Source organism: Acidobacteriota bacterium (assembly GCA_029861955.1).
Taxonomy (GTDB): Bacteria; Acidobacteriota; Polarisedimenticolia; order Polarisedimenticolales; family Polarisedimenticolaceae; genus JAOTYK01.
Window position 1 is genome coordinate 1 of the sequence record JAOTYK010000013.1, and the last position, 57671, is coordinate 57671.

Consider the following 57671-nt stretch of genomic DNA (forward strand, 5'->3'; position numbering starts at 1 on the left):
ACGTAAACGGCAGGGCGATGCTCTTTGCGATCTGGCGAAACTTCATCAAGCGCATGACAGAGCGAAGGCCCGAGCTGATCTCGCCGGCGATGCGGGTCGGGCTGACGTCATCGCTCTGGACCTGGCAAGATTTCCTCGCCAAGCGGCTGTTTGCCGGAAGGATCTCGGGCTAGCCGCTTTCGGCGACGAGCTCGGCGCAGATCTGGCACGACGGTGTCCGCGAGAGTCGACACTCGAGCCCATCGACATCCAGATCCCGAAACAAGACTGCGACACGCGTCGCGTAGTCTCGTGACTACAACATTCTTCGGGTCACGTTGTGCTGAGGTTACTGCAGGTCCCGCTCTTCCAGGTCGTCCTCATCCAGTCCCAGGTAGTGACCCAGTTCGTGGTACAGCGTGCGTGCAATCTCCTCGCCCAGTTGCGCCCGTTCCGTGAAGCAACGTTCGAGGTTGCGCTTGAAGATCAGGATTCGTGCGGGGGCGTGACCGGGGCCCATCGACGAGTTGCTTTCCGATCGAGGGACACCGACGAACAGACCCAGTAGTTCCGGGTCCAGCGTGCCGTCGTCCGCTTGCAGGGCCTCGTCGTCGGGGAGCGGTTCGACGCTGACCACGACCTCGTCCAGCGCGCCACGCACCGACTCCGGCAACGCCGTCATCGCTAACTCCAGTATCGTCTCGAACTCGGCCGCTTCCAGACGGACGGGCAGCGGATAGCCCTGAGGATCCAGACGGTGAGCCTCGGCGAAGGCGTCGTCGGCCGCGTTCAGATCGCCGCCTCGCTCCAGCAACAGTCCCGACACCATGTGTCCGTCGGGATTGTGCCCGTCCTGTTCCAGGACTTGAATACACTGAGTTTGCGACTCTTCGAAGCGACACGACGCAAACAACGCGTGGGCCAGGTTGGCCCGAAACTCCGTGTCTTCCTCGTCCAGTTCGACGGCCCGCCGGAGATGCTCGACGGCCTCGGCCGCCGCACCCAGTTCAATATGGGCGATACCGGCGAGGAACCGCAGAACCGGATCGTCGGCACCGGCACCGGACAACGCGATTTCCGCCAGTCGGATGGCGGCCTCGGGTTGCTCACGATCCAGTGCTTCGTAGATCGCCGTGACCACCTGTAAATCCGGGTCGGGTGTTTGTTCCATTCCGGCATTCTATAGCCGGAGGTGGTATCGTCGCCCCTCTCGCCACCGGGAGCCGTAGCTTCCGGTTTTTCTGTCCAGAGGATCCACCCATGAGCCAGGAACGACGCCAGGATATCCGTAACCTTGCGATCATCGCCCACGTCGATCACGGGAAGACGACACTTGTCGACGCGATGCTCTGGCAGAGCGGCATCTTCCGCGAGAATCAAGAAGTCGCCGAACGCGTGATGGACTCCGGCGACCTGGAACGGGAGAAGGGCATCACGATCATGGCCAAGAACACGGCCATCGTCTATCGCGAGACCAAGATCAACATCGTCGACACACCGGGGCATGCCGACTTCGGTGGTGAGGTCGAGCGAACCCTGAAGATGGTCGACGGTGTCATGCTTCTCGTGGATGCCAGCGAGGGACCACTTCCGCAGACACGCTTCGTGCTGCGCAAGGCGTTCGAGGCCGGCCTGACGCCGATCGTCGTCATCAACAAGATCGATCGCAAGGATGCGCGCTCCGATGAGGTCTTGAACGAGGTCTACGACCTGTTCATCGATCTCGACGCCACGGAAGAGCAGCTGGAGTTCCCGGTGCTCTACACCGACGCGCGGAAGGGGATCTGTCGCGTCACGGCCGACGGCGAGGACCAGACGCTGGTACCGCTGCTGGAGCAGATTCTCAAGACGACTCCGCCACCGATCTACGACCCCGAGGAGGTGACCCAGTTCCTCCTCACCATGCTGGACTACGACGACTACCTGGGTCGGCTGGCACTTGGCCGCCTATTCAACGGCAAACTCCGCAAGGGGATGCAGGTCGCGCACTGTCGCGTCGACGGGACGATCGAGACCCGTCGTCTGACCAGTCTGTTCGGCTTCGACGGGCTGCGTCGGGTCGAGATCGAGGAGGCCGGCCCCGGTGACCTGGTGCAGGTCGCCGGTCTCGAGGGTGCCAACATCGGCGAGACCCTCTCGGACCCCGACAACCCCAAGCCGCTGCCGCCGATCAAGGTCGAGGAGCCGACCCTGGCGATGGTGCTGGCCGTCAACGATTCGCCCACGGCCGGTCTGGAAGGCAAACATGTCACCAGCCGCAAACTCCGCGAACGCCTGTTCAAGGAGATCCTGATCAACGTCTCGATCCGTGTCGAGGAGACCGACTCTCCCGATGCGTTCCGGCTCTCCGGTCGTGGAGAGCTGCAACTTGCGATCCTCGTCGAGATGATGCGTCGCGAGGGCTACGAGTTGACCGTCGGCAAGCCCGAGATCCTCACCCATGAGGAAGACGGCAAGACGATGGAGCCGATGGAGTTGATGGTCGTCGACTGCCCGGAAGAGCACATCGGTGTGGTCACCGAGAAGCTCGGTACCCGCAAGGGGCGCATGACCAAGATGGTCAATCACGGCAGCGGTCGTGTGCGGATGGAGTTTCGGGTTCCGGCCCGCGGCCTGCTGGGCTTCCGCACGGAGTTCCTCAGCGATACCAAGGGCTCGGGCATCATGAATCACATCTTCGACGGCTACGACGTCTGGCAGGGCAACATCCCGCATCGCATGACCGGCGCCCTCGTCGCCGACCGTCCCGGTCGAGTGACGGCCTATGCGGTCGAGCATCTCCAGTCTCGCGGCACGATCTTCGTGGCGCCCGGTGACTCGGTCTACGAAGGGATGATCGTCGGTGAGAACTCGCGACCGGATGACCTGGACGTCAACATCATCAAGGAAAAGAAGCTGACCAACATGCGGGCGTCCTCGTCCGACGCGACGATGCGACTGATCCCGCCGAAGACCATGAGTCTCGAGCAGACGCTCGAGTTCATCAAGGACGACGAGCTGGTGGAGGTCACTCCCAAGGCGTTCCGGCTGCGCAAGAAGATCCTCCGGGCCAACGCACGGCAGCGTAAGTCGTGAGCGGGTCGCTCGAGGTCCTCTGTCACACCGTCGGGCCGTTCGTGGAGAACTGTTACCTGATGGTCGGGCCGTCGGGGAAGAAGGCGGCCATCGTCGATCCCGGCGTGGAGACAGAGTTCCTGGCCGACGAACTGGATCGACGTGGGTTGGAGCTGGAGTGGATCATCAACACCCACGCCCACCTCGACCACGTCGCCTGCAATCACTTCTTCAAGGAGCGCACGAACGCGCCGATCATTCTGCATCGGGACGATCTGCCACTCCTCAAGGAGCTGCCGCGTCAGGGCGAGATGTTCGGGATTCAGGTGAAACCCTCTCCGGCCCCCGACGCCTGGTTCGAGGAGGGGCAGCCGTTCGTCTTCGACGGGCTGAACTTCGACGTCCTCCACACCCCCGGCCACAGCCCCGGCGGGGTCTGCCTGCGGCACGGGGAGGTCATGTGGGTGGGGGATACCCTTTTTCAGGGCTCCATCGGGCGGACCGATCTCTTCGGGGGCTCCCTCGAGGAACTGACCCAATCGATTCGCGGTAAACTGTTTTCGCTGCCGGGAGCCACTCGCTGTTTTCCCGGCCATGGACCGGCAACGACGCTTGACGCCGAACAACGGACCAATCCGTTCGTCGGTGACGCGGCGATCGCGGCCGGCGGACAGGACATCTCATGAGCGAAAGCCTCAGCCTCATCATTACCGGTCTGGCAGCCGCCTTCATCGGCGGGTTCTTCGGCTGGCTTCTGAACAATCGCTTCGGCGTGCGTTCGCTGGCCGCCACCAAGATGCGCACCGACGAACAGCTCCGCAGCGCGCGACGAGCGTCGGAGAAGCTGCGACGCCGGGTCGAGCTCGAAGCGAAGGAATCGATCCTGGGTCAGAAGGAGAAGTTCGATCGCGACCTGCGGTCGCGTAAGGGACAGCTCGCGAAGCGCGAACGGGATATCAGCGCCGCGCAGCAAGGGCTTCAGGATACCGAGGGCCAGCTGAAGCGTGAGGAAGAGAAGCTGACACAACGGCAGGCGGCGATGAACGATCTCGAGGCCGCCGCCCAGGGCAAACTCGAAGAGGCGGAGCGCACCTTCGACGAGCAGACCGACAAGCTGGCATCGGTGTCGGGGATGACCCGCGAAGAAGCCCGCCGACAGCTGCTGGCCAACCTGAAGGTCCAGGCCCGCCTCGACGCCGTCACGATGGTCAAGGAGATCCGTGACGAGGCCCGCAAGGGGGCCGATGCCGAGGCGCAGCGGATCCTGGCGATGGCCGTCGAACGGGCGGCTTCGGATTTCAGCTCGGAGCGGACCATCAGCATGTTCGACCTCCCCGAGGGCAGCGACCTCAAGGGCCGCATCATCGGACAGGAAGGCAAGAACATCCGCGCGTTCGAGGCGGCCACCGGGATCCAGCTGTTGATCGACGAGGAGGCCAACAAGATCACGCTGTCGGGATACAACCCGGTCAAGCGCGAGATCGCCCGTCGCGTCCTGACGACTCTGGTCAAGGACGGGCATATCCATCCGAAGCGAATCGACGACCTGACGAAGCGCAACACGCGACGACTCGACGACGAGATGCGCAAGGCCGGGCAGGAGACCGTCAAGGAGTTGAAACTCAAGAAGGTCCACCCCGAGATCGTCAAGCTGCTGGGTCGCCTGCGCTACCGAACCTCTTACGGGCAGAACGTCCTCAACCACTCGAAGGAGGTCGCCTACCTCACCGGTATGTTGGCGGCGGAGTTGCGTCTCGACGAGCGCGAGGCTCGACGGGCTGGACTGTTACACGACATCGGTAAGGCGATCGACTACGAGCGCGAGGGGACTCATCCGGAGATCGGTGCCGAGGTGGCAACCCAGTGCGGCGAGTCCGACGCCGTTGTCAACGCGATCGCGTCCCATCATGAAGATTGTGAGATGACGACACCGATCTCGGTGCTGGTGTCGGCGGCCGATTCGCTCTCCGGCGCAAGACCCGGCGCGCGACGCAAGACCGTCGCGGAGTACATCAAGCGGATCGAGAAGCTCGAAGAACTGGCCAACGACATGAAGGGTGTCGATCAGTCGTACGCGATTCAGGCGGGTCGAGAGATCCGTGTCATCGCGAAGTCCCGTCAAACCGACGATGCCCAGGTCGAGATGATCGCCTCCGATCTGGCCGGCAAGATTCAGTCGGAGATGGACTATCCCGGGAAGGTCAAGGTGACGGTCATCCGCGAGCTGCGGGCCGTCGAGCACGCTCGTTGACGGGCGGTTCCGGCGCGTTGCTGACGTCCTCCGTCGGTGCGGCCCTCCTGACCGGGATCTTCCATACGCTGATTCCCGACCACTGGTTACCCTTCGCCCTCATCGGCCGCGCGCGGGGTTGGTCGGGGTGGCGTACCGGTTGGGTCGCCGTCGCGTCCGGCATCCTGCACGTGATGCTGTCGATCGTCCTGGCCCTCTTGGCTCTTGGCGCCGGTCGTTCGACGGCCTCCTTCTGGGGCGAGACCCTCGAACAGGCAGGCCCGTATCTGTTGATCGTCTTCGGCCTGCTGTACGCGCTCTGGTCCTGGCGCAAGGGCGGCCACTTCCACCCCGGTGGCGACTGGGTCCATGGGGCCGATGCCGGGCATCACTGTAGTGGAGACGAGGGACCGTCCCACCCGGAGCATCTGCATTACCACGCCGATGAGGGTTGGATTCGAAACAAATCCAGTCTCGGGGCGTGGGCCCTGGCGCTCCTGGTCGGTGCCAACCCGTGTGTGCTCTTGATGCCGATCGTCGTCGCTGCAGACGGTAACGGACGGGTCGCGATGACCGCCGTGCTGCTCTCCTACGCGATCCCGACCATCTTGTTGATGGGTGGGTTGTCGGCGTTTGCCGTCGCTCGGTTGCGTGCAATCAAGCTTCCCGCCGGCGTGCGATTCATGGAGCCGGTTAGCGGGCTCCTCGTCGCGGTTGTAGGAGTCGTTGTCCTGCTGATCCATCGGTTAGCGGGGTGAATCTACGGAACGCCACTGTCGCCGACGCGGCGGCGTGTCTCGCGACCTACGGGCCGATCGTTCGCGACACTGCGATCTCTTTCGAACTCGAGGTCCCGGATAGGAAAACGTTCACCGAGCGGATCGCGGTGGCGTTGGATCGTTACGCCTGGCTCGTGGCCGAAGACGACGACGGCCTGCTGGGTTACGCGTACGCCACCGCCCACCGAGATCGCGAGGCGTATCGGTATGCCGTCGAGACCTCGGTCTACGTAGGGGAAGCTCGCCGACGGGGTGGAGTGGGAAAAGCGCTTTACCATCGATTGTTCGAGGTGATCGCCGACCGCGGTTTCTACAACGCGTACGCCGGTGTAACCGTTCCCAATCCCGCCAGTCTCGCGTTTCACAAGGCGTGTGGGTTCGTGGAGATCGGGGTCTTTCCCGCCGTCGGCTTCAAGCTCGGCGCGTGGCAGGATGTATCCTGGTGGCATCGCAATCTGAGAACCGGAACACCGGAGGACTGACGCCATGACCTGCATCCACAGCGCGCCCAACGGTTTCGAGGTCCACAACCTGAAGAACGTTCTGGAGGCCAGCGGCATCCGCTGCGAAGTTCGTGGCGAGTTTCGCAAGTCCGGCGCCGGTGAGTTGCCTCTCAACGAGTGCTGGGTTGAGTTGTGGCTACTGGATGACGCGCGGATGGACGAGGCCAAGAAACTGTTGGTCGATTTACAGCGGACGGATCGGGCGGACTGGACCTGTAAGGGCTGCGGCGAGTCGGTGGAGGGGCAGTTCAGCCGCTGCTGGAACTGCGGCCATACTGCGGACGACGAGTCCTGAGGTCTGCTAAAGTGACTCTCCGAATTACCAAGAGGATGCGATGAGTCAAGACCTTCTCACCAAGGAAAATATCGAGTATCAGCAACGAGCCCGGGAGGTCGCCGACAAGGCGATGCGTCCGGTGGCGGCCAAGTATGACGTCGCCCAGGAGTATCCGTGGGAGGTTCAGCGCGCCATCCGCGAGGCCGGACTCTCCGGTGTCTGGATTCCCAAGGAGTACGGCGGCGAGGACGGCGGCGTCCTGAACCTGTGCCTCGTGGTGGAGGAGTTCTCCCGTGCCTGTGGTGGCATGGGTGTGGGATACGCCGTCAATGCGCTCGGCACATTTCCGCTGATCGTCGGTGGCACCGAGGAACAGAGACAGCGCTGGCTCCCCGACGTGGCGTCGGGTGAGAAGCTCGTGGCGTTCGGCCTCTCGGAGAAGGACGCCGGGTCCGATGCCGGTGGGATGACGACTCGGGCGGAGTTGGACGGAGATCACTATGTCCTCAACGGTGAGAAGAAGTGGAACACCGGTGGGGCCGTGGCCTCGCTCAACACGATCTTCTGCGTGACGACTCCCGATCGTGGAGCCCGTGGCGTGTCGGCCATCGTCGTCGACAAGGACACGCCGGGTTATCGCGTGGGCAAGCACGAAGACAAGATGGGGATCCGCTGTGTACCGGTCGTCGAGATCCATCTCGAGGATTGCCGGGTGCCCGCGGCCAACCTGTTGGGTGGGCTCGAGGGGCGTGGCTTCAAGCACGCGATGATGACCCTGGACCTGGCCCGACCCGGGGTGGCGGCTCAGGCTGTCGGTCTGGCACAGGGCGCACTGGACCTGGCCATCCAGTACACCGGCAAGCGTAAGCAGTTCGGTCAGTCCATCAGTTCGTTCCAGGGGATCCAGTGGATGCTTGCCGACATGGCAACCCAGATCGAGGCGGCTCGCCAGCTGGTCCATGCGGCGGCCCGTGGTGCCGACGCAGGCTCCAAGCACAACTCCAAGCGAGCCGCGATGTGCAAGCTGTTCGCCACCGACATGGCGATGAAGGTCACCACCGACGCCGTGCAACTGTTCGGTGGCTACGGCTATATCAAGGACTACCCCATCGAGAAGTACATGCGGGACGCCAAGATCACGCAGATCTACGAGGGCACCAACCAGATCCAGCGGCTGGTGATCGCCCGGGCCCTGCTCCGTGAGGCGGCCTCGGCCGCCGAGGGCGAGGAGGGGTAGCCCCCGCGGTGCCAATTCGGCGGTCCGACTGTCACCCCGCGTCAGCCTGACGTCCAATGGGTGACACCCTCGGGCCTCGGCCGACCCCACGAACGGGTTTTCAAGGAGGTTTTCCCAAATTTCGATTCTCTCGCAGGCTTGGCATTGCAGTTGCAATGTAGGGGCGGCATAGGACATGACCTCCTCCTGGTCAGAACCTTGGCCCTCTTCGAGCCTGATGGAAATGCCCCCCCGCAGGCTCGAAGGGGGCCATATTTTTTGTCCCAGCCACCTTCCAGCCTGAACGAGCAGTTCCTCGACGCCGCCGTCGAGTTGATGGGCCGGTCCGGACGTCGTGGCACGGTCCGGGTCGAGGGTCGCAGCATGCGACCGATCCTGGACAGCGATGACGTGGTCGCCATCGATTTCGAGTCCCGCCCGCCCCGTTTCGGCGACCTTCTCCTCTTCCGGCAGCTCGACTACCTGGTCATCCATCGCGCCGTCGGCAACGCCCGCCGCCGACCCGACGCCCGCGGTCCGCGGTATCGGACCCGTGGCGACTCGGTCAGTCGGTTGGATCCCGTGGTCGTTCCAGAACGGATTGTCGGTCGTGCCGTGGCGATCTACGACGGTAAGGAGTGGTGGGATCTGGATCGTCTTGGCGCACGTCTCTACGCGTGGGAGATCGCGCTCCACGATCTGTTCTGGGCCGGCGCCGGAGCGATTGCACGGCGGGGGGATCGTGGCCTGAAGCGGATAGGGATCCGAGCGTTGATCGAGCCGATGGTGGCGTGGGTCGATCGGACCTCCTTGCGTCTTGTTCATCCGCTCATATTTTGGCTGTCGCATCGCCGTGTGAAGGATCGAGCCGACCTGGACGCGATGCTCGGCTAACGTGCGGCCGCTGCTATACTAACGGGATGCTTAACGCACTCATCACCAAGGTCGTCGGCTCAAAGAACGACCGCCTTCTAAAGAAGCTCCAGCCCGGCGTCGTGCGGATCAACGATCTCGAGTCGACGACCCAGGAGCTGTCCGACGACCAACTGCGGGAGAAGCGTGGCGAGTTCCGTGGTCGGATCGACGCCGGCGAGTCTCTCGACGAACTGTTGCCCGAGGCGTTCGCCGTCGTACGCGAAGCCGCCAAGCGTGTGCTGGGCATGCGGCACTACGACGTCCAGTTGATCGGCGGCATGGTGCTCCATCGCGGCACCATCGCAGAGATGAAGACCGGTGAGGGCAAGACGTTGATGGCGACGCTGCCGTCGTACCTCAACGGTCTCGGTGGCAAGGGTGTCCACATCGTCACCGTCAACGACTACCTGGCCTCCCGTGACGCGGAGTGGATGGGTCAGGTCCATCGGTTCCTCGGGCTGTCAGTCGGTTGTGTGAAGCACAGCCTCTCCGACAAGGAACGGCAGGACGCCTACGGCGCCGACATCACCTACGGCACCAACAACGAGTTCGGCTTCGACTACCTGCGCGACAACATGAAGTTCTCGATCGAGTCGATGGTCCAGCGAGGTCACAACTTCGCCATCGTGGACGAGGTGGACTCGATCCTGATCGACGAGGCCCGCACGCCGTTAATCATCAGCGGACCGGCCGAGGAGTCCACCGACAAGTACCAGCGCATCAACAAGATCATCCCGCGGCTCGAGAAGGGCGCCGTCATCCAGGGCGGCAAGGACTACGAGGTCGAGCACACCGGCGACTACGTCGTCGACGAGAAGTCCCGCACCGTGACGCTGTCCGATAAGGGCGTCGAGCGTTGTCAGGAGCTGCTGGGCCTCGAGAATCTCTACGACCCACAGCACATGGATCTGGTCCATCACATCAATCAGGCGCTCAAGGCCCACGTGCTGTTCAAGCGGGACGTGGACTACATGATCAAGGACGGTCAGGTGGTCATCGTCGACGAGTTTACCGGTCGCCTGATGCCGGGGCGACGCTGGGGCGACGGACAACACCAGGCAGTCGAGGCCAAGGAAGGCGTTCGCGTCGAGCGCGAGAACCAGACGCTGGCGACCATCACGTTCCAGAACTACTTCCGGATGTACGACAAGCTCTCCGGCATGACCGGTACTGCCGATACCGAAGCCATCGAGTTCGACAAGATCTACGAGCTGGAGGTGGCGATCATCCCCACCAACCGGCAGTTGATCCGCATCGAACATCCCGACGCCATCTATGGCACCACTGAAGAGAAGTGGCGTGCCGTGGTCGAAGAGATCCGCTCGCTTCAGGAACGTGGGCAGCCGGTGCTGGTCGGCACGGTCACCATCGAGAGTTCCGAGAAGCTGGCGGGGATGCTGAAGCGGGCCGGTATCAAGCATGTCGTCCTCAACGCCAAGTTCCACGAGATGGAGGCCGAGATCGTGGCCCAGGCCGGGCGTCTGGGGGCGGTAACGATCGCCACCAACATGGCCGGTCGCGGGACCGACATCCTGCTCGGTGGAAATCCGGAGTTTCTCGCACGTCAGACCCTGATACGCGACGGGCTTAAAACCGACGACCCCAACTGGGAGGGTCGATTCAAGAGCGAGCTCGAGACCGCTGAGAAGGAATGCAAGACGGAGCACGTCGAGGTGATCGAGCAGGGTGGCCTGTCGATCCTCGGCACCGAGCGTCACGAGTCTCGTCGGATCGACAATCAGCTGCGCGGTCGTGCCGGTCGTCAGGGAGATCCCGGCGATTCTCGTTTCTTCCTGTCGATGGAAGACGACCTGATGCGGATCTTCGCCGGCGACAAGATGCGATCGGCCATGCAGCGTCTGGGTCTTGAGAAAGATGTCCCGATCGAGTCGGGTATCGTCTCCAAGTCGATCGAACGGGCCCAGAAGCAGGTCGAGCAGCGCAACTTCGAGACGCGCAAACACCTGCTTGAGTACGACGACGTCAACAACAAGCAGCGTCAGCAGATCTACGAACTCCGACGCAGCATCCTCGACGGCAAGGAACAGGACGACTACGTCAAGGATACGGCCCGGGACATTCTCGGGTTCACCGTGCAGGAGACGCTTGCCAGCGAGTCCAGCCCCGACAACTGGGATATGGCGAAGCTGAGCATCCAACTCCGGGAGCACTTCGGTCACGACCCCCTGGAGGGGGGAGAGATCGAGATCGCCACGCTGGATCTGGAGCAGATCGAGCCGGCGATCTGGGAGCGCCTCGATCGGTTCTACCGGGCCAAGGAAGAGCGAGTCGGTGCCGAGCCGATGCGTTACTACGAGCGACACATCCTGATGCAGGTCATCGACGGCGCGTGGAAGGATCACCTGCTGGCGATGGATCATCTCAAGGATGGCATCGGGCTGCGGGCTTACGGCCAGCGTGATCCGCTGATCGAGTACAAGAGAGAGTCGTTCGACATGTTCGGGCAGATGAAGGAACGGATCGAGAACGACTCGGTCCGATTCATGTTCACCTTCGAGCCGATGACCGACGAGGACCGTCGGGCCGAAGCCGATCGCCGACAACGAGAACAGCAGCAGATCTTCGAGGCGGCCTCCAAGGCGAAGAGCGGCGTGACGGCCCGGGGCGGCGTCGAGCAGGTCCAGCGCAAGGGCGATAAGGTCGGGCGCAACTCGCCGTGTCCCTGTGGATCGGGGAAGAAATACAAGCGATGTCACGGGGCCAAATCCACGTAGCCGCCGGACGACGATTCATCTAGAATGCCGCAACCCCGGCAGCGAAGCCGGGCGGAGGTGGCATGATCGAGTTCCCGATCCCCGAGGGGCTGACCTTCGATGACGTGATGTTGCTCCCCGGCAGCAGCGACGTCCTGCCCAGTGGCGTCAACACCGGCACGCGTCTGACACGTCAGATCGAATTGAACATCCCGTTGATCTCGTCGGCGATGGACACGGTGACCGAGTCGTCGCTGGCCATCGCCATCGCCCAGGAGGGCGGGATCGGCATCGTCCACAAGAACCTCACCATCGAGGATCAGGCCGACGAGATCGACAAGGTCAAGCGCTCCGAGTCGGGGATGATCGTCAACCCGATCACCCTGCGACCGCAGCAGAAGATCTCCGACGCCCTGGAGTTGATGAGTCGCTATCGGATCTCCGGTGTCCCGGTCACCGAGGACGACGGGCGTCTGGTGGGCATCCTGACCAACCGCGATCTACGGTTCTGCACCACGCCGGACATGCCGGTTCGCGATCTGATGACCGCCGATGGCCTGGTGACGGTACCCGTCGGGACGACTCTGGAACAGGCCAAGGAACTGCTGCACCAACATCGCATCGAGAAGTTGCCGGTGGTGGACGAGAACCACCGTCTCAGCGGCCTGATCACCGTCAAGGATATTCAGAAACAGATCACCTATCCCCTGGCCTGCAAGGACAGTTTCGGACGGCTGCGGGTCGGCGCCGCCATCGGTGTCGGAACCGACACCGACGATCGGGCCCAGGCCCTGATCGACGCGCATGTCGACGTCCTCGTCGTCGACACCGCCCACGGTCACAGCGCGACGGTGTTGGCCACCGTCGAGCGAATGCGGAACCGCTACCCCGACGTCTCGCTGGTCGGTGGCAACGTCGCCACACGCGATGGGGCGCAGGCCCTGATCGATCGCGGAGTCGATGCCGTCAAGGTCGGTGTCGGTCCCGGCAGTATCTGCACGACCCGGGTCGTGACCGGTGCCGGTGTGCCGCAACTGACCGCCATCGTCGAGGCGGCGAAGGCCTGTCGCGAGGCCGACGTCCCGCTGATCGCGGATGGCGGGATCAAGTTCTCCGGCGACATCACCAAGGCCCTGGCCGCCGGTGCCCAGTCGGTGATGATCGGCAGCCTGTTTGCCGGGGCCGAGGAGTCTCCCGGCGAGACGGTCCTGTTCCAGGGGCGGACGTTCAAGGAGTACCGCGGCATGGGGTCGATCGGGGCCATGAAGCAGGGCTCCAAGGATCGCTATTTCCAGGACGATTTCGAAGAGAAGAAGCTGGTCCCCGAGGGGATCGAGGGCCGCGTGCCGTACAAGGGCACCCTCACCGCTCTGGCGTCCCAGTTGATGGGCGGACTTCGTGCGGGAATGGGTTACCTGGGTGCGGCGACGATCCCCGAGCTCCACGAGCGGTCACGGTTCGTCCGGCTGACCTCGGCCGGGCTTCGGGAGTCCCACGCCCACGACGTGATCATCACGAAGGAAGCGCCCAACTACCGGCTGGACTGATCGATCGCGTCTGCGACCTCGTTCATCGGGCTCCCGAAGGAACCCAGTTCGATCCGTCGGGAATCCTCGCCGATGTCGTGAAGTCGGATGTGGATCGCATCGCGACGCAGGTGACGGGGGAGACGCTCGCCCCACTCGACCACCACCACGCCGCCACCGGACGAGATTTCATCGATACCGATCTCTTCCGTGTCGGCCTCCTCGGTCAAGCGATACAGGTCGACATGGAACATCGGAACGCGCCCACCGCTGTACTCCTGCACCAACATGTAGGAGGGGGAGTGGACATCCTCGGGCGCGACTCCCAGGCCGGCCGCCAGGCCCCGAACCATCACCGTCTTGCCGAGACCCAGGTCGCCCTCGAGGACGATCACCTCGCCGCCGCGAAGACCCCGGGCCATCGCCTGACCCAACTCGTAGGTCTCCTTCTCGCTCAACGAGAAGACGGTCTGCGGTCGGTTCACGACTCGGCCCTCATCTGAATCGAAGTGGGCAGCATCTCAACGAGATCGGACGCGATCATGCCGTCCTGACCCAGGAGCTCTGCGGCCCGGTCGCCGGCGTCGCCGTGGATCTGGACCGCCAGGCAGGCGGCCTCGTAGGGGGCGATGCCGCGGGCCAGGAACGCGCCCAGCAGACCGGTGAGGACGTCGCCGGTGCCGGCGGTGGCCATCCCTGCGTTCCCCGTGATGTTGACGGCCACATCGCCCTCGGGGGATCCGATCAACGTGTGCTCCCCTTTAAGAACCACCACGACCTTCCAGCCCTCCACCAGTCGCTCCAACGCCTGTAGGCGGTCCGACTGAACCTGTTGCGTCGTCCAGCCCAGTAGCCGGGCGGCCTCCCCCGGGTGGGGGGTGAGGACCGTTCCGGCCTGAGGCCGCGTCGCGACCCAGGCCGGATCGGCTCCACCCCGTGCCAGGGCGTTCACTCCATCCGCGTCGATAACCATGGGTTCCCGGAGACGACCGGTCAAGCTGCGGACCCAGGCGACGGTCTCGTCGTCCAGGCCCAGGCCGGGACCCAGGGCCACCGCGTCGAAACCCATGGCTCTCTGCTCCAGCGTCTCTCGATCGGCGGCGTTCAGCCCGAGGGTCATCAGCTCCGCCTGCTGGCAGGCGATCTCGGGTCGGACAGCCTCGGGGCAGGCGACCGTTACCAGTCCCACACCGCCGCGCAGGGCGCCCCGCCCGGCGAGCACCGCGGCGCCGCTCTTCCCGACACTACCCGCCACCAGCAGGAGATGGCCGTGGACGCCCTTGTGGCTGTCCGTCGGTCGAAGCGGCAGGCTCTGCGGGTCGTTGACACGGAGACGACAGGCGACGGATGCCACCGCCTCGTCGGGGATCCCGATCGGAAGCAGCGACCAGTTCGTCGCAAAGGTCATGGCCGGTCTGAGGTATCGACAGAGTTTGGGGCGACAGAGCATGTACGCTCGATCGACCCGCAGGGCGACACCGGGCACCGACGCAGAGTCCGCGTCGAGACCCGACGGCAGGTCGATGGAGGTCATCGCCGGGCCAATGCGATTGAGGTCGTCGATCACCGTCCGCAGCAACCCACGAACCGCATCCTTCAGTCCCGTGCCGAGCAGACCGTCCAGCACCACGGTGTCGGAGTCGAACGCCTTGGCCCGATCCTTCCACGTCACTTCATCGGGGATCTCGACGACCTCGACCCCCGCATCGCGGGCCTTCGCAAGATGGTGGGCCGCGTCTTCGGGGAGCGACGCGGCATCGGCGAACAACAGGACGGTCGGCGACCCACCGGCCTCTTGCAAGAGGCGCGCGACGACGAGACCGTCGCCTCCGTTGTTGCCCTTGCCGCACAGGATCCACGGAGACGGCGATTCGGTCTCGCTCTCGTCGAGACGTGGTTCGTCCTGAAGCCACGCCGACGCCACGGCGCGACCGGCGTTCTCCATCAGGGTGCTGCCGGGGATGCCGAGGGTCTCGATGGCGTAGCGGTCGATGGATCGCATCTGCTCGCTGTTGACGATTTCCATCGGGCTCTCCCTCATTCGGTCCGACCCCCTGCAACATATCAACGGTGGGCTGCTAACATCCACGCGACGGAGAACCCCATGCCCCTACGCTTCCTCACAGCCGGCGAATCCCACGGCCCCGAACTGACCGTTATCGTCGAGGGCCTCCCCGCCGGCGTGACGGTGGATCCGGGGTGGATCGATCGCCAGCTGATCCGGCGGATGGGCGGCCATGGCCGCGGCGGTCGGATGAAGATCGAGAAGGACCGGGTGGTCGTCACCGGTGGGGTTCGCTGGGGGAAGACCCTCGGCTCGCCGGTCTCGATGCGGATCCCCAACCTGGATCACGCCAACTGGCAGGCCGCCATGTCTCCGCTGGGAGAGCGTCCCGAGGGCGACGATGCCCGTTCCGTCACACGCCCCCGCCCGGGCCACGCGGACCTGGCCGGTGCGCTGAAGTACGGGACCCACGATGCGCGGGATATCCTCGAGCGCTCCAGCGCACGGGAGACGGCGGCCCGGACGGCCGCCGGGGCGCTGGCCCAGTCGCTGCTGGCCGCCGTGGGCATCCGAGTCACCAGTCACACGCTGTCGGTGGGGGCGGCCTGTGTGGCGCCGTTGTCGCCTGAGGACTTTGAGCGTCTGCTGTCGCTGGACGACGACGCACCGATGCGCACCCTGGACCCCGACGACCAACAGCGGCTGACCGCCGCCGTCGACGAGGCGCGGAACCGGCGGGACTCCGTCGGTGGTAGCTTCGAGATCCTGGCCGACGGCGTTCCGATCGGGCTGGGGAGTCACACCCACTGGGACCGTCGTCTGGATGGACGGCTGGCCGGTGCGCTCTGCTCGATCCAGGCGGTCAAGGCCGTCAGCATCGGCGAGGGGATCGAGGGCGCGTCCCGCTTCGGCAGCGAGCAACACGACGAGATCCTGTACCAACCCGATCGTGGCTTCGTTCGTCCGACCAACCGCGCCGGCGGCATCGAGGGCGGCATCACAAACGGCGAGATGATCCGCGTGAGCGCCTACTTCAAACCGCTGGCGTCGCTTCCGCAACCGTTACGTAGCGTCGACCTGGTCTCCAAGGAACCGTTCGAGGCCGTGCGGGAGCGCACCGACACGATCCCCATCGTCGCCGCTGGTGTCGTCGGCGAGGCGATGATGGCGTGGGTCCTGGCCGACGAGTTGACGGTCAAGTTCGGGGGCGACCGGTTGGACGAGTTGACCCGCAATCTCGACGGTTATCGTCGCTCGTTGACGGATTACTAGGATTCCAGCGTGCCAAAAAAATTGGGGCGGTAGCTGACGCCACCGCCCCAAGCTTGGCAATCGTGTACTCCCTCATGGAGGGAGGTGGGCTACACGATCAATGCCGTCAGGTGGACATGCAGCCGACGCAATCCCCCCCGGTCATACCGGCTGCCCGCGTCCACCCTAAGGATCCGCTGAAACGTCCATAGGGTCGCGGAACCAATCTCAAGGTACGGTGGACCCAGGGGCGAGTAAAGCCCTGAAAGATGACCGATTCGGACTTTCTTAGGACGGATTTAACCGGGGGCGGAGGGTGGCAAAGCGCAGGCCCAACAGGGGAGGGATGGCTCCCTCGGTTGGAAACAGTGATATAACTTGTCGGACGCTGGTCGCTCTCTCCGGAGTATTACCACCCTGGCACGGGTCAAGACTCCAACGGTAGGCGAATCCTTGATACTGACCACCCTGACGGGCGTCCAGCGGGTAGGAAGGTGGGGTTCTGGTCTAGGACCAGACCCCATTGCATTGAGGTCGGGTTGCAATTCGCCGGAGAGAGCGAGCAGCGCTCGAAATTCATTCTGCAGACCCCGCAATTCTGAAAGGTGTGACCGTTCGTGCCTCCATCGGTCTTACCGGGGCACCATACCCTTTATTTTTTGCTTATGTCAACCACAAAGTCCAACATCTCGATGAGTTCAGACGCCACACCGCAGGATATGGGGGTCACGCCTCCGACGGTCGGTGATGAGGGACAGCTCTCTATCACGGGTCTGGCCGCCGGAGGCCGAGGTGTGGCGCGGGATTCCAGCGGACGGGTCTGGTTTGTCCGGGGTGGGATTCCCGGCGATCGGGTCGTCGCGCGGGTCACGAAGATCCGGCCCCGTTCGGGAGAGGCCGAGGCGCTGCGGCGGCTCGAGGATGGCCCGGGACGACGGGATCCGATCTGCCGGATCCAGGATCGCTGCGGTGGCTGCCCCTGGATGGTCCTGGACGAGTCGGCCCAGGCCGACGCCAAGACGACCCTGGTGCGGGACGCCCTGGAGCGTGTGGGACGGCTCCGGGAGCCGGCCATCGAGCCGTTGCGGCCGGGAGACCCCGGCCTGGGCTATCGAAGTCGGATCGAGTTGACCTTCTCGCCCCACCGTCGCGGCAACCAGCTGGGATTCCGGCGCGGGGGGAGCGGGTCGCTGGTGGATGCTCCCCGCTGCGAGATCTTCGAGCCCGCAGGGGATCGACTCCTCCAGACCGTCCGGGAACTGTTGCATTGTGACGGGCGCTCGACGCAGAGCGAACGGAAGGTCCCGGAGGACGCGCCACGAATCACGCTCCGAAGTTTCGACGGCGGGACCGCGTTTGCGGTCACGCTGCGGGTCCAGAAAAAGCGCATTCCGGATGCCGAGGGTTTCGCCAAGGCGCTGGTGGAGCGTCTCCCGGAGGTCCGGGGCGTCGTGGAGTTGACGTTGCATCCCGGCGGACGCTCGATCGTCAAACGTCGAACACTGGCGGGAGACGCGACGGTCAGCCAGACGATGGCCGGCGTCTCATTCGAACTCCCCATCGATGCCTTCCAGCAGGTCCACGTCCAGGCGGCCGAGGCGCTGATGCAGGAGGCGATCGCGGAGATGCAGGTGAAGCCGGGCCAGCGGTGGTGGGATCTGTACGGCGGTGCCGGGGTCTACGGGATGGCGGCGGTGCGGGACGGCGCGGCGGAGGCGGTGGTCTGCGAGATCGATCGTGGCCTGGTGGAGGCCGGTCGTAACGCGGCGTCGGGATCCGGTCTTGAAGGCGTGACGTTTGTCGCCGACGACGTGTTGAGATTCCTCCATGCCGCCCAGGACGGCGCAACCCTCGACGGCGTCGTCGTCAACCCTCCTCGAGGGGGGCTCGGGCGTGAGGGCGTCGCGGCGTTGGTGGCCCGAAGGCCCCGTCGGTGGATCTGGATCTCCTGCGATCCGGTGACGTTCGCTCGCGACCTGAAAGACGCCCTCGCGGCCGGCTATGTTCTGCGACGGCTGGTGCCGTTCGATCTCTTCCCTCAGACGGCCCACGTCGAGACGCTGGCCGTTCTGGAGGCGTCAGGGTAGAGGCCCACCGGCGATCGCGGCCAACACCGTCTCGGCGGCGAGTGTCCGATTCAGGTTCAGCCGCAGCCCGGAGCGGACATGCTCGATGCTGCGCAGGAGTGCGGCGACCCGCACCGGTGTCAATCGACGACCGCTGACGGCCAGACGCGCCGCAAGATCGGCGTGGATCAACGCGGGGTTCTCCTTGTCCAGCGCCGCCCGTCCGGCATCCCGCAGCAGACCGGTCAGGAGATCGACGTTCTCGAGCCACTGGGTCTCGGTCTTGCCGGCCAGGGCCACGGCGGCAGCCGGCAGCTCGGCGATCCCCTCGGGACCTAGAAGCAGCGTCTCGAGGATCTCGAGAACCGCGGCACGACGCTCGGACGCCGATTCCACATCGAGTTCCAGCGCGAGACCCGCCCGTCCCTCGGCCAGCGCCGCCCGTGGCATCGCTTCGTCATCGGCGATGCCACGTTCGACGAGTCGCTCGGAGAGGTCTCGTGTGGCGAGGGAGGCGAAACCCAGCGCGAAGCTGCGGGAGCGGACCGTCGTCAACAGCAGATGGGGACGTGCCGCCACCAGAATCACCACGCCGTTGCCCGGAGGTTCCTCCAGCGTTTTCAGCAGCGCGTTCTGGGCCGCACGATTCATCGCGTCGGCCGGATCGATGACGAAGACCCGGCGTGCACCGAGGCGGGGTGCCAGTCCGGAGAGGCGTGTCATCTCCCGGATCTGGTCGACGACGATGTCCCGACGGAGGTCGTCCTCTTCCGTGGAGCCCGTGGCGGACTTCTTGGGCATCCGACTGACGATGGCGAGATCCGGGTGACCCTCGACGTCGAACGCGTGACAGGACGGGCAACGACCGCAGCGGATCGGCTGTTCCGTACAGAGCAGCGAGGCCGCAAGACGACGGGCGACGAGTCCCTTGCCGATTGACGACGGACCGTGGAGCAAGACGCCGTGCGGCAGACGCCCATCGTTGAGGAGACGCGTGAGGACCTCGATCGGTCGCTCGTGTCCGAGAATCCCGTCGAAGCCACGGGCCGTCACGAAGGAACCTCCAGGAGATCGTCGATCGCCGCACACACCCGGGCATGGACGGTCTCGATCGAATCGTGGCCATCGACGACATGGATCCGCCGGGGCTCCCGTCGGGCCAGGGCGCGGTAGCCATCGTGGACCCTGCGATGGAACGCCAACGTCTCGGCCTCGAAGCGCCCCTCGGCGGCGGCGCAGCCATCCTGGGCGTCACGGGACCTGGCCCGTTGCAGCCCCTCCGCCGGATCGATGTCGATCCACAGCGTTCGATCGGGACGCCGATCGAGGGGGGGCAGTTCGTGCAGTCGTTCGATGGTCTCGACGCTCAGACCCCGCCCATAGCCCTGGTAGGCCACGGTGGCATCGAGGTAGCGGTCACAGAGGACCAGCGCCCCGCGGGCGAGAGCCGGTTGGATCACCTGGGTGAGATGTTGCGCACGATCGGCGGTGTAGAGCAGCAGTTCGGTCTCGGCGGCCATCGGTTGGTCGGTCGGTCGGAGCAGCAACCCACGCAGCGCACGACCGATCTCGGTACCACCGGGCTCGCGGGTGCAGACAACATCCCGCCCGGCGGTGGTCCAGCGTTCCGCCAACAGACGTAGTTGTGTCGATTTACCGCAGCCCTCGGTGCCCTCGAAGGTGATGAACCGGCCGTTCACGTCGTCACTCCCACGGGACGCCCTAGCCGATGGGGAACGCGGCGTTCTCGAAGTAGGCCAATGACGCCGCCCGATCTCGTGCGAGTTGGTCGGCCAGCGACTCCGGTCCGTCGAAGCGGGCCTCTTCCCGCAGGTGGGTCAGGAAGCGGACGGTCATCTCCTGGCCGTAGAGCTCGCCATCGTAGCCCAGCAGATGGGTCTCGACGGAGATCGCCCCGTCATCGAACGTGGGGCGGGTCCCGACGTTGGTCATCCCGCCATAGCGAGTCGCGGTGACGAGACACTCGGTGATGTAGACGCCGGTCGCCGGGAGGAGACTGCCTGAGGTCATCAGGTTGGCCGTCGGGCAATCGAGCTTCCGACCGCGACCCTCGCCACGGACGATCTCGCCGACCAGTTCGAAGGGACGACCGAGCATCCGCGCCGCCTTGTCGACATCGCCGTTGGCGATCGCCTCGCGGATACGGGACGACGAGACGGGGAGGTCATCGACGACGATCGGGTCGACGTCGTGAACCTCGAACTCGAACGACTCGCCCAACTCACGGAGGAGTGGGACGTCTCCCTTGCGACCCCGTCCGAAGCGGAAATTGTCGCCGACATGGATCTCGCTGAACTGGAGGTTGGGTGCGAGGGTCTCGCGAAAGAAGCTTCGGCCATCCTGCACCGCAATCCCACGATCGAAGGGGATGATGCAGAGATCGCTGATCCCGGTGGCTCGCAGGCTGTCCAGCTTCTGGCCGCGGGTCTGTATCAGGCTGGGCTGTCGCTCCGGCGCCACCACACTGAGCGGGTGAGGATCGAAAGTGATCAGGAGCGAGCGCAGGTCTTTCTGTCGTGCACGCTCGACGATCCGTTTGAGGATCGCCTGATGACCGAGATGGACCCCGTCGTAGTTTCCGATGGTCGCGACGAAGCGTCCGTCGTCCTCGGGTAGTTCCTGCAGTCCGTTCCAGATATTCATGGCATCGTCAACCAGCCCGCCGGGAGCGTGCGAAGCAGGATCTGCAAGACCAGGTTGGCGTACAGACCTGCGACCAGATCGTCCAACATGATACCCGTCGCGCCGTGCCGTTTCTCCAGTCTTCGTGCCGGAAACGGTTTCAGCACGTCCATCAGCCTGAAGAGGAAGAAACCGGCGGCCAGCGTGCCGATATTCAGCGGGACGAACCAGAGCGTCAGCATCTGTCCCGCCACCTCGTCGATGACGACGGGACCGGGATCGTCCATGCCCAGCTCTCGCTCTGCGTGACCGGCGGTCGCGAAGCCCGCGAGCGTCACGACGACCGTTCCCGCCACGAGGGCCAGCGGATGAACCATGCCACCGAGCAGCATTGCGAAGAACAAGCCCGGGAGCGAGCCGAAAGTCCCCGGGGCGATGCCGACGAAGCCGATGCCACATGCGGTGGCGACCAGCATGGACGGGTCGATCCGTCGTGAGGCTCTATGCGGGTCCAAGGACTCTCCCCACCATGTCGTAGCCGGCGCGCTCGGTCAGTTCGACGCGTACGAAGTCGCCGGGTGCGGCCACGCCGTCGTTGATGAGTACCTGACCGTCCACATCGGGAGCCTGCCCGGGTCCGCGACCGACGAGCAGATGCTCGGTCTCGGGGTGGGCGCCCTCGACCAGGACGGTCCACGTCTGTCCGAGGCGGCTGTCGTGCTCTCTGAAACGGATCTCCTGCTGGCAGGCCATCAGTCGATCGTGACGCTGCTCCTTGATCTCCTGGGGCACGTCGTCGGTCATCGAGATCGCCGGGGTGTTCTCTTCATGAGAGTAAGTGAACACGCCCAGATGATCGAAGCGAGCGGCACGGACGAACTCCAGGAGATGCTCGAACTCCTCGTCGGTCTCACCGGGGAAGCCTACGATAAGCGTCGTCCGCAGCATCGGATCGTCCATCGCATCGCGGAAACGCTGCAACAGTTTCAGGTGTCCCTCGCCGGAGCCGCCCCGTCGCATGCGCTTGAGCATCGCCGGGTGGGAGTGCTGAAGCGGTAGGTCGACGTAGTTGACGACCCGCGGCAGCGCGGCCATCGTCTCGATCAGGTTCTGTGTAATGGTGTTGGGGTAGAGGTAGTGCAGGCGGATCCAGCGTAACGCCTGAACCTCATCCAGCGCGATCAACAACTGAGCCAGGCCGTCGTCGAGACCGATGTCCTTGCCGTAGTGGCTGGAATCCTGGGCGATCAGATTGACCTCGCGGACACCGCCTGCCGCCAGGCGACGCGCCTCGCGAACCACGCTCTGGGGGTCACGGGATCTGAAGCCGCCGCGGAAGCCGGGGATCGCGCAGAACGAGCAACTGTGGTCGCAGCCCTCGGCGATCTTGATGTAGGCGGAGCGACCGGGCGTCGCCGGTAGGCGAGGGGTCGCGTCGGTGTACAGGTAGGTCGCAGCCACCGGCTGCGACGATCCGGCCATCGGGAGGTCGCTGGTCGGCGAGGACTCACCGCCTGCCAGTGCGGTCACGGTGTGCAGTCCGTCGAGATCGATGTAGCCGTCGACCTCCGGCAGGTTCTCTTTCAGTTGATCCGGGTAGCGCTGCACCATGCAGCCCGCCACGAGGAGTCGCTGTAGCTTTCCGGTCTTCTTTAACTCGGCGGCTTCGAGGATGGTCTGCAACGACTCTTCCCGCGCGTCGTGGATGAAGCCACAGGTGTTGACGACGATCGTATCGGCGTCGGCGGGATCCGTCACAAGCTCGAAGCCGTCTTCCTGCAGATGTCCCAGCATCACCTCGGTGTCGACGAGGTTCTTGGCGCAGCCAAGGCTGATGACCCCCACGCGTCGTCGCGTTCGGTCCTCGCTCAAGGATAGAGCCGATGGATCTGGCGCGGGTAGGGGATCGTCTCCCGCAGATGGGGGATGCCGCACATCCAGGTGACGACCCGTTCGATACCCATCCCGAACCCGGAGTGCGGTACCGAGCCCTGCTTGCGGATGTCGAGATACCACTGGAACGCCTCGACCGGCAGGTCGTGGTCCTGGATCCGTTTCAACAACAGATCGTGGTCGTGGATTCTCTGGGAGCCGCCGATGATCTCGCCGTAGCCCTCGGGGGCGATCACATCCATCGCCAGCGCCTTCGTCGGGTCGTCGGCGTCGGGTTGCATGTAGAACGCCTTGATCTCGTTGGGCCAGTGGGTGACGATCACCGGTCGATCGAAGCGCTCCGTCAGGAGCGTCTCATCAAGGCCGCCGAAATCGCTGCCGTCGGTGAAACGGGGGGCGCCGGCCTCGTCCATCCGCGCCTGCATCGCAGGCTCGAGGAGGATCTTCGAGGCCTCCGTGTACGTCAGTCGCGGGAACGGTGGGACGATCGCCTCCAGCTTGGCCGGGTCCCGTTCGAGTGTCTTGAGTTGTTCCTTGCAGCGGTCGAGGACCCTGGCCGCAATGTAGCTGACGAACTCCTCGGCAAGCTCCAGGAGAGCCGGCAACTCCATGAACGCGACCTCGGGCTCGCACATCCAGAACTCGGTCAGGTGACGTCGGGTCTTGGACTTCTCCGCCCGGAACGTCGGACCAAGGCAGTAGACCCGGCCGAACGCCATGCAGGCCGGCTCCTGATAGAGCTGGCCGCTCTGGGCCAGATAGGCCGTCTGTCCGAAGTAGTCGGTCTCGAAGAGGGTCGTCGTGCCCTCGCAGGCCGCCGGCGTGAGAATCGGGGCGTCGATCAAGACGTACCCGCGCTCGTAATAGAAGTCGCGACAAGCCATCAGGACTTCGTTGCGAACACCGAGCACCGCCTGCGGAGTTCGTGAGCGCAGGTAGAGGTGTCGTTGGTCGAAGAGGAACTCCGGGCCATGTTCCTTGGGCTGGATCGGGAAGTCGTCGGACTCGGCGATGACCGTCAACTCCTGCAGGGCCATCTCGTAGCCACCGGGCGCACGGTCGTCCTTCTTTACCAGCCCGCGTACGGCGACGGACGACTCGATCGGTGCTGCATCAACGGTCTCGAACAGCTCGGGGCTTACGTCCTTGACGAACGCCACGCACTGCAGGTAGCCACTGCCGTCTCGCACCACGAGAAATTTGATGCGGCCGGAGGATCGTTTCTGGGAGATCCAGCCCTTGATCGTAACGACCTGGTCGACGTGGTCGCCCAGTTCGTCGATGTAGACGAAGTCGCGAGTCATGGCCAAAACCCTCGAATCAGGAATGGGCTTCCTGAGACTTGCGGTACTCGCCCATCACCTGTTCGCGTACGTTGCTTGGAGCTTCTTCGTAGTGGCTGAACTCCATGTGGTACGTGCCGCGATCGGAAGTGATCGACTTGAGTGTGGAGGCGTAGGTCAGCATCTCTGCCATCGGCACCTGCGCGCGGATCACCTGGTAGTCGCCATCGGCGTCCATCCCCTGTGGCTTGCCGCGCCGGGAGGACAGGTCGCCCATGATGTCGCCCATGAAGTCCTCGGGAATCGTGATCTCGACGTTCATGACCGGTTCCAGGAGCGTGGGCTTGCACTTGTCCATCGCCGCCTTGAAGGCGACCGAGCCGGCGATCTTGAACGCCATCTCCGACGAGTCGACGGTGTGATACGAACCGTCCACCAGCGTCACGCGGAAATCGATCATCGGGTTGCCGCTGAGCCAGCCACGGGCCGCGGTCTCGACGATGCCCTTCTGGACGGCGGGACGGAAGTTCTGAGGGATCGATCCACCGAAGATCTTGTCGACGAACTCGAAGCCGCTGCCGCGGGGGAGCGGTTCCATCTCGATCACACAGTCGCCGAACTGGCCACGCCCACCGGACTGCTTCTTGTGGCGTCCGTTGACCTGGCCCGATCTCTTCTTGATGGTCTCGAGGTAGGGGACCTTCGGCTGCTTGAGGATCGCGTCGACTCCGAACTTCTTCTTCATCTTGGCGATGGCGACCTCGACATGAACCTGGTCGGTACCCGAGAGCAGCAGTTCGTGGGTCTTGCCGTCGCGTCCGGCCCGCAGGACGGGGTCCTCGTCGATCAGTCGGTGCAGCGCCGTGCTGATCTTCTCTTCGTCGCCCTTGGACTTCGGTTCGACGGCGAACGAGATGGACGGTTCGGGAAACGCGACCGGCTTCATCTTGATGGCGTGGGCAGGGTCGCAGAGTGAGTCGTTGGTCTGGGTGTCCTTGAGCTTGGCGACGACGCCCAGATCGCCGGCGTGCAGCTCGCTGATCTGCTCGATCGTCTTGCCCTGTGAGTAGGCGACGTGCGCGATCCGCTCGTTCTGGCCTGCGCGGACATTCAGCAGGGTCGCGCCGTCAGTGAGGGTGCCGGAGACGACACGGAACAGCGAGAGCTGCCCGGCGAACGGGTCGGCAACGGTCTTGAACACGAAGAGTTTGACGGGATCGTCGGGCGAGATCGGGCAGTCGACCTCTTTCCCGTCGGCGTCGGTGCCCTTGCGGGGCCGAGACTCGGTCGGCGCGGGCATCATCTGGACGGACAACTCCAGCAGGTCCTGGATCCCGACACCATGAAGCGAGGAGGAGCAGAGGATCGGCATGACGGTCCGTTCACGGAGACCCTTGGCCAGACCCTCGCGAACCTGTTCGTTGGTCAACTCGCCGTTCTCGAAGAACGCTTCCATCAGCGCGTCATCGGTCTCGGCAACCATCTCGACGAGCACCGCGCGGGCGGTCCCGGCCGCATCTTTCAGCTCGCCCGGAATGTCTTCCTCTTTATACGTGCCCTTGCCGTCCTTCTCGTAACGGTGGGCCTTCATCGTCAGCAGGTCGACGGCACCGTCGAACGCCGCCTCCTCGCCGAGCGGGATCTGCAGCGGAATGGACTCGCGACCGAAACGATCCTGAATCGCGGCGACGGTTCGTTCGAACGACGCGCTATCGCGGTCCATCTTGTTGACGACGAAGACGATCGGCAGGGTGCGTGCCGTGGCGAAACGGAAGGTCCGTCGGGTGATCACCTCGGGACCGGCGACGGCGTCGACCAGGATGAACGCGGAGTCGGCGACGGCGACGCCGCCGAGCGCATCGGCGACGAAGGACGAATACCCCGGCGTGTCGATCACGTTGATCTTGTGCTGATTCCACTCGACCGGTGCGATGGCCGTCTGGAGGGAGATCTTGCGGTGGGTCTCCTCATCGTCGAAGTCGGTGACTGCGGTGCCGTCGTCGACCTTGCCGAGACGCTTGAGCGTTCCGGAGGTGAACAACAGATGAGACGTCAGGGTCGTCTTTCCGGAGTCGCCGTGACCCAGCAGCACAACGTTGCGAACGTCCTTGGTCTTGTAGACCTTCATCGAATGACCTCCCGCGCAGGCGGTTTCCAGCCGCGAAATCTCGACCAGGTTTGAGGGGAACGCGGGACTATACCACAGCGTTCGAAACCCCCTCAAACGACGACATTGCGCAGATTCTTGACCCCTCCCCGGGGGGAACCTACGTTTGCCGGGTCTGCCTCGTTGACGATTCCCGGAGGGGGTTCGATGATCGTTCAGTGTCCCTCATGCCAGACGGCCTACCGTCATTCGTTTGACGCGGCAATGGCCGCCTCGCAGGTCGCGGCGTGTGGCCAGTGCGAGACCCAGTTCCCACTGGGCCGACGGAAGGCCTATCGGGTCGCTCAGGCCGTGGATCGGCAGGACGACGCGGCGATGGGAATCGGCATGGATCATCCGGGGCTTGCAGCTCCGCTGGCCGCCGCAGGCGAAATGCCGGAGCAGCCCGAACGGGACCTGCCGGCCAGCCCCGAAGCCGGGCAACGCTTCCACCCACTGACCACCGTGAGCGGCCTCGCGACGATCGGCGCCGCCGCAGGCTACTATGGGCCGTCGTTGACGACGGCCAGCTGGCCGATCATGACCGGCGCCGGAGCCGGTGCCGTTCTGGGACTCGTAGGTGGGTGGGTATGGATGCGACTGTCGAACCGCCAAAACTGATCGAGGACACCACGACCGCTCCCTGCCCCCATTGCGAGGAGCCGGTTCCTGAGACCGCGGCCATCTCGACCCACCTGTTCCGCGAATCGATCTGTCGCTGCGACCGATGCAGCACTCGCTTCTTCTGGGAGGCCGGTGAGATCGTCACCGAGGAGTCGGTCCCGCAGGACGGCGAGGTCGAACTGGCCCACGCGGTCGAGATGGAGATGCAGCAGACCCTCGCGACTCGTTGGGCGCTGGTCGATCGCGTCACGGTCCGCCGCTATCTGAACGGTCTGACTCGCCGATTGGTGTCGCATCTTCCGGGGGCACCAGAGGCCCCGCGCGTCACGCTCTGCGACGATCCCGGCTGGTGGGCCCTGGCGATGCCGTCGGGCACCGTTCTGCTCAGCACCGGTCTACTGGCGAGCCTCGAGGACGAGGCGGAGTTCGCCTTCGTACTGGCCCACGAGTTCGCCCACGCGGCGTCTCGCGATGTCGCCATGAAGATGGTGCGGCTTGGCGTCGACTCGCTGTCGAAGAACGACGGTCAGGATGCCGAGAAGGGTTGGCTGGATGCCGCCGAGGACATGATCGCGCTCGGGTTCGGTCGCGAACGGGAGCACGCGGCCGACGAGGTCGCCTTCCGGGTTACTGCCGAGTGTGGCTACGACCTCCGTTCGGTGGATCGATTTCTGGATCGTGTGACCGATCGGGTGCGCGTTCAGGATCCCGTCGTCACCCGCTACGCGGTGGCCCACCCGTCATCGAAGGAGCGCAAACGACGACTGGACAGCTTCCGCCATCGACAGCCGATCTCGGATGCGGGCCGGATCAACCGCGAACCGTTCCGCCGCATCGCCGTCGCCGCCACTCGCGATCCCAGCTGGGAGAGTGTCGACGAGCTACGAGGGGTCGAGTCACGTCCCGCAGGTCGATCGCGACCGCGCTGGGGGCTCTGGCTGGCCTGGGCGACGCTGGGTGGGTTGGTGATCCTGGCCTGGCGGCTGCTGGGTGCGCCACTGGGCTGAGTCGCGCTAGGATCGGGCCCCTGAGGAGGTTCGATGGCCGTCAAACGCGCTCGCCTGGGTTCCCACATGTCGATCGCCGGGGGCATACCCCTGGCGCTGGAGCGTGCCGATCGTGTCGATTCGACGGCGCTTCAGGTGTTTGTCAAGTCGGCCCGCCAGTGGACCCCGAAACCGTTGCCCGAGGACGACATCAAGGCGTTTCGGCAGGGGCTGGAGGCGCGGGGTCTCGGACCGTACGTGATCGCTCACGCGACGTACCTGATCAATCTCGCCTCCCCGGACGAGGCGATGCGCAAGCGCTCCATCGACGCGCTGGCACAGGAGATCGAGCGATGTGAGTTGCTTGGAATTCCCGGTCTGGTTCTTCACCCCGGCTCTCACATGAAAGACGGGGAGGAGGTCGGCCTCGAACGCGTGGCCCGTTCACTGGATGCGATCTTCGCGCCGAAGAGAAGGGTTCGAAAAGGCGCGGTCAGGGTGCTGCTCGAGAACACCGCCGGCCAGGGAACCAATCTGGGTCACCGGTTCGAACACCTGCAACGGATCCTCGAGTTGGCGAAGTCGCGGGAGCGACTGGCCGTCTGCTTCGACACCTGTCACGCCCTGGCGGCCGGCTACGACGTCGCCACCCCGTCCGGCTACAAGGCGACGATGAAGGAGGTGGAGTCCACTTTCGGCACGGAGAACATCCGGGCCTTCCACCTCAACGACTCGAAGCACGAGCTCGGCAGCCGACGCGATCGACACGAGCATATCGGCGACGGACATGTCGGCATCGAGGGCTTTCGCGCCTTGCTGAACGACCGACGCTTCCACGACGTCCCGATGGTTCTCGAGACCGCCAAGGACGAGGATCTCGAGGACGATCGTCGTAATCTTGCGCGCCTGCGAGCGTTGTTGCCGAAGTCACGCCGTTGAACGTCGACGATTTCTCGTTCGACCTCCCGTCGAGCCTGATCGCCCAACGCCCGCTGCAGCGACGCGATGCATCGCGTCTGATGCTCCTGGGTCGCGGGGACGGCTCGGTGATCCATCGGACTTTCGACAAGTTGCCGTCCCTGTTGCGCTCCGGCGACCTGCTGGTCTTCAATGACACGAAGGTCTTGCCGACTCGCCTGTACGCCACCAAGGAGAGCGGTGGGCGGGTGGAGCTGTTGTTGATCGAGCCCGACCCGTCCACGGGCGACGATCGGGTCTGGCGCGCGTGGATGCGTGCGTCCCGAAAGCCCGCCGTCGGGTCGGCGCTGCGGTTGGCCGACGGCACCTCCGTCGAGGTCCTGGATCCCGATCGACACGGCCCCCGAGTCCGATTCGGCGATACGGGCGCGTCGGTCCTCAGCATCCTCGAAGAGTCGGGGCGGATGCCGTTGCCGCCTTACATCGATCGAGGATCCGACGAATCCGACGACGAGGATCGCGATCGTTATCAAACGGTGTTCGCCCGAAGTCCCGGCGCCGTTGCTGCGCCGACCGCGGGGTTACACTTCAGTCGGGAACTCCTGGGTCGTCTGGAAGACGCAGGCGTGGCCCGGGCGACCGTGACGCTTCATGTCGGTCCCGGCACCTTCCAGCCGGTCCGAGTGACGCGTGTCGAGGATCATCGGATGCATGGCGAACGTTACACACTCAGCGAGTCGACCGCGGAACAGATCCGTAAGACGCGCAGCGAGGGCGGTCGCGTCGTCGCGGTGGGGACCACCGTCGTGAGGACGCTGGAGTCCTGCATCGACGAGAGCGGCGAGATCCGTCACGCGGAGGGCCGGTCCGAACTTTTCGTCTATCCGGGTTTTCGTTTTCGCGCGGTCGATGCCATGATCACGAACTTCCACCTGCCGTCCTCGACGCTCCTGATGTTGGTGTCGGCGTTTGCCGGTCGGGAGTCGGTGCTGGCGGCGTATCGTGAGGCGATCGATCACGAGTATCGTTTCTTCTCCTACGGCGATGGGATGTTGATCCAGTGAGCGGATTCGGTTACACGCTGCTTGGCACAGACGGACTGGCGCGCCGGGGTAAGCTTACGACTGATCGTGGGGTGATCGAGACGCCGGTCTTCATGCCCGTGGGGACCGCCGGTACGGTCAAGGCAGTCACGGTCGACGAACTCGAGCAGATCGGTTGCAGCATCCTGCTTGGCAACACCTATCACCTCTACCTGCGTCCCGGTCACCGGGTCGTCGAGGAGCTGGGCGGTCTCCATCGCTTCATGAACTGGCGACGACCGATCCTCACCGATTCCGGTGGGTTTCAGGTGTTCTCGTTGTCCGATCGCCGTCGCGTGGAAGAGGAGGGGGTGCTGTTTCGCTCCCATCTCGACGGGAGTAGCCATCTACTCTCGCCGGAACGCAGCATGGAGATTCAGCAGTCCCTGGGCTCGGATATCGTGATGGTGCTCGACGAGTGCCCACCGTTCCCCGCCGAGCGCGAGCAGATCGAGTCCGCCGTCGATCGCAGCACACGATGGGCCACGCGATCGCGGGACGCCTATTCCGGTTCCGGCGCCCTGTTCGGCATCGTGCAGGGCGGGATCCATCTCGACCTTCGCGCACGAAGTGCCGAGGCCTTACGGCAGATGGACTTTCCGGGTTATGCCATCGGTGGTGTCTCCGTGGGGGAGCCGGTGGAGGCGATCGCCCGCATCGTCGGCGAGACGGCGGCGATGTTGCCGGTCGATCGGCCGCGCTATCTGATGGGAGTCGGACGACCGGAAGACCTGGTCGAATCGGTGGCGCTGGGTGTGGATATGTTTGACTGTGTCATGCCGACACGGAACGCGAGGAACGGCACCCTGTTCACCCGCACAGGGAAGGTCCACATCAAGCGTTCCGAATATGCCCGCGACCCCCGCCCGCTGGACGAGCAGTGCGGTTGTGAAACCTGTCGTGGTTATTCGCGGGGCTACCTGCGGCATCTGTTCCTCTCGAACGAGATCCTCGCGGCGCGACTCCACACGATCCACAACCTGCACCATTATCTGGAGCTGATGCGGGAGATTCGTGACGCCATCGACGAGCAGCGGTTCGATCGTTTTCGGCAGGAGTTTCACGATCGCAAGGCCCGGGAGACGACCGGATGAAGGATCTTGTCTTCATCGGTGACGTGCATCTCGATCGGGACGACGAGGCGCTGGCCGATTTCGTCGTGTTCCTGCAGAGTCTCGCCGGTCGGGTTTCGTGCGTCGTCCTGATGGGCGATCTCTTTAACCTATGGTTGGGTCACGAGGCGATGGAGCAGGCCCACCACCGGGCGGTCATCGCTGCGTTGGTGGCGCTTCGGGTTCAGGGCGTCCGGGTGGTCTACCTGGAGGGCAACCGGGACTACCGCGTCGGCCCTCGTCACCGCGGAACCACCTTCGATATCAGTGACGAGGCTCCGTGGACCGAGACCTTCGGCGGTCGGAGACTCTACGCGGTCCACGGTCACGGGCTGAACCCCGACGATCTCTCCTACCGTCGCTGGCATCGTTTCAGTCGTCTGTCGCCGGTGTGGGGCCTCTTTCATCTGTTCCCGGTCGCCACGCGAATCCGCTGGAGCGACGCGATGGAGCGACGATTGCGAAAATCGAATCGTCGCTTCAAGGGGACTCTGCCGGAGGAACTGCTGCTCGGAATCGCGGCCGACCGTTGGGACGCGGGCGACACCGACGTCGTGCTTGGACATTTCCACGTCGAGCGACGATTCGAGGTTGCCGGTCGCGGCCGGTTATGGGTCCTGCCGGAGTGGAAGGGAAGTCGCCGTCATCTGCGTCTCACGGCGGACGGCGAGATGGGCTTCGTGGACTCTATGTCGGTCCCGCGGAGTCCTTCTTCGAACTCTTCTTCGACCCCTTCGGCGTAACTTTAGGCTTGCGCTGGTAGATCATGAACTTGCGGTCCAGCGGGCGGTAGAGATCCGCGGCCTCCAGCAGGGCCTTGGCCGTCGTTCTCGGGAAGCCGATGACCTCGACCCGCGGGCCCATGCCCTTCACGCGTTTGACGAGTGAGGTGAAGTCGCCGTCGCCCGAAACCAGAACCACAACGTCCAGACGGGGCGCCGCCGCAAGGATGTCCAGCGCCAGCTCCATATCCCAGTCGCCCTTCGTCGAACCGTCGGCCCGAACCTGAAGCGTCTTTCGTCGAACCTCAATCGCGCGCTGTTCGAGGAGTTTGATGAACCCCGACTGATCGATCTCCTTCGACTCGACCACGTAGGCGGTGGCCTCGATCAATCGACGCTTCTCGGTGGCGGCTTCGAGGAGTGCGTGAAAGTCCAGCTTGCCCTTCAACTGCCGCGCACCGTAGTAGACGTTCTGGACATCGATGAAGACACCGACACGCGGTGTCCCGTCACGACTCTTGCTGCGCTTGCTGGCCCGGGGCTTGCGCACCGACTCGAGCGCGGTGACGAGTTGCGTGTCGAGGTTCTCCATCTTCGCCAGATGGGCCCGCTCCTGCTTGCCGTGATCCCGTCGGATGGATCCGAGTTCCTTGCGGAGTTGATCGATCGCCTCGTGCACCGGCCCCAGGGCGGACGCATCGAGACGGGCGCTGACCGTCCGGCGCGACGGTAGGGCCACGATGGACTCGGTTAACTTCTTCTGCTCGTTGCTGAGACGACGCAGCGTCTTGGCGACCTGGCTGCTGCCGTCGCCCGGTGGGGTGGCACGACCCGCGCGGGACTTCTGTCCCTCGGCCCGGCTGCGTTCCAGTTCGCGGCGCTGTCGCTCGCCGGCCATCCTGGCCTCGGCGAGTTCGCCCTTCCGCTGGATCAGGTCTCGCTTGAGGACCCGTTCGTTCTCTCGGCTCTTGGACAGCTGTCCCTCAAGATGTTTGAGCTTCTTCTCTAACTGCTCGATCCGCTTGTTGAGTCGCTGTTCTTCACGATGCGGACGCGTCGGTTCGGCGGCGCCATTTCCGTTGCGGGCAAGTCCCAGCAGGTGTTTGCGTGCCAGCAGCATCTCGAAGCTTGCGCTGTCGCCCTCGCCCTCGGAGGCGGCCACCAGCAACAGGTGTTTCCCGAGATTGCCACGGCTGCCGAGAAACGTCGGGTTGCTCAGGCGCCGGGCCTTCTCCTCGTCGGCAACCGCCTTCCACTGACGGGCCAGGGGGCGTAGCTCTTTCTGCAGGGTGCGGAGGATCGTCCGTCGAGTCGCCTCGTCTTTCTCGCTGCGAGCCACCAGGTCGGTCAGGAGTTTGCTGCGAGTCTGGCTACGCACCCGCATGCCGTCGTACTTGAGACCCGACGCCGTCACGAGGCGAACCAAGCGGTTCTTGTCCAGCAGGTCGTCCAGAACCCGGTGCAGGCCGTCGGTCCCGAGACGCTCCAGGATTTCCGGTTGGAGGGCGGACACGAGAACTCTCCACGATGACCGCTGCTCGAATTTAAAGCCCATGAAATCAGGGGCTTACAGGCGAGGGGGTCGCAGACGGAACCGCCCTATTGTAGCATTGCGGCCCTCACCTCTCACTGCCGATGGCGGGAGAATCCCGCGAATCGAGGGCATCGTGATCGTGGCAGTCGGGCTCGATATGGTCGAAATCGAAAGGTTTGCCGCGGCCCTGGCCCGTCGCGGGGCCCGGTTTCGCCAGCGCCTGTTCACCGATCAGGAGTGGGAGGCCTGTCAGGGGCGCCCCGATCGGCTCCAGGCCCTGGCCGCCCGTTTCGCCGTCAAGGAGGCGACCCTCAAGGCCCTGGGCACCGGCTGGTCCCGAGGACTGGGCTTTCGCCAGATCGAGCTCCTGGGCCGGCGGGGAGCCCCGCCGGAGCTACGACTCCACGGACCGGCCCACGACCGGGCGGTGGAACTCGGCGTCCTTCGCTCGCACGTCAGCCTGACCCATCAGCCGGGCATCGCCGCCGCTGTCGTCGTCCTCGAAGGTTAGGACGGTTCAGGGTCCTTCAATTCGATGACACCGGACTCCCGGAGTCGCTTGAGGGTGCGTAACGCGTCGGCCTCTCGCATCGGTGCGATCTGGATGATCGATCGAACATCCCAGCTGCCATCCAGACGGCTGATCATGAAGAACTCCGTCGGCGAAAAAGTCTCCGATTCCAGGTCGGCCAGGGGCTTCGTCAGCACGGCGATCTTGGAGGCGGGAAGGAAGTAGCGATAGGCCTTCTCCGCAAACTCGGCTTCCGCCTCCGCGGTCAGGCGTCGCAGGGACTCGTCACCGGGGAAACGGGCGTAGATCTCGTCGAGGATGTCCAACGACTTCTCGAACTCACCGTGTTTCATCAACACGCGTACTTCTTCGAGACGCGTGTTCAACTGATGCCCCTTGGAATCCTCCAGCGCCTCGACCGTCTGCGTGGCCTCAACCGCCTCCGAGAGATCGGCGGCGACCGACTCGACGTTATCTTTCGAGGAAGACTCGGGCTCCCAGTTGGCCAGCAGATCCTCCAGTGGTTCGCCGTCGTCGTCCTTCAACGAGGGCCCGGCGACCGGCGGTGTGGCCGTCAGGATCGTGGGTGGAGGGTCGGTCGGGGTGGGTTCTTGCGTGGAGGCTTCGGCGACCGGAGAGGCGACCGGGGTCGGCCCGGCAGACGGCGCCGGTTCGGACTCCTCGGGCGCGGCCGCCAGTGGAATCTCGTCGTCCGCCGCCGGTAGTGTGGCGGGTAGCGCTTTCGTCGGGGCCGGAGTCTCCTTCAGGCCGCTGATCGCCACGACGCCGGCGCTGTGCAACTCGTAGAGGAACTTCTTGACGACGAATTCGCTGCCATGGGTATGCAGCAGGATGTCGTCGACGGTTCGCTCGCCGTCGATGGCCTCGAAGAGCGTCATGGCCATCTTGTTGTCCAGGACCGCCGTCGGAGGTGCGGTGCCGGTCTGACTGAGGACGATGCGCGGATTGTGGAACGTGTCTTTGATCCGTCTCATCTCGTCGTAGCGTTGCACGCCACGGAGGAGGACGTCGTCTACCCGGAGTTGGACGGCAAAGGTGACGTCCTCGTCATTGAGCTCGTTGTTGAAACGAAAGACCGCGTCCTCCCAGTCGAATAGACTGAAGATCGTCTCTTCGGCCTGCGACTCCAGATAGCGGGTCAGGTCGTCGGGGAGGATCGCCTTCATCTCGACGAGGATCTCGCCGAGCGGGCGTCGCTTACCGGTCTGTTCCTGCAACGCGCGGGAGAGGGTCTGCTCGTCGATGCTCCCACGGGCCAGCAGGAACTGCCCCAGCTTCTGCGGAGGATCGTCGGACATGCAGCCGACGATGATCCCGTCACGAAGACAGATCGATTTGCGCACCTTTGCCCGCTCAAGTTGCAGCGTTCCGGTGGCACGTGACGTGCCAATCCATTGGAGCAAGTCGGGCAAAGGCATCGACTTCAGCGTTCCGAACAACGGCATCTGGGACCCTCCCTGTTCAATCTATGTCTGGGGCGTCCGCGGGCAAGGGGAAGGACCCGTCGTCGTGATAAACTCCGGCCGAATTAGGCGGTTCGACCTAAATTTCCCGAAAAGACGGCTCGGAGGGTCCGATGGAACAGTGGCGAATCCCTCAGCGCGAGGTTCCGGTCACATTACGTCTCTACAGCGGGCGGCAGTCTGAGGGTCAGTTCTTCGTCGCCGACGTCGCCGACGCCCACGGCCGGGTCTACTCCCTCACGGACCGTCTCAATGACGACGGGGAACGGTTTCTGGCGTTCTCGGGAGAGACCAGACGCTTGATCGCCAAGGCTTCAATCCTCTACCTGGTGCTGTCCGAGGACGTCGGGGAAGGGGACCCCGAGGACGCTCGCCCAACGGTCACGCTCACCTTACGCGACGGCAGCGAACTCTCCGGTGATCTGCCGTTCTCGATGCCCCCGGATCGCCATCGACTTCTGGACTTTCTCAACGCGGCGCCGGCATTCGTGCGCCTGGAAAAAGGCGGTCGTCGTTGGCTGGTCAATCGCGACGCAATCCAGGATATCCGCGAGGACGAGGCCGAGAAGAACTAGCCCGCGACCCGCTCCAGCAGTAGCGCCCCACCAAGCCCACCGGAGACGCACAGTGTCGCCAGGCCGAGACGGGCCTCCCGTCGTGCCAACTCGTGGAGCAGCGTGACGACAACCCGGTTCCCGCTACATCCGATCGGATGACCGAGCGCGATGGCACCGCCGTTGACGTTCAACTTCTCGGGATCGAAACCAAGCTCGCGATCGACCGCAAGCACCTGCGCAGCGAACGCCTCATTCAGCTCGACCAGATCGATCTCATCCAGGGCGACCTCGGTCCGTTTGAGGAGACGTCGGACCGCAGGGACAGGACCGATGCCCATCACCTCGGGATCGACTCCCTCGACCTGATACCCGCAGACACGTGCCAGCGGCTCGAGGTTGAGTCGCTCGACCGCCTCCTCCGATGCCACCACCATGGCGGAGGCGCCGTCGGTGATGCCGCTACTGTTGGCGGCGGTGACGGTGCCGTCGGCCTGGAACACCGGTCGCATTCGTGAGATTCCGTCGGCCGTGACGCCGGCGCGGGGATGCTCGTCCCGTTCGACGGTCACGACACCCTTCCGCGTCGAGATGTCCACTTTCATCATCTCCGCGTCGAAGCGGCCATGCTCGACGGCGATCTCCGCACGCTGTTGACTTCGGGCGGCGTAGGCATCCTGCTCTTCCCGTGAGATCTCGCCACGCGTGGCCAGCGTCTCGGCCGTCTGACCCATCAACTTGTCGCAGATCGGGTCATGGAACCCGTCTCGATACATGCCATCGGTCAACTCCTGATGACCCATGCGGAAGCCCCAGCGGGCATCGAGCATGTAGGGGACCCGACTCATCGCCTCCATCCCGCCGGCCACGACGACCTCCGCCTCGTCCAGGCGGATGGCGCGGATCGCCGCGAGGATCGACTGCATGCCGGATAGGCAGGCCTGATTGATCGTCATGGCCGTCTTCTCGACAGGGATCTCGCTGCGAATGGCGACCTGACGGGCGGGGTTGGGTCCGCAGCCGGCCTGGCGTGCGTGACCGAAGATCACCTGATCCACCTGGTCCGGAGCCAGCCCACTGCGGCGGATGGTCTCTTTGCAGACCGCGGTTCCGAGGTCGACGGCGGTCTGAGATGCCAGCCCCCCGTTGAACTTCCCGATCGGGGTGCGAACGGCGGCGGCCAACAGGACTGATCGTTCCATGAGCTAGCTTCCTTTTGTCGACGCGGATCCCGGCCGGGCGACGTTGATGGAATCTCCGACGCCCCGACCGAGTGTCGTCGCGGCACTCCGCTCACGACACGCGATCTCAAGGTAGCCTGACGAGCCGATCACTGCGAACGGTCTTCCGTCGGGAGCCTGATAGTCCCGTCGTAAGCCGGAGATCTGCACATCGCCACTTTGCACGACCAGACTCTCCGGCGCCCCGTCTTTCAGCTGGTCACGATGAAGATCGACGACCAGGTTGCCGAAGCGATCGACCCAGACGATCTCCACCGACCGCTGCTCGCCCGGTAGAAGGGGCTGCGGTCGGTCCGGCGTGGGTAACGCCGCAGCGGTTCCTAGCGCCTCGATTGTCACGCCGTTCAGGAGCTGTGCGGCGAGCGGGGCGAACAGGTCCCGGCCGTCGAAGGTGGTGGCAACCTGTTCGAGTCGCCAACGGTCGGCGTCCACGCGGATCCACGCGTCGATCGGGTGACGCGCGACCACGCGATCGAGGGCTCCGTTGTCGGGCGCGAGGAACCGGTGCCCCCGGCACGACGCGGCCAACACGTCACGGTCGCCGCCGACGCCGGGATCCACGACACAGAGATGAACACTGTTCGCCGGCGTGTACGGAAACGACGACTCGAGCACGAAGGCCGCGCTCCGAATGTCATGAGACGGAAGCTCGTGACACAGATCGACGATCGGTGTCGTCGGGGCGAGCCCACAGAGCGTGGCCTTCATCTGACCGACGTACGGATCCGCCAGACCGAAGTCCGTCGTCAGGGTCACCACCGATGCGGAGGTTTTCATAGCCGTGTCGCCAGTCTGTCAGTGGTGAGGGCAGACGGCAAGCCGATTGACACGCAAGGGTGAGGACTCGACAATGAATGCATGAAAGCGTCTCAATTGCTTGGCGGTCTCTTGCTGATCCTCGTCGCCGTGTCCACCGTAGGGGCGCAAAACGAGGTCCATCGCGGCCTGGGTTATCTCGGGCCGCCGGAACTACTCCCGGCGTCCGCCGTGGCGGGTTCGGTCCCACCGTTGGTTTTCGTCACCGCACGTTGGGAAGACGACGGCTGGGACGAAGCCCGACGTCGTCTGACGACGGCGTCCGATCGTGGGCTCGAGACTGTCCTGGTGCTTGACGGCGATCCGGACATCTCGGCCGAAGGCGCCATCGAGTCCTGGCGGCGCTTCGTTCGCGCCGCCCATCGGGAACTGGGCACATGGGTCGATCACTACCAGATTCACGGATCCACCGGCGAGAGCGACGCGACGAACGCGGAGGACTACGCGTTCCTCCTGAAAGACAGCGCGGTTGCCCTTCGCGCCGCGGCCGCGGGGGACGACCGCGCTCCGTCCATCGTCCAGGCGACGTTGACCGGCCGGCGACTGGACTGGCAGGAACGACTCTGGAATCTGGATGTCGCGGCGTATGTCGATGTCCTACCGATCTCAATTGCGGGCGACGCTAGGGCCGACGATCGGCGGGCGTGGTTAGGCCGCGCTCGCCAGGCCCAGTTACAACATCCGCCCGCGAGTCGTCTGTGGGCCATCGTCTCGCCCGGCTCCGATCCATGGGACGCACCGGCGGCTGCGGTCGAGGCTCTGGCGTTAGGCGCCGACCGTGGCGTAGCCCGGATGGGAGCCGGTGACACGGAGCAACTCCGGTGGCTCCTCGGTGTTCATCGGAGGGTGTCCGAAGGCTACGCCCCGGCACCTCTGGGCCAACTCTCGGTGAGCGATGGAGACGGGCAGCCGCTACCCGGTGGGTTGGCGTTGGCGCGGTTCTTCAACGACGCAGATTTCTCGACGTTGGTCGTCTTTCGCGCGCCGGGAGACACGGCGGAGTTTCCGACCGATCGGCTGGTGATCGATACGAAGCGACTTCGAAACCCGAAGCTGCTGGACCTGCATGCCGACGCCGATCGAAGCCTACGCAGCGTCTCCGTTGGCGGGAGTCGGGCCATCGTCGTTCCCCGGGGACCGGCTCCACTCCTGGTCCGCTACGTGAAGGGTGCCGGTGGGCTGGAGGCGCCGTCTCAGGAAATCCAGCGGACCGGTAGCCGGGACCTGACGGCCGAGGAGATCATCGCCCGCTACCAGCAAGTTCAGCGTGAGCAGGACGATCGTCTCGATCGCTGGACCGGCAAGGCCCGCACCGACTTTCACTTCAAGCTCGGAACGGGCGGCAGCTTCGATCTTTCCATCGAGAGTGTCTACTACTGGGAGCGTGGCTCCCAGGTCGAGTGGGAGCAGACCGAGTACTTCGTCAACGGGACGAAGGTTCGTTGGAAGAACATCCCCGAGATTCCGTTCTTCCAGCCGGAGAAGGTTCTGACGCTACCGTTGGATCTCACGCTGGATCGAACGTACGCCTATCGTCGCGCGGGGCTGGATCGGGTGGATGGGCGTAAGGCCTACGTGCTGGCGTTCGAGCCGATCCCCGAGCTTGCCGACCAGAGTCTCTACCGGGGAAAACTCTGGATCGATACCGAGACCTTCGAGCGGGTCAAGGCCAACGCCATCCAGACCAACCTCACATCGCCGGTCCTCTCCAACGAGGAGGTGGATCTCTTCGACATCTCGACGGACCGCGAGGGTCGTCCCTATCGCATGCTGTCCAGGATCGAGGGGCAGCAGATCTGGTCCGCCACCGGACGGAACTTCGTCGTCCTGCGGGACGTCGAGTTTCTCGAATACGACCTGAACCCGACGGTCGAGGAGTTCGAGGCCCGGCGTGCGGCATCTTATGCCTCCGACAACCAGATGTTGCGGGACACCGACGACGGCTTCCGCTATCTCCAGCGGGAGGAGGACGGGACCCGCACCGTCAAGACCGAAGTGAATCGTAGTGCGATCTTCGCCGCGGCCGGTGCGTTCAAGGACGGCTCCAGCGACGGGTTCACGCCGCTGGCCGGCGTCAGCTATTTCAACTACGACCTGTTCCACAAGGACATCCAGTTCAACGTGCTGTTCGCCGGTGTGCTGGCGTTCGCAAACGGCTCCAAGCCGAATGTCTGGGGCAGCAAGTTCGACATCACCGTCGATGCGACACTCTCGGCCCTGAAGGGATCCGACGAGAGATTCGCCGGTGACGACGAGCTTGTATTCGAGACCATCGAGCGACGCTCCCAGAGTCTGGCGGTCCGGGTCTCGAGGCCGTTCGGTTCGTTCTTCAAGGCCAACCTGATCGGTTCGGCGCGGGCCTGGAGCTACTTCGACGACAAGGACACCGAGCGTCTCTTTGACGATCTGCGGATGGATCCGATGAACCCGGTTGATCTGGAATACCGACTTCCGCAGGACCACACGCTGATCGCTACCGCGCTCGATGCCGAGTACAACCGGCGAGGCTGGTCGCTGACCGCCAACGTGACGCGGGCCAGTCGTTCCGAGTGGGAGGAGTTCGGTCTCTTCGATATCGGCAACGACACCTACCTCGTCTATGACCCGATGACGGAGGCTTATATCCCTGGAGCACCGGAGGAGGTGTTTGACTCGTTCATGCGCTGGCGGGTCTCCGCGTTCAAGGAGTGGTACCTGGCAAAGTTTCAGAAGCTCCGTGTCGCGGCGAGTTTCCTGGAAGGCGAGGACCTGGATCGGTTCTCGAAGTTTCAGTTCAGCCTTCTCGGCGCCGATCGGCTGGCGGGATTTGCCGGCAGCGGCGTGCGGTTCGATCGCGGAGTCATCGTCCGGACCGGATACGCCTTCAACCTGTTCGACGTCGTCCAGCTCGACGCCCTCGTGGAGAACGCCAGTGTCGAGGAGAAAGCGCTGGACCTCGGGAGCCAGTCGTTCACCGGTGTGCGTCTCCAGGCCAACACGGTGGGACCCTGGAAGACCGTCATCAACCTGAATTACGGCTATGCCCTGAAATCCGACATCCCGGAGCTCGAGGGCGAATCCGAGCTGTTTCTGTTGATCCTCAAGCTCTTCTGATGGGAATTTGCTATTGATTCCACGGAATTACTTCGGATATTGGAACCCGTCGCACCCTGACTGAGGAGTCCGTTGTGTACATCCTGGGCATCAATGCCTATCACGGTGATTCTGCTGCGTGTCTCGTAGTCGACGGCAAACTGGTTGCCGCCATCGAGGAAGAGCGGATCCGTCGGATCAAGCACTGGGCCGGATTCCCGTCCGAGGCGATCCAGTTCTGTCTCGACTACGCCGGATTGAAGATCTCCGACATCGAACACATCGCGATCGGTCGGAACCCCTCGGCTCATCTCCACAAGAAAGTGTTGTTTGCGGTTCAGAGTCGCCCGTCGTTTGCCAAGATCAAGGATCGTCTGGCCAACATGGGCAAGGTGCGAGATCTGCGCAGCACGTTAGCCGAGGCGCTGGAAGTCGACCCGTCGCAGATCAAGGCGACGATGCACAACGTCGAACACCATCGTGCTCACATGGCGTCGTCGTTCCTGCTCTCGCCCTTCGACGAGGCGGCCTGCCTGACCATCGACGGCATGGGAGACTTCGTCTCCACGATGTGGGGTCACGGCAAGGGCAGTCGCATCGATGTCGACCAGTGGATCGAGTTTCCCCATTCGATGGGTCAGTTTTACACGGCGGCGACGCAGTACATCGGCTTTCCGTATTACGGTGACGAGTACAAGGTGATGGGGCTGGCGCCCTACGGCGAGCCCGAGTATCTCGACGCGTTCCACGAGATCATCCGACTCAAGGACAACGGGAAGTTCGATCTCGATCTGGACTTCTTCAATCATCACTCCAAGGGCGCGGAGATGCAGTGGGAGAACGGTTCGCCCCAGCTGGGTGCCGTGTTCACCGACGCCTGGGCCCGACGCTTCGGTCCCGCACGACAGAAGGACGAGCCCCTCGAAACGAAGCACCTCAACATCGCCCGCTCGGTTCAGGCGATGGCGGAGGTCGTCTATTTCCACACGCTCAACCATCTGGCCAAATCCACCGGGAGTTCGCGGGTCTGTCTGGCCGGTGGCTGCTCGTACAATTCGGTGGCCAACGGCAAGATCTTCGAGCACACACCGTTTCGCGACATGCACATCCACCCGGCCGCCGGGGACGCCGGGACGGCGGTGGGTGCCGCGTACTGGGTCTGGAACGTCGAGCTGGGTCAGCCACGCAACTACGTTCTGCCCAACGCGTATCTCGGGCCGGAATACAGCGATGCACGGATCCGTGCCGATCTGGATGCGGCCGGGCTGCCATACGAGTGGATCGATGACGAACAGGCGCTCTGCGATCGAACCGTCTCGCGGATCGTCGAGGGCGAGGTCGTGGGCTGGTTCCAGGGACGTAGCGAGTGGGGGCCGCGGGCCCTCGGGAACCGGTCGATCGTGGTCGACCCGCGTCGCCCCGACATGAAGGAGATTCTCAACGAGCGGATCAAGCGTCGTGAGAACTTCCGTCCCTTCGCCCCGTCGATTCTGGCGGAGCGCTCCGGCGAGTACTTCGAGGATTCGTACCCGGTGCCCTACATGCAGCAGGTCTACATGATCCGGCCGGAGAAGCGTGCCGAGATTCCCGCGGTGACCCACGAGGACGGCACCGGTCGCCTGCAGACGGTCGCCAGGGAAGAGAACCCTTTGTACCACCGACTGATCTCGACTTTCGGCGAGAAGACCGGAACGCCGATCGTTCTTAACACCTCGTTCAACGAGAACGAGCCGGTGGTCAACGAACCGGGGCACGCCATCGATTGCTTTACGCGCACAAAGATGGACGTGCTGGTCGTGGGGAAGGCCTTCCTCCGTAAGGAAGGTTAGCGGGACGATGGCGATCAAGCTGATCGTCCAGGGGCTCAGGCGTTCGGGGACGACGATCTTCTGGCGAACGCTGCGGCAGGATGCTCGTCTGACCTGTTTCGACGAGCCGTTCAGTCAGCAACTCCAGTACCTGCCAAGCACGAAGCTGATCTACAACCCGCAAGAGTTCCACCGACTCCTGCAGCGAGACGGGGTCGCGTTCTGGGAGCGCTTCACGCCGATCGGTGCCAACGAGGAATTGCGCTCGGGGTTCAGTGACCGTCAGCGAAACTGGTTACGATTCCTGGCGGACGAGGGCGAACAGATGATGTTCGACACGACCCGCTGCCAGTACAAGATTCAGGATCTGCACGACGAAGCACCCGACGCCGTCTTCGTGCATCTCTACCGCCACCCCGCGAGTCATGCGACTTCCCATATGCTTCCCCGGCGCACGGGGCGCTTCGCCGGGATCCGTCGCTGGTTGGACAAGCGGCACTTCTTTACCCGTGACGGCAAGTACAACGGGTGGCAGTTCGAGAAGATCATCGGCAAGACGACCGACTCGCTGTTCGCCCATCGCCTGGCGGAATCCGGCATCGACCCCGCGACGGTCTACGCCTTGCCTGCCGTCGGGCGGCTGATGGTCTACTGGCACCACTGTTTCAACAAGGTGGAGCAGGACGGACGCCGGATCTACGGGCGACGCTTCGTCTCGTTGAACTTCGACGCGTTCTGCGACGATCCACTGGCGACGCTGGGGAAGGTCTACGACGCGTTGGAGATGGAACTGCCGGAGTTCGACCTGTCGACCATCCATCCCGCCAACAAACCGCATCGGCACGACGCAGCGGAGTGGAAGCAACTGGCACCCTGGAGCGAGCTACCGGACACGAACCCGTGAGAGGCCTGCGACAGGGTGTGTCTGTTCTCGCCCTGTCGTTGCTAGCGTCCGGAATCGCCGTCGGTCAGTCCGTCGTCCTGTTCGACGGGCAGCCGCGGAACACGATCGTCGTCCCTGACCTCCCAAGCGATGAGGAACGCTACGCCGCAGACGAGCTCCGCCTGCATCTCGAATTGGCCACGGACGCGGAGTGGCGGGTCACGGCCGGCGGGGACGGGACGATCCACATCGGCGGGACGGACGACGAGCTCCCTGCGGAAACGTGGAGACGGCGGGTCGTCGATGGGCAGCTTCATCTGTTCGGAGGGGCACCACGCGGGACCCTTTACGCCGTCCATCGTTTCCTCGAGGACGTCGTCGGTGTTCGCTGGTGGACGCCGTGGGACACGAAGATTCCGCACCACGATCGGCTGCAGGTCCGTGAAGGGGAGTGGGGCGGTCGGCCCGCGTTTCCGATGCGGGATCTCTTCGATGGGTTGGACGATCCGATCTTCGCCGCACGCAGCGGCCTGAACGGGCATTTCACGAAGCTCGATCGCGCGCTGGCACCGAACTGGCAGTTCGGATCTCCGGGCTACACCCACACGTTCTACAAGTGGATCCAACCGGAATCGGTCTTCGATCATCACCCGGAGTGGTTCTCGGAGCACGATGGGCGACGGTTCCACGACGGTGGACAGCTCTGCCTCTCCGACGAGGCGTTGCGAGACCGGATCGTCGCGCGGCTACAGTCCAACCTGGCGCTCGCACCACGCATCTACAGTGTCTCGCAGAACGACTGGAACGGGGCGTGCGAGTGTGTGCCGTGTCAGGAACTGGAGGCCCGGGCTGGTGGGAAGTCCGGCGCAATCCTGGATTTTGTCGGCGAGATCGCTTCTCGGGTCCCGGAGCTGCAGATCGAAACGCTGGCCTACGGATACTCCGCCGGCCCGCCGGCGGAAGCGACCATCCCACCTAACGTCATTCTGCGTCACTCCACACTCAAGCATCGTGACTTCGCCCGCCCGTTGCAGCACCCACGCAACCGTGAACACCTACAGCAGCTGCAGCGTTGGTCTCAGCTTGCGGAGACGCTCTGGGTCTGGGACTACGCCGTCCACTACGGAAGCCATGGCGACATGCCGTTCCCGCGGCTGCGTCGCATGCAGCGGGATCTGAGGTTGTACGAGCGGGTCGGAGTGCAGGGCATCTACTACCAACACGACGACCCACTGGCCGACGACCTGCGAGATCTCTCCCGTTGGTTGCTGGCGCAATGGATGGTGGATCCCGATCGCAGCTACCGCGTTCTGGTGCGGGAGTTTACCGATGGGTTCTACGGCGACGCCGCCCCTCTCGTGCGACGTTATCTCCGTCTTCAGAGCCGCGTGGCTCGACGGCAACGGGGGGAGATCCGCTACCGGGCACCGACCGAAGCGTTTACGGCGATCGATCACCGGTTCCTCGAGCGTGCGGCAACCCTCTGGAATGCCGCCGAGGCGGCGGTCCCCGCTGGAAGCCGAGAGCACGAGCGGGTCCAACACGGACGCCTGACCCTCGATCGGGCGACGCTCGTCCGTTACCGGCAGTCCTCGCGGGATCTCTCCGGGCAGCGGATCTGGCCCATGGATACGGATCTGTCGACCCTGATCGCCCGCTACCGGGAGACCTGGCAGCGCGAAATCGAGCGTCGTCTTCCCGAATCCAGTCGAGCCGCGGCCCGGGCCGAGGTCGAACGTGAGATCCGCTGGTTTTTGGGGTTGAATTAGAGACGATCGTCGATAGATTCACGACGTGACCGAAGCGGGGGATCCGATGACCGAACTCAACGCGCTCACCGGACGGCGGATCGCCGTGACCGGAGGGGCAGGTTTCCTCGGCCGGGCCGTCGTCGCGGAGCTCACACGTCACGGTTGCCCGCCTCCCTTCGTGCCGCGGAGCGCCGATTACGACCTGACCACCGAGGAAGGTGTCGACCGCTTCCTCGCGGACGCTCAACCGGACCTCATCATTCATCTGGCCGCACGGGTCGGAGGGATCGGAGCGCACGACGCAAATCCTGGCGCGTTCCTCTACGACAACCTGATGATGGGCGCTCTGCTGATCGAACGCGCCCGCCGAAGGGGAGTCGGTCGGTTCGTCTGCGTCGGCTCGATCTGCTCGTATCCCGCACAGACCGCGGTTCCCTTTCGGGAGGAAGACCTCTGGGAGGGTTATCCGGCGGAGACCACCGCGCCCTACGGTCTGGCCAAGAAGCTGCTTCTCGTGCAACTCCAGGCCTATCGCCGACAGTACGGGATGGACGGCATCTATCTGATGCCGGTCAACCTCTACGGGCCTCACGACAACTTCGATCCCGAGACGTCCCACGTGATCCCGGCGTTGATCCGTCGATGTAGCGAGGCGCGCGACGCCGGCCGTGACGTCGTCACCTGCTGGGGAACCGGCGTGGCCACCCGGGAGTTTCTCTACGTGGACGATTGCGCTGTCGGAATCGTCCGTGCCGCGGCGCTCTACGACGGGCCGGAGCCGGTGAACCTGGGTTCGGGGCAGGAGACCTCGATCCGCGACCTGACCGAGCGGATCGGACACGCCGTCGGATTCACCGGACGGTTCGAGTGGGACGCCAGCAAACCCGACGGGCAGCCGCGGGTCTGTCTCGACACACGACGGGCCCGGGACGGGTTCGGTTTCGAGGCCCGTGTCGGACTCGACGACGGGCTCGCCCGTACCTCCGCGTGGTACGAGGCATCGATGGGGAGCGGATAAGAACGACCTGCCGTTGACAGTGTCGGGGTGGACTACTAGAGTGCTTCGCCCTCCCCGAAACACGTACAAAACGCCTTGCGTAACGATCGGCGCGCCGGGATGAACTCGGTTGCGACAAAGGAGCTTGCTACGTCGTGGAACATCTCATCAAACCGCACGGAGGAGAGTTGGTCGACCTCGTCGTCGACGCCGCCGCCGGAAACCAACTCAAGGAATCTTCGAAGGACTGGCCGTCGTGGGATCTGACCGCGCGTCAGATCTGCGATCTCGAACTTCTGCTGAACGGCGCATTCTCGCCGCTGCGCGGATTCATGACGCGCAAGGACTACGATTCGGTCTGCAAGGAGATGCGTCTCGCCGACGGGACTCTCTGGCCGATGCCCATCACGATGGACGTCGACGAGTCCTTCGCCAACTCCCTCGAGGTTGGCGGTCGTGTGGCGCTGCGTGACCCGGAAGGCGTCATGCTGGCAGTGTTACACGTCGAAGAGGTCTGGCAACCGGACCTGAAGGCCGAGGCCAACGCGGTGTTCGGTTCGACGGACATCAAGCACCCCGCCGTCGATCATCTGCTAAATCGATCCAACAGTCACTACGTCGGTGGCCGACTGGAGGGAATCCAGTTACCGGCCCACTACGACTTCCGCACCCTGCGCGAGAGTCCGGCAGATGTTCGTCGCGAGTTCGCAAAGATGGGTTGGAAGAAGATCGTCGCCTTCCAGACCCGCAACCCGATGCATCGTGCCCATCACGAGCTGACGCTGCGTGCGGCCAAGGAGGTCGAGGCCAACCTGCTCGTCCATCCGGTCGTCGGTCTGACCAAGCCCGGTGACCTGGATCATTACACCCGTGTCGGTTGCTACGAGGCGATCCTCAAACGCTACCCGGCCCAGACCGCCCGGCTCTCGCTGTTGCCCCTGGCGATGCGCATGGGTGGGCCTCGCGAGGCCGTCTGGCACGCGATCATCCGCAAGAACTTCGGCTGCACCCATCTGATCGTCGGTCGGGATCACGCCGGCCCCGGCAACGATTCGAAGGGCGAGCCGTTCTATGGGCCCTACGACGCCCAGGAGATGATGCAGAAGCACGCGGAAGAGATCGGCGTCGCGATGGTGCCGTTCAAGCTGATGGTCTATTCGGAGGACCACGCGGCCTACTATCCGATCGATGAGGTCCCGGAGGGGGCGAGGGTTCTGAACATCTCCGGCACGGAGTTGCGTCAGCGTCTGGCCGAGGGACGTGAGATTCCCGAGTGGTTTACGTTCCCCGATGTCGCTGCCGCGTTGCAGCAGCGTCATCCTCCACGGGCCAAACAGGGCTTCACGGTTTTCTTCAGCGGGCTGTCCGGCGCCGGCAAGTCGACTATCGCCAACGTCCTCCTGGTGAAGTTCCTCGAGATGGGTGGCCGACCGGTCACGCTGCTGGACGGCGATATCGTCCGCACGAACCTCTCGTCGGAGCTGGGCTTCTCGAAGGAGCATCGCAACATCAATATCCGTCGCATCGGTTACGTCGCGTCGGAGATCACGAAGAATGGCGGGATCGCCGTCTGTGCTCCCATCGCACCGTACGACGAACTTCGTCGGGAAGTGCGGGAGATGATCGAGCCACTGGGCGGATTCATCCTCGTCTACGCGGAGACACCGATCGAGGTCTGTGAACAGCGGGATCGCAAGGGACTCTACGCCAAGGCGCGTGCAGGGCTGATCAAGGAGTTCACCGGAATCTCCGACCCCTACGAGGAGCCCAAGGATGCCGATGTGGTGATCCTCACCACCGACCACACGCCGGAAGAGGCCGCCAATCAGATTCTCTTGCATCTCGAGCGAGAAGGGTACGTCGGCGTCCCGAGTCAGGACTGATGTCACGGACCGATGACCTGAAGCGGATCGAGGCCGCGCTGGCCCGTGCCTGCGCCGTCGTCTCCCGTTTTACACCGGGGGAGATCGAGCATCGAGTCAAGTCCGGAAACGATCCGGTGACCGAGGCCGACACCTCCATCAACGATTGCCTACTCGAGACCCTTCCCCGTGACGGGGAGGGCTGGCTGTCGGAGGAGACCGTCGACTCCGAGGAGCGTCTGGGCAAGGAACGGGTCTGGGTCGTCGATCCTCTGGACGGCACCCGGGAGTTCGTCGCCGGGATAGCGGAGTGGTGCATCTCCATCGGTCTGGTGGAGAACGGTCGCGCCGTGGCGGGTGGCATCGCCGTGCCGTCTCACGACCTGACGGTGATTGGATCCTTGGAGACCGGTGTCCTGACCAACGGCCAGAAGACGACCGTCCGTCCCCACGCAGACGTCGACGGGATCACGGTCCTCGCCAGCCGCAGCGAGGTCCGTCGCGGTCAATGGGATCGTTGGAACGCCGGACCGATCAAGGTCGAGCCCACCGGCTCCGTGGCCTACAAGATGGCCCTGGTGGCCGCAGGAAGGGCCGACGCGACCTGGACGCTGGTCCCGAAACACGAGTGGGATGTGGCCGGCGGAACGGCCCTGGTGCTTGCCGCCGGCGGCGCGGTGTGGACCGTGGAGGGGGAAGAGCCCATCTTTAATCGTCGTCACCCGTTATTCCGTGGTCTGATTGCGGTTCCGGGAACGCTGGAAGATCCCGTCCGAGTCTTGCTGGCGGAGGCCATCGCCGAGTTGGACTGAGCACGGGATGCGGGGCCGCATGCGGTTTTTCTTCATCGTCGCGATGGGTCGGTCGGGAACGCACTTCCTTTCCGCATTGCTTCAGAGCGACCCCCGTGCCGTCGTCCATCACGAACCCAGTGCCTGGGATCCGCGTCTGCACATGTTGAGAAACGTCAGCCCCGACAACCGCGCGCTGGACGACGCGTTGGAGGAGCGATTCCGCCCGCTGCTGGCCGCCGCAGGCGACGTGCCGATCTACGGCGAGACCAACTCGCTCCTTCGGTTCCAGATCGATTGGTTGCGTCGTCGGTTCGATCCGACCTTCATCCATCTCGTTCGCGACGGGCGCGCGTACGTGCGCTCCGTGTGGACCCGACCGGCCTACACCTCCTACGAGCTTGAGGGGCCGATCGTACCCGGCAACGACGATCCATTCGCAGAACGCTGGAGCAGCATGGATCGTTTTCAGCGTCTTTGCTGGTCCTGGCGTCACACCAACGAATTCATCGAGTCCAGGGTCGATCGCCCCGTTCGATTCGAGGACCTGCTCAAAGACTACGAGGTCTTTCGCACACAGGTACTGCAGCCGACCGGCGTCGAGGTGGGGCAGGCGACCTGGGAGCGCGAGGTCAAACGACCGAGCAACACGAGTCGGCAGTATCGCGTCAAGAATCGGTTGCGACGCTGGATCCGTGGCAACGCGATCATGCCCGAGATCGCTCCGCTGCCCCCGTGGTCTGATTGGTCCAGCCAGCGGAAAGAGCAGTTCCAGGAGATCTGTGGCGCGATGATGGAACGCTACGGATACACGAAGACCGAGTAGCTTCCGATGTGCGGTATCAATGGAATCGTTCGATTCGATGCCGGTGCGACGCCGGTCTCACGGGAAGAACTGCTGCTCACGCGTGAGTCCATGGCGCTCCGTGGGCCCGACGGATCGGGGCTGTGGCTCGATGAGAACGGCCACGTCGGTCTCGGTCACCGACGACTGGCGATCATCGATCTGTCCGACGCCGGTGCCCAGCCCATGAAAAGCGCCGACGGTCGTTACACGTTGGTCTTCAACGGCGAGATCTACAACTACCGTCGTCTTCGTGAGGCCCTCATCCGCGACGGTGCGAATTTTCGATCCCACTGCGACACCGAGGTCCTCCTCGAACTCTATGCCCGTCACGGGGCAGCCATGCTGCCGCGGCTCCGGGGGATGTTCACGATCGCGATCTGGGATCGGCGCGAGCGCTCTCTCTTCCTGGCTCGGGACCCGCTGGGGATCAAGCCGCTCTATATCGCAGACGACGGGCGCCATCTGAGGTTCGCCTCGCAGGTCAAGGCACTGCTCGCCGGCGGTGCGGTCGACGCCACCGTGGACCCGACCTCGGTGGCCGGGTTCCTGATGTGGGGGAGCGTGCCCGAGCCCCGGACGCTCTACCGATCGGTGCGGGCCGTGCCCGCAGGTCACTACCTCCTCGCGACCGACGGTCGTGTGGGAGATCCCGTCCCGTACTACGACCTGACCCGTCCACCTCGTCCCGACGACTCGACTCTGGAGGCGACCCTCGAAGAGTGTGTCGGCGATCATCTGGAGTCGGACGTGCCGGTGGCCGTCTTTCTATCGAGTGGTCTGGACTCGAGCCTTCTGGCAGCCCTCGCGCGACGAAAAGCTCCCGAGGGGCTGACGACCTTCACCTTGCAGTTCGACGAGTTTGCCGACACCGAGCGGGATGAGGCGCCGTTGGCCAGGCAGATCGCCGAGAGCCTCGGGACGAAACATATCGAGCGTCGTGTGGGCAAGCAGGATTTTCTGGCGTTGTATTCCGACGCGCGCCGGGCGATGGATCAACCCACGATCGACGGGTTCAACACCTACATGGTCTCCCACGCCGTCCGCGAGGCTGGTTTCAAGGTCGTCCTCTCCGGTCTAGGCGGAGATGAGTTGATGGGGAGCTACGACTCGTTCAGTGATGTGCCGCGATGGCAGAGACGAAGCCAGCGACTGGCGAGTGTTCCCGGACTGTCGTCAATCTGGCCTCGGTTGGCGTCGCTGAGCGGTGGACGACCGAAGCTTCGTGGCCTGTTGCGCTACGGCCCCACGCTTCCCGGCGCCTACTTCCTGCGACGGGGACTGTTCCTTCCCGAGGAGCTGCCCAGGCTGCTCGGGACGAGCGCGGCCGCGGACGCGCTGGCAAACTATTCGCCGCTGCAGGATGCCGGGAAGTTCCTCGACGACGACGTCGTGGCACAAGAGGGTGTCTGGCGCGCGGTTCATGTGATGGAGACGACGCAGTACATGCGTAACCAATTGCTCCGCGATTCCGACTGGGCGTCGATGGCCCACTCGCTGGAGCTGCGTGTCCCGTTGGTGGACGCGGTCCTGCGGGATCGCTTCGACGCCGCCCACTTCGAACCGGCACAGAGCCACGGCAAGTCCGCGGTCGTGCGTCGGGTCGCGCCCGAGCTCCCGGCGGAGATCTGGAATCGACCGAAGTCCGGGTTCGGCATCCCGGTCGCCGGTTGGATCGACGAGACCCTCGGTCACGATGTGCCGCAGGGTGAGGCGTCGCGGGCTCTGGCGCTGCGGGTGCTGCGGGACTTCAACGTGGACCTCGATGCGAATGGCTGAGACGCTCCTCAAGCGGCTGCTGGCCGGTGGCGCATGGGCGCTGGCGGGGAAGTTCGTCACCGCCGGTTCGGAGCTGTTGGCTCTCGGTTTGTTGGCCCGTCTCCTCAGCGACGATCACTTCGGCGCCTACATGCTGGCCTACACGACGATCACCGGTGGCGCGATGCTGGCTCAGGTCGGGCTGCACATGGCCGTCGTCCGCTTCGTCGCCGAATTCATCGGCACGGGACGACCGGAGAAGGCCCGCCGTGTGGTCGTGCGATGCGCGCAACTTCTGTTCGTCGGCTGTTTGGTCATCGGAAGCATCCTCGCGTTCGGGGGCGGAAGTTGGTTGGCCCGATCAGTGTGGAATTCATCGACGTTGGCGGCGGCGATGGGCGCGGTCGCCATCTGGGCCGTTCTGCGTGCGATTCAGGTCTTCGTCTCCGAGGCATTTCGCGGGCTCAAGGACATCCGGTTGGCAACGGTCTTTGGCGGCACCATTGCCCGGGTGTTGTTTCTGGCGCTGCTGTTCTACGTTTCACATACGAGTGGCTCGCTTCAGTTGATTGACGCCGTCTACATGATCTCCGCGGCGACGGCGTTCAGCCTACTGATCAGCGTTACGTTGCTCGCCATCCGCATCTCACGTCTGCCGGTCGGCGGGACCATGGGAGTCCGGGAGATTCTTGGAGTCTCGACACCGATGTGGGTGACCGGGCTGACGGCATTAGTCCTGACCCAGTTCGATCTCTGGGTCATGGGCGCCTTCTTCAGCGAGGACCAGGTCGGCGTCTACGGGGCGGCCGCCCGGCTGGTCACCGTGGTATCCATGTCCCTGACCCTCGTGAATCTGGTGGTGCCGCCATTTATCGCCGATCTTTACGCGAGGGGAGAGCGGGAGCAACTCCAGCGCGTCCTTCGCGCGACGGCGACCTTTGCGGGGTTGCCGGCGTTCCTGGTACTGGCGACGTTCATCTTTGCCGGCGGGACCGTGCTCTCGCTGGTCTACGAGCCACGTTTCGCCGAGGGTGCCACGATCCTGGCGTTGCTCTCTGCCGGTCGACTCGTCAATGTCCTGACGGGGAGTTGTGGCATCACCCTCGGCATGACCGGGCACCAGCGTTACCTGATGGGGATCACCCTGGTGGTCGGCGTCGGCATGGTAACCAGCGCGCTGTTGGTTCGCGATCACTACGGAACCGTCGGTATCGCGACGGTGGCCTGTGTCGGCATCATCGTTCACAACCTGGCGATGTGGCTGACGACACGTTGGGTCGCCGGGCTCTGGACCCACGTCGGCATCCCGAGACCGCACGAGATGCGGACGCTGTATGGACGGATTGTCGGGCGTCGCTAGGGCGCCGTCTTTCGGGTCCGTAGGTAGGCCAGGGCCTGACGTCGGTTGACGATTCGCCCCTCCAGTACACGCTCCTCGACCTCGCGTAGGATCCGCCCCACATCCTCGCCGGCATCGACGTCACAGAGTTTCATCACGTCGTTACCCGTGACGGGTCGCAACAGGGGACGCTTCCTTAGCGACTGTGCCGTCTCGAGCAGCGCCGCCAGGGTCGACTCCAGTCGCTCCATACGTTCTGTGGGATCGGGCGAACCGGAGCCCCGGGCGTCGGCTGCGGCGTGGGCACACAGGATCGGTAAGAGGGGTCCGGCTTCGTGCGCCAACCGACGCAGGCCGCGCCTTGACGGTGGGCCATCGGCCAGGTGACCCGGACGAAGGTGCCAGCGGATCAGTTTGCCGACATCGCGGCGCAGGTCCCTGGACGCGTGGAGTCTTCTGAGGCAGGCGTCGGCCATCTTCTCGCCGAGAACCTCGTGCCCGTGAAAACTGGGGCTGCCGTCCTTCTTGACGCCCAGGGTGGCAGGCTTGGCGATGTCGTGAAGCAGGAGGCTCCAACGCAGGAGGGCCGTCGAAGCGGCATCCATGGACTTCGAGACCCCGGGCAACGGGGTGCGCCGACAGGTCTCGCGTAAAGTCTGCAGCGTGTGACTCCAGACGTCCGGACGCCCTTCGCCTGCAACGCAGGACTGAAGTGGGACGAGTTCGGGAAGCACGGCGGGCAACAATCCGAGCTCTTCGATCACCGCCAGCCCGCGATCGGGGCGCCGGGACAGAAGCAACTTCTGAAGCTCATCGCGGATCCGCTCCGGCGAGGCACGACCGAGGGCACGTTTCTGGGCGCCTGCCGCGCGACGTGTCTCGACCGTGGCATTGAAGGTCGGTAGCGTCCCGTGGAAGCGCGCCAGACGCAGTGCACGCACGGGATCCTCTCGAAAGCGTTTCGCATCGATGGTTCGCAGGCGTTTACGCCGCAGATCCGCGAGACCGCCGTGGGGGTCGTGGAACGTCTGCTCCCGCAACGAGAAGGCCATCGCGTTGATCGTCAGTTCGCGCCGGGTCAGATCCCCGTCGAGCCCGCGACGCTCGGCCAGGACCAGGTCGACCGTGCCGTCGTCGACGGCGAAACGCCACGTCGTGACGCCGCGTTTGCGAAACGAGAACCCGCGGGTGTCCCAGGTCGATTGCAGGATGCCGACGAGGCGACGAGAACCGGTCGTGACCAGTAGATCGAGGTCGCCGGAGGCGCGACCCATCGCCGCGTCACGGATCCCGCCACCGACCCAGTAGAGATCGATCGCCTGGTCGACGGCGATCTTCGACAGCTGTCGCAGCAACGGGTTGCGCTTACAGCGACCCCGCAGTCGTGTCACGAGTGTCCTGCGGGTCATCCCGCGACATCCGCCAGGGCGTCGACGAATTGCGCGCGGACCGACTTGCGAAGGCCGTTGTGACCGTCGGCGTCGAACGAAGAGATATCGACCGGTTCGAGAACCTGAACCGTCGCGACGCCGGAACGCACCTTCCACGTCCCCGGGCGCATGATGCGATGGGTTCCGTGGATCACGACGGGAACGACCGACACGCCGGCACGCATGGCCAGGTGGAAGGGTCCCTTCTTGAACGGCTGCAGTTCGCCGCTTCGACTGCGGGTACCCTCGGGGAACAACAGGACGTTGCGCCCGGCCTTGATCCGCTCGATCGCCGTATCGAGGGAGCGGATCGCGCGATTGCGGTTGCCACGGTCAATCGGGATGAACCCCGCTGCCCGCATGGCCCAGCCCATGGCCGGGACGCGGAACAACGATGCCTTGGCAACGAAACGTGTCGTCAGCGGTAAGACCCGTAAGAGCACCCAGACATCGAGGTAGGACTCGTGGTTGACGACGTAGATGCAGGGCTGGTTCGAGGTCAGCCGGTCGAGGTTCCGGTAGACGACCCGCGTCCCTGTCACCCACAGCATCGCGCGAGCCCACGCGCGACCCGCCCGCATCGTTCCGTGGCTGTCACCGTTGAAAGAACTGACGATGGCACCGGGAATGGCACAGAGCGGTGTGACCACGAGGAATACGAGCCATGATAGAAATCCACGAACCATCGCTACCCCGTGTCGAGAGGGGCTGAGTATAGCAACGGGGTTCAATGGTTCTGACGGGGTTGACCTTCCACGGACCCGAACCCTATGCTGCACCAGCCATCGAACGCGATGACTATGGGCGCTCGGGAGCCCGGGGGGCGTGGGAACCCGTGAATATCGTGAGCTCCAATCTCGAGGAACTAGGCGGGATGGCGCGTCTGGGTTGGGATGCGCTTCGCGTGGGCGTGCGGCGTCCCTTCGGCTTCCGGTTGTTCCTCGACCAACTTCACGAACTGGGTGTGAAGTCCCTCACCATCACCAACATCACGCTCCTCTTCACGGGGATGGTGCTGGCGATCCAGACGGCCTATTCCCTGGCGGCCTACGGTGGCAAGTCGTTCGTCGGCGATGTCGTGGCCCTGTCCGTCGTTCGCGAGCTGGGGCCGGTCCTGGCCGCCCTCGTCGTGGCCGGTCGCGTGGGTGCGGGGATCACCGCAGAGCTGGGCTCCATGGCAGTCACCGAGCAGGTGGATGCCCTACGGGCGCTTGCTGCGAGTCCCGTCAAGAAACTGGTCGTGCCGCGAGTCTGGGCGCTGCTTCTCGGTCTACCGGTTCTTACGATCCTCGCCGATGCGGTGGCGCTGTTCGGTGGGTTGCTGATGGCGGTCTTCGAGCTCGGCCAGTCGCGGGTCTACTACATGTCTCACGTCTTCGAGGCGCTCCGACCGCAGGACCTGGTCAGCGGTATCGGCAAGACCGTGTTCTTCGCGTTCTTCATCGGTGTGATCGCCTGCTACAACGGACTGAACGCACGTGGTGGCGCCGACGGCGTCGGGCGGGCGACCACCAGCACGGTGGTTACGTCGTCGATCGCGGTCATCATCTCGGACTTCTTTCTGACCAAGATGTTCCTGGTGCTCTTTCCATGAGCGAGGCCTTCATTCGCTATCAGGGGATCCACAAGTCCTTCGGTCAAACGCCGGTCCTCGCCGGCGTCGATCTCGATATCCGCCGCGGACAGACCGTCGTGGTGATGGGTGGTTCGGGTAGCGGCAAGTCGGTCCTTCTACGACACGCCATCGGTCTGCACTGTCCGGATAGTGGTGAGGTCTGGGTCGATGGTCAGGAGATTACGGAGTTCGACGAAGAGCAGCTGATCGAGACACGCAAGAAGGTCGGGATGTTGTTTCAGGCCGGCGCGCTGTTCGATTCGATGACGGTGGAGGACAACGTCGCCTACGCGCTCCGCGAACATACGCAGCGTGACGAGACGGCGATCCTGGATCGCGTCCGCGAGGTCCTGACGCTGGTGGAACTGTCCGACATCGAAAAGCAGATGCCGGCCAGCCTGTCGGGTGGGATGCGGAAACGAGTCGCGCTGGCGCGGGCGATCGCCCTGGCTCCGCAGGCGATCCTGTACGACGAGCCGACCACGGGGTTGGATCCGATCACCGCCAACGCGATCAACCGACTCATCCGCAGTCTTCAGGCTCGCCTGAACGTCACGTCGGTCGTCGTGACTCACGACATCCATTCGGCCTTTGCGGTGGGCGATCGGATCGCATTTCTGCACGAGGGCAAGATCTACTTCGATGGTACGGTGGAAGAGGCTCGCAGTTGCCGCGAGCCCGTGTTGAGGAATTTCCTCGAGGGAGGCGGATATGGCGCGTAGCGGCACGCGTGACCTGTCGGTCGGTGCCATGCTGGCACTGGCGTTGATCGTCCTGGCCGTCTCCGTGATGGCGATCGGCGATAGCCGACGTCTCTTTGGCGGACGAACCTCCTTCGTTGTCCGTTTCCCCACGACCGATGGCCTCGTCATCGGGTCGCCCGTCAAGATGGCAGGCGTGCAGATCGGTAGCGTCTCCGACATCAAGCTCTCGACCGATGCGGCGGAGCCGGGAATCCGTGTCGGGCTGATCGTCGATGCCGACTTCTCGGGACGGATCCGCGAGGACTCCGGCGCCGCGCTCAGGATTCTCCAGCTTCTGTCCGGAGAGAAATTTGTAGAGATCGTGCCGGGAACCCCGGACAGCCCCTTGCTGGCAGCAGGTGGTGAGATTCGGCCGGTTCAGGACCCCGAACTTCTCCAGCAGGCCGCCGTGGCCGCCGAGAATCTCAACGACATCACCGTCTCGCTCAAGAACCTTTTGGAATCCCTGGAATCGGGCGAGGGGCTGATCGGGCAGATGATGACGGATCCCGAGTTCGGTCGCTCCGGTGTCGATGCCCTGGCCGGTTCGATGGAGAACTTGCGTGCCATCACCGCGGACCTCCTGAAGGGGGAGGGGTTCGTGGGCCGTCTGCTCTACGACGAGTCCTTCGCCACCAAGATCGACGACCTGGGGACGGCCATCGAGAGCCTCTCAAAGCTGGTCAACGGCATCAGCCTGGATGAGGGGGCGGT

At 64.2% G+C, this 57671-nt stretch carries 49 protein-coding genes (1 of these 49 running past the window's edge); 33 read left to right on the top strand and 16 right to left on the bottom strand.

Annotation, left to right across the window (positions count from 1 at the left end; genetic code table 11):
* Window positions 1-328 precede the first annotated feature (328 nt).
* Window positions 329-1150 carry a metallopeptidase family protein gene (locus tag OES25_08095; GenBank protein MDH3627603.1) on the bottom strand — a complete coding sequence of 274 codons (822 nt, stop codon included), beginning with the start codon at window positions 1148-1150 and terminating at the stop codon, window positions 329-331.
* Between the two features lie 89 nt (window positions 1151-1239).
* Here OES25_08095 and typA point away from each other — a divergent pair, with 89 nt between their 5' ends.
* The 10 genes from typA (at window position 1240) to guaB (ending at window position 13214) form a co-directional block, all read left to right on the top strand.
* A complete protein-coding gene (typA, locus tag OES25_08100; GenBank protein MDH3627604.1) occupies window positions 1240-3054 on the top strand; it encodes a translational GTPase TypA in 1815 nt (604 codons plus the stop codon).
* Entirely contained in the window at window positions 3051-3719 is a 669-nt protein-coding gene (locus tag OES25_08105; GenBank protein ID MDH3627605.1) for an MBL fold metallo-hydrolase, read from the top strand. The genes typA and OES25_08105 overlap by 4 nt, the downstream gene beginning before the upstream one ends.
* Window positions 3716-5284 (top strand): ribonuclease Y, encoded by a 1569-nt coding sequence (gene rny / locus OES25_08110; GenBank protein MDH3627606.1) that lies wholly within the window; start codon window positions 3716-3718, stop codon window positions 5282-5284. Before OES25_08105 ends, rny begins: the two co-directional genes overlap by 4 nt.
* Window positions 5281-6021 (top strand): hypothetical protein, encoded by a 741-nt coding sequence (locus OES25_08115; protein ID MDH3627607.1) that lies wholly within the window; start codon window positions 5281-5283, stop codon window positions 6019-6021. Before rny ends, OES25_08115 begins: the two co-directional genes overlap by 4 nt.
* Window positions 6018-6524: a GNAT family N-acetyltransferase gene (locus OES25_08120; protein MDH3627608.1), complete on the top strand. Its 507-nt coding sequence runs from the start codon at window positions 6018-6020 to the stop codon at window positions 6522-6524. Before OES25_08115 ends, OES25_08120 begins: the two co-directional genes overlap by 4 nt.
* A 4-nt stretch (window positions 6525-6528) precedes the next feature.
* A complete protein-coding gene (locus OES25_08125; GenBank protein ID MDH3627609.1) occupies window positions 6529-6840 on the top strand; it encodes a DUF2007 domain-containing protein in 312 nt (103 codons plus the stop codon).
* Between the two features lie 40 nt (window positions 6841-6880).
* Window positions 6881-8059: an acyl-CoA dehydrogenase family protein gene (locus tag OES25_08130; GenBank protein ID MDH3627610.1), complete on the top strand. Its 1179-nt coding sequence runs from the start codon at window positions 6881-6883 to the stop codon at window positions 8057-8059.
* A 258-nt stretch (window positions 8060-8317) separates the two neighbouring features.
* Complete coding sequence (locus tag OES25_08135) at window positions 8318-8932, top strand: S26 family signal peptidase (protein MDH3627611.1); 615 nt, start codon at window positions 8318-8320, stop codon at window positions 8930-8932.
* Between the two features lie 26 nt (window positions 8933-8958).
* Window positions 8959-11688 carry a preprotein translocase subunit SecA gene (secA, locus tag OES25_08140; GenBank protein ID MDH3627612.1) on the top strand — a complete coding sequence of 910 codons (2730 nt, stop codon included), beginning with the start codon at window positions 8959-8961 and terminating at the stop codon, window positions 11686-11688.
* A gap of 62 nt (window positions 11689-11750) precedes the next feature.
* On the top strand, window positions 11751-13214 hold the full coding sequence (gene guaB, locus OES25_08145; GenBank protein MDH3627613.1) for an IMP dehydrogenase: 1464 nt from the start codon (window positions 11751-11753) through the stop codon (window positions 13212-13214).
* Here guaB and tsaE read toward each other — a convergent pair.
* Both tsaE and OES25_08155 read right to left on the bottom strand, forming a co-directional pair.
* Complete coding sequence (gene tsaE, locus OES25_08150; protein MDH3627614.1) at window positions 13199-13678, bottom strand: tRNA (adenosine(37)-N6)-threonylcarbamoyltransferase complex ATPase subunit type 1 TsaE; 480 nt, start codon at window positions 13676-13678, stop codon at window positions 13199-13201. The two genes, guaB and tsaE, sit on opposite strands and share 16 nt — an antisense overlap.
* A complete protein-coding gene (locus tag OES25_08155) occupies window positions 13675-15219 on the bottom strand; it encodes an NAD(P)H-hydrate dehydratase (protein ID MDH3627615.1) in 1545 nt (514 codons plus the stop codon). The genes tsaE and OES25_08155 overlap by 4 nt, the downstream gene beginning before the upstream one ends.
* A 78-nt stretch (window positions 15220-15297) precedes the next feature.
* Between OES25_08155 and aroC the strand changes: the two genes are divergently transcribed.
* Window positions 15298-16470, top strand: a complete 1173-nt coding sequence (aroC, locus tag OES25_08160) for a chorismate synthase (GenBank protein MDH3627616.1) — start codon at window positions 15298-15300, stop codon at window positions 16468-16470.
* A gap of 644 nt (window positions 16471-17114) precedes the next feature.
* A complete protein-coding gene (gene rlmD / locus OES25_08165; protein MDH3627617.1) occupies window positions 17115-18536 on the top strand; it encodes a 23S rRNA (uracil(1939)-C(5))-methyltransferase RlmD in 1422 nt (473 codons plus the stop codon).
* Here rlmD and OES25_08170 read toward each other — a convergent pair.
* From OES25_08170 to fusA, 7 genes are read right to left on the bottom strand one after another with little or no spacing between them, the layout of a single operon-like run.
* Complete coding sequence (locus OES25_08170) at window positions 18528-19568, bottom strand: AAA family ATPase (protein ID MDH3627618.1); 1041 nt, start codon at window positions 19566-19568, stop codon at window positions 18528-18530. The two genes, rlmD and OES25_08170, sit on opposite strands and share 9 nt — an antisense overlap.
* A complete protein-coding gene (gene tmk, locus OES25_08175) occupies window positions 19565-20215 on the bottom strand; it encodes a dTMP kinase (GenBank protein ID MDH3627619.1) in 651 nt (216 codons plus the stop codon). The genes OES25_08170 and tmk overlap by 4 nt, the downstream gene beginning before the upstream one ends.
* A 22-nt stretch (window positions 20216-20237) precedes the next feature.
* Window positions 20238-21179, bottom strand: coding sequence for a bifunctional riboflavin kinase/FAD synthetase (locus tag OES25_08180; protein MDH3627620.1), 942 nt, complete (start codon window positions 21177-21179; stop codon window positions 20238-20240).
* Complete coding sequence (locus OES25_08185) at window positions 21176-21673, bottom strand: phosphatidylglycerophosphatase A (GenBank protein ID MDH3627621.1); 498 nt, start codon at window positions 21671-21673, stop codon at window positions 21176-21178. Before OES25_08185 ends, OES25_08180 begins: the two co-directional genes overlap by 4 nt.
* Window positions 21660-23030: a 30S ribosomal protein S12 methylthiotransferase RimO gene (gene rimO, locus OES25_08190; GenBank protein MDH3627622.1), complete on the bottom strand. Its 1371-nt coding sequence runs from the start codon at window positions 23028-23030 to the stop codon at window positions 21660-21662. The genes OES25_08185 and rimO overlap by 14 nt, the downstream gene beginning before the upstream one ends.
* Complete coding sequence (gene asnS / locus OES25_08195) at window positions 23027-24355, bottom strand: asparagine--tRNA ligase (protein ID MDH3627623.1); 1329 nt, start codon at window positions 24353-24355, stop codon at window positions 23027-23029. Before asnS ends, rimO begins: the two co-directional genes overlap by 4 nt.
* A gap of 16 nt (window positions 24356-24371) precedes the next feature.
* Complete coding sequence (fusA, locus tag OES25_08200; GenBank protein ID MDH3627624.1) at window positions 24372-26462, bottom strand: elongation factor G; 2091 nt, start codon at window positions 26460-26462, stop codon at window positions 24372-24374.
* A gap of 186 nt (window positions 26463-26648) precedes the next feature.
* On the opposite strand from fusA, the gene OES25_08205 reads away from it, so the two are divergent.
* The 6 genes from OES25_08205 to OES25_08230 are packed head-to-tail and all read left to right on the top strand — an operon-like array spanning window position 26649 to window position 31945.
* Window positions 26649-27101 (top strand): hypothetical protein, encoded by a 453-nt coding sequence (locus OES25_08205; GenBank protein MDH3627625.1) that lies wholly within the window; start codon window positions 26649-26651, stop codon window positions 27099-27101.
* Window positions 27071-28111, top strand: a complete 1041-nt coding sequence (locus tag OES25_08210) for a M48 family metallopeptidase (GenBank protein ID MDH3627626.1) — start codon at window positions 27071-27073, stop codon at window positions 28109-28111. The genes OES25_08205 and OES25_08210 overlap by 31 nt, the downstream gene beginning before the upstream one ends.
* Before the next feature lie 33 nt (window positions 28112-28144).
* A complete protein-coding gene (locus tag OES25_08215; protein ID MDH3627627.1) occupies window positions 28145-29029 on the top strand; it encodes a deoxyribonuclease IV in 885 nt (294 codons plus the stop codon).
* A complete protein-coding gene (queA, locus tag OES25_08220; GenBank protein MDH3627628.1) occupies window positions 29026-30072 on the top strand; it encodes a tRNA preQ1(34) S-adenosylmethionine ribosyltransferase-isomerase QueA in 1047 nt (348 codons plus the stop codon). Before OES25_08215 ends, queA begins: the two co-directional genes overlap by 4 nt.
* Window positions 30069-31184, top strand: coding sequence for a tRNA guanosine(34) transglycosylase Tgt (tgt, locus tag OES25_08225; GenBank protein MDH3627629.1), 1116 nt, complete (start codon window positions 30069-30071; stop codon window positions 31182-31184). Before queA ends, tgt begins: the two co-directional genes overlap by 4 nt.
* Window positions 31181-31945, top strand: coding sequence for a UDP-2,3-diacylglucosamine diphosphatase (locus OES25_08230; GenBank protein ID MDH3627630.1), 765 nt, complete (start codon window positions 31181-31183; stop codon window positions 31943-31945). The genes tgt and OES25_08230 overlap by 4 nt, the downstream gene beginning before the upstream one ends.
* Here OES25_08230 and OES25_08235 read toward each other — a convergent pair.
* Window positions 31890-33437, bottom strand: coding sequence for an NYN domain-containing protein (locus OES25_08235; protein MDH3627631.1), 1548 nt, complete (start codon window positions 33435-33437; stop codon window positions 31890-31892). The genes OES25_08230 and OES25_08235 overlap by 56 nt on opposite strands.
* A 154-nt stretch (window positions 33438-33591) precedes the next feature.
* On the opposite strand from OES25_08235, the gene OES25_08240 reads away from it, so the two are divergent.
* Window positions 33592-33969: a holo-ACP synthase gene (locus tag OES25_08240; GenBank protein ID MDH3627632.1), complete on the top strand. Its 378-nt coding sequence runs from the start codon at window positions 33592-33594 to the stop codon at window positions 33967-33969.
* On the opposite strand, the gene OES25_08245 is transcribed toward OES25_08240, so the two are convergent.
* Window positions 33966-35435, bottom strand: a complete 1470-nt coding sequence (locus tag OES25_08245) for a DUF4388 domain-containing protein (GenBank protein ID MDH3627633.1) — start codon at window positions 35433-35435, stop codon at window positions 33966-33968. The two genes, OES25_08240 and OES25_08245, sit on opposite strands and share 4 nt — an antisense overlap.
* A gap of 131 nt (window positions 35436-35566) precedes the next feature.
* On the opposite strand from OES25_08245, the gene OES25_08250 reads away from it, so the two are divergent.
* Window positions 35567-36028, top strand: coding sequence for a hypothetical protein (locus tag OES25_08250; protein ID MDH3627634.1), 462 nt, complete (start codon window positions 35567-35569; stop codon window positions 36026-36028).
* Here the strand turns inward: OES25_08250 and OES25_08255 are convergent.
* Both OES25_08255 and OES25_08260 read right to left on the bottom strand, forming a co-directional pair.
* The gene (locus tag OES25_08255) at window positions 36025-37209 is read right to left on the bottom strand and encodes an acetyl-CoA C-acetyltransferase (GenBank protein ID MDH3627635.1); all 1185 of its coding nucleotides are present in this window, start codon (window positions 37207-37209) and stop codon (window positions 36025-36027) included. The two genes, OES25_08250 and OES25_08255, sit on opposite strands and share 4 nt — an antisense overlap.
* A gap of 3 nt (window positions 37210-37212) precedes the next feature.
* Window positions 37213-38025 (bottom strand): SAM-dependent chlorinase/fluorinase, encoded by an 813-nt coding sequence (locus OES25_08260; protein ID MDH3627636.1) that lies wholly within the window; start codon window positions 38023-38025, stop codon window positions 37213-37215.
* Window positions 38026-38106: 81 nt separating this feature from the next.
* Here OES25_08260 and OES25_08265 point away from each other — a divergent pair, with 81 nt between their 5' ends.
* From OES25_08265 to OES25_08310, 10 genes are all read left to right on the top strand, one after another.
* Window positions 38107-41157, top strand: a complete 3051-nt coding sequence (locus OES25_08265; protein ID MDH3627637.1) for a hypothetical protein — start codon at window positions 38107-38109, stop codon at window positions 41155-41157.
* A 74-nt stretch (window positions 41158-41231) separates the two neighbouring features.
* Window positions 41232-42965 (top strand): carbamoyltransferase, encoded by a 1734-nt coding sequence (locus OES25_08270; GenBank protein ID MDH3627638.1) that lies wholly within the window; start codon window positions 41232-41234, stop codon window positions 42963-42965.
* A 7-nt stretch (window positions 42966-42972) separates the two neighbouring features.
* Window positions 42973-43848: a sulfotransferase gene (locus OES25_08275; GenBank protein ID MDH3627639.1), complete on the top strand. Its 876-nt coding sequence runs from the start codon at window positions 42973-42975 to the stop codon at window positions 43846-43848.
* Entirely contained in the window at window positions 43845-45596 is a 1752-nt protein-coding gene (locus OES25_08280; GenBank protein MDH3627640.1) for a DUF4838 domain-containing protein, read from the top strand. The genes OES25_08275 and OES25_08280 overlap by 4 nt, the downstream gene beginning before the upstream one ends.
* A 46-nt stretch (window positions 45597-45642) precedes the next feature.
* Window positions 45643-46596, top strand: coding sequence for a GDP-L-fucose synthase (locus OES25_08285; GenBank protein MDH3627641.1), 954 nt, complete (start codon window positions 45643-45645; stop codon window positions 46594-46596).
* 134 nt (window positions 46597-46730) lie between these two features.
* Window positions 46731-48458: a bifunctional sulfate adenylyltransferase/adenylylsulfate kinase gene (locus OES25_08290; GenBank protein ID MDH3627642.1), complete on the top strand. Its 1728-nt coding sequence runs from the start codon at window positions 46731-46733 to the stop codon at window positions 48456-48458.
* Window positions 48458-49249, top strand: a complete 792-nt coding sequence (locus tag OES25_08295; GenBank protein MDH3627643.1) for a 3'(2'),5'-bisphosphate nucleotidase CysQ — start codon at window positions 48458-48460, stop codon at window positions 49247-49249. The genes OES25_08290 and OES25_08295 overlap by 1 nt, the downstream gene beginning before the upstream one ends.
* A gap of 19 nt (window positions 49250-49268) precedes the next feature.
* On the top strand, window positions 49269-50054 hold the full coding sequence (locus OES25_08300; GenBank protein ID MDH3627644.1) for a sulfotransferase: 786 nt from the start codon (window positions 49269-49271) through the stop codon (window positions 50052-50054).
* Window positions 50055-50060: 6 nt separating this feature from the next.
* A complete protein-coding gene (gene asnB, locus OES25_08305) occupies window positions 50061-51851 on the top strand; it encodes an asparagine synthase (glutamine-hydrolyzing) (GenBank protein ID MDH3627645.1) in 1791 nt (596 codons plus the stop codon).
* Window positions 51844-53190, top strand: coding sequence for an oligosaccharide flippase family protein (locus OES25_08310; GenBank protein MDH3627646.1), 1347 nt, complete (start codon window positions 51844-51846; stop codon window positions 53188-53190). Before asnB ends, OES25_08310 begins: the two co-directional genes overlap by 8 nt.
* Here OES25_08310 and OES25_08315 read toward each other — a convergent pair.
* Both OES25_08315 and OES25_08320 read right to left on the bottom strand, forming a co-directional pair.
* On the bottom strand, window positions 53187-54578 hold the full coding sequence (locus tag OES25_08315) for an HD domain-containing protein (protein ID MDH3627647.1): 1392 nt from the start codon (window positions 54576-54578) through the stop codon (window positions 53187-53189). The two genes, OES25_08310 and OES25_08315, sit on opposite strands and share 4 nt — an antisense overlap.
* A complete protein-coding gene (locus OES25_08320; GenBank protein MDH3627648.1) occupies window positions 54575-55285 on the bottom strand; it encodes a 1-acyl-sn-glycerol-3-phosphate acyltransferase in 711 nt (236 codons plus the stop codon). Before OES25_08320 ends, OES25_08315 begins: the two co-directional genes overlap by 4 nt.
* A gap of 158 nt (window positions 55286-55443) precedes the next feature.
* On the opposite strand from OES25_08320, the gene OES25_08325 reads away from it, so the two are divergent.
* The 3 genes in view from OES25_08325 to OES25_08335 are tightly spaced (each overlapping or abutting the next) and all read left to right on the top strand, a layout consistent with a single transcriptional unit that may run on beyond the window.
* Window positions 55444-56193 carry an ABC transporter permease gene (locus OES25_08325; protein MDH3627649.1) on the top strand — a complete coding sequence of 250 codons (750 nt, stop codon included), beginning with the start codon at window positions 55444-55446 and terminating at the stop codon, window positions 56191-56193.
* Window positions 56190-56936, top strand: a complete 747-nt coding sequence (locus OES25_08330) for an ABC transporter ATP-binding protein (GenBank protein MDH3627650.1) — start codon at window positions 56190-56192, stop codon at window positions 56934-56936. Before OES25_08325 ends, OES25_08330 begins: the two co-directional genes overlap by 4 nt.
* Window positions 56926-57671 carry the 5' portion of an MlaD family protein gene (locus OES25_08335; GenBank protein ID MDH3627651.1) on the top strand. 373 nt of this gene lie beyond the right edge of the window, so the window shows 746 of its 1119 coding nt (coding positions 1-746); the start codon lies at window positions 56926-56928; its stop codon lies off the right edge, out of view. Before OES25_08330 ends, OES25_08335 begins: the two co-directional genes overlap by 11 nt.

Bases quoted from the DNA above. Each gene is read 5' to 3' on its own strand.
- OES25_08095 (MDH3627603.1), bottom strand. From the start codon at position 1,150: ATGGAACAAACACCCGACCCGGATTTACAGGTGGTCACGGCGATCTAC.
- typA (MDH3627604.1), top strand. From the start codon at position 1,240: ATGAGCCAGGAACGACGCCAGGATATCCGTAACCTTGCGATCATCGCC.
- rny (MDH3627606.1), top strand. From the start codon at position 3,716: ATGAGCGAAAGCCTCAGCCTCATCATTACCGGTCTGGCAGCCGCCTTC.
- OES25_08125 (MDH3627609.1), top strand. From the start codon at position 6,529: ATGACCTGCATCCACAGCGCGCCCAACGGTTTCGAGGTCCACAACCTG.
- OES25_08130 (MDH3627610.1), top strand. From the start codon at position 6,881: ATGAGTCAAGACCTTCTCACCAAGGAAAATATCGAGTATCAGCAACGA.
- secA (MDH3627612.1), top strand. From the start codon at position 8,959: ATGCTTAACGCACTCATCACCAAGGTCGTCGGCTCAAAGAACGACCGC.
- guaB (MDH3627613.1), top strand. From the start codon at position 11,751: ATGATCGAGTTCCCGATCCCCGAGGGGCTGACCTTCGATGACGTGATG.
- OES25_08155 (MDH3627615.1), bottom strand. From the start codon at position 15,219: ATGGAAATCGTCAACAGCGAGCAGATGCGATCCATCGACCGCTACGCC.
- aroC (MDH3627616.1), top strand. From the start codon at position 15,298: ATGCCCCTACGCTTCCTCACAGCCGGCGAATCCCACGGCCCCGAACTG.
- rlmD (MDH3627617.1), top strand. From the start codon at position 17,115: ATGTCAACCACAAAGTCCAACATCTCGATGAGTTCAGACGCCACACCG.
- OES25_08180 (MDH3627620.1), bottom strand. From the start codon at position 21,179: ATGAATATCTGGAACGGACTGCAGGAACTACCCGAGGACGACGGACGC.
- asnS (MDH3627623.1), bottom strand. From the start codon at position 24,355: ATGACTCGCGACTTCGTCTACATCGACGAACTGGGCGACCACGTCGAC.
- fusA (MDH3627624.1), bottom strand. From the start codon at position 26,462: ATGAAGGTCTACAAGACCAAGGACGTTCGCAACGTTGTGCTGCTGGGT.
- OES25_08205 (MDH3627625.1), top strand. From the start codon at position 26,649: ATGATCGTTCAGTGTCCCTCATGCCAGACGGCCTACCGTCATTCGTTT.
- OES25_08210 (MDH3627626.1), top strand. From the start codon at position 27,071: ATGGATGCGACTGTCGAACCGCCAAAACTGATCGAGGACACCACGACC.
- OES25_08215 (MDH3627627.1), top strand. From the start codon at position 28,145: ATGGCCGTCAAACGCGCTCGCCTGGGTTCCCACATGTCGATCGCCGGG.
- OES25_08230 (MDH3627630.1), top strand. From the start codon at position 31,181: ATGAAGGATCTTGTCTTCATCGGTGACGTGCATCTCGATCGGGACGAC.
- OES25_08245 (MDH3627633.1), bottom strand. From the start codon at position 35,435: ATGCCGTTGTTCGGAACGCTGAAGTCGATGCCTTTGCCCGACTTGCTC.
- OES25_08250 (MDH3627634.1), top strand. From the start codon at position 35,567: ATGGAACAGTGGCGAATCCCTCAGCGCGAGGTTCCGGTCACATTACGT.
- OES25_08255 (MDH3627635.1), bottom strand. From the start codon at position 37,209: ATGGAACGATCAGTCCTGTTGGCCGCCGCCGTTCGCACCCCGATCGGG.
- OES25_08260 (MDH3627636.1), bottom strand. From the start codon at position 38,025: ATGAAAACCTCCGCATCGGTGGTGACCCTGACGACGGACTTCGGTCTG.
- OES25_08265 (MDH3627637.1), top strand. From the start codon at position 38,107: ATGAAAGCGTCTCAATTGCTTGGCGGTCTCTTGCTGATCCTCGTCGCC.
- OES25_08275 (MDH3627639.1), top strand. From the start codon at position 42,973: ATGGCGATCAAGCTGATCGTCCAGGGGCTCAGGCGTTCGGGGACGACG.
- OES25_08285 (MDH3627641.1), top strand. From the start codon at position 45,643: ATGACCGAACTCAACGCGCTCACCGGACGGCGGATCGCCGTGACCGGA.
- OES25_08295 (MDH3627643.1), top strand. From the start codon at position 48,458: ATGTCACGGACCGATGACCTGAAGCGGATCGAGGCCGCGCTGGCCCGT.
- OES25_08300 (MDH3627644.1), top strand. From the start codon at position 49,269: ATGCGGTTTTTCTTCATCGTCGCGATGGGTCGGTCGGGAACGCACTTC.
- asnB (MDH3627645.1), top strand. From the start codon at position 50,061: ATGTGCGGTATCAATGGAATCGTTCGATTCGATGCCGGTGCGACGCCG.
- OES25_08310 (MDH3627646.1), top strand. From the start codon at position 51,844: ATGGCTGAGACGCTCCTCAAGCGGCTGCTGGCCGGTGGCGCATGGGCG.
- OES25_08315 (MDH3627647.1), bottom strand. From the start codon at position 54,578: ATGACCCGCAGGACACTCGTGACACGACTGCGGGGTCGCTGTAAGCGC.
- OES25_08320 (MDH3627648.1), bottom strand. From the start codon at position 55,285: ATGGTTCGTGGATTTCTATCATGGCTCGTATTCCTCGTGGTCACACCG.
- OES25_08330 (MDH3627650.1), top strand. From the start codon at position 56,190: ATGAGCGAGGCCTTCATTCGCTATCAGGGGATCCACAAGTCCTTCGGT.